This window comes from Bifidobacterium sp. (assembly GCF_050874245.1).
Taxonomy (GTDB): Bacteria; Actinomycetota; Actinomycetes; order Actinomycetales; family Bifidobacteriaceae; genus Bifidobacterium.
The window spans coordinates 1-40,990 of record NZ_JBNMKH010000009.1 but is presented as its reverse complement, the minus strand read 5'-3'; the positions used below and the strand labels follow the sequence as shown (position 1 = coordinate 40,990).

At 60.2% G+C, this 40,990-nt stretch carries 36 protein-coding genes and 1 pseudogene; 21 read left to right on the top strand and 16 right to left on the bottom strand.

The window, feature by feature from the left end; all coding sequences use genetic code 11:
* The 8 genes and pseudogenes from ACR0P8_RS02155 to gmk form a co-directional block, all read left to right on the top strand.
* Positions 1 to 325, top strand: a pseudogene (locus ACR0P8_RS02155) (elongation factor Tu); the annotation flags it as partial.
* Positions 326 to 686: 361 nt separating this feature from the next.
* Positions 687 to 1,754: an alpha-hydroxy acid oxidase gene (locus ACR0P8_RS02150; RefSeq protein WP_432623226.1), complete on the top strand. Its 1,068-nt coding sequence runs from the start codon at positions 687 to 689 to the stop codon at positions 1,752 to 1,754.
* A gap of 189 nt (positions 1,755 to 1,943) precedes the next feature.
* On the top strand, positions 1,944 to 2,507 hold the full coding sequence (efp, locus tag ACR0P8_RS02145) for an elongation factor P (RefSeq protein WP_432623223.1): 564 nt from the start codon (positions 1,944 to 1,946) through the stop codon (positions 2,505 to 2,507).
* Between the two features lie 21 nt (positions 2,508 to 2,528).
* Positions 2,529 to 2,972 (top strand): transcription antitermination factor NusB, encoded by a 444-nt coding sequence (gene nusB, locus ACR0P8_RS02140; protein ID WP_432623221.1) that lies wholly within the window; start codon positions 2,529 to 2,531, stop codon positions 2,970 to 2,972.
* A gap of 114 nt (positions 2,973 to 3,086) precedes the next feature.
* Positions 3,087 to 4,277 carry a glutamine-hydrolyzing carbamoyl-phosphate synthase small subunit gene (gene carA / locus ACR0P8_RS02135; protein WP_432623230.1) on the top strand — a complete coding sequence of 397 codons (1,191 nt, stop codon included), beginning with the start codon at positions 3,087 to 3,089 and terminating at the stop codon, positions 4,275 to 4,277.
* Positions 4,270 to 7,650, top strand: a complete 3,381-nt coding sequence (gene carB, locus ACR0P8_RS02130) for a carbamoyl-phosphate synthase large subunit (protein ID WP_432623219.1) — start codon at positions 4,270 to 4,272, stop codon at positions 7,648 to 7,650. The genes carA and carB overlap by 8 nt, the downstream gene beginning before the upstream one ends.
* 2 nt (positions 7,651 to 7,652) lie before the next feature.
* A complete protein-coding gene (gene pyrF, locus ACR0P8_RS02125; RefSeq protein ID WP_432623217.1) occupies positions 7,653 to 8,591 on the top strand; it encodes an orotidine-5'-phosphate decarboxylase in 939 nt (312 codons plus the stop codon).
* Positions 8,592 to 8,630: 39 nt separating this feature from the next.
* Entirely contained in the window at positions 8,631 to 9,218 is a 588-nt protein-coding gene (gene gmk / locus ACR0P8_RS02120; RefSeq protein ID WP_432623215.1) for a guanylate kinase, read from the top strand.
* 235 nt (positions 9,219 to 9,453) lie between these two features.
* Here the strand turns inward: gmk and ilvD are convergent, their stop codons facing one another.
* Entirely contained in the window at positions 9,454 to 11,313 is a 1,860-nt protein-coding gene (ilvD, locus tag ACR0P8_RS02115) for a dihydroxy-acid dehydratase (RefSeq protein ID WP_432623213.1), read from the bottom strand.
* 215 nt (positions 11,314 to 11,528) lie between these two features.
* Between ilvD and rpoZ the strand changes: the two genes are divergently transcribed.
* The 6 genes from rpoZ (at position 11,529) to fmt (ending at position 18,730) form a co-directional block, all read left to right on the top strand.
* Complete coding sequence (rpoZ, locus tag ACR0P8_RS02110; RefSeq protein WP_026646382.1) at positions 11,529 to 11,813, top strand: DNA-directed RNA polymerase subunit omega; 285 nt, start codon at positions 11,529 to 11,531, stop codon at positions 11,811 to 11,813.
* 173 nt (positions 11,814 to 11,986) lie between these two features.
* Positions 11,987 to 13,201 carry a methionine adenosyltransferase gene (gene metK, locus ACR0P8_RS02105; protein WP_432623210.1) on the top strand — a complete coding sequence of 405 codons (1,215 nt, stop codon included), beginning with the start codon at positions 11,987 to 11,989 and terminating at the stop codon, positions 13,199 to 13,201.
* 206 nt (positions 13,202 to 13,407) lie between these two features.
* Positions 13,408 to 14,688, top strand: a complete 1,281-nt coding sequence (locus ACR0P8_RS02100; protein WP_432623208.1) for a class I SAM-dependent methyltransferase — start codon at positions 13,408 to 13,410, stop codon at positions 14,686 to 14,688.
* Positions 14,689 to 14,729: 41 nt separating this feature from the next.
* Positions 14,730 to 16,955 carry a primosomal protein N' gene (locus ACR0P8_RS02095; RefSeq protein WP_432623206.1) on the top strand — a complete coding sequence of 742 codons (2,226 nt, stop codon included), beginning with the start codon at positions 14,730 to 14,732 and terminating at the stop codon, positions 16,953 to 16,955.
* A gap of 65 nt (positions 16,956 to 17,020) precedes the next feature.
* On the top strand, positions 17,021 to 17,731 hold the full coding sequence (locus ACR0P8_RS02090) for an HAD family hydrolase (protein WP_432623204.1): 711 nt from the start codon (positions 17,021 to 17,023) through the stop codon (positions 17,729 to 17,731).
* Between the two features lie 36 nt (positions 17,732 to 17,767).
* A complete protein-coding gene (gene fmt, locus ACR0P8_RS02085) occupies positions 17,768 to 18,730 on the top strand; it encodes a methionyl-tRNA formyltransferase (RefSeq protein WP_432623202.1) in 963 nt (320 codons plus the stop codon).
* Between the two features lie 69 nt (positions 18,731 to 18,799).
* Here fmt and serB read toward each other — a convergent pair whose 3' ends face one another.
* The gene (gene serB, locus ACR0P8_RS02080) at positions 18,800 to 19,474 is read right to left on the bottom strand and encodes a phosphoserine phosphatase SerB (RefSeq protein ID WP_432623200.1); all 675 of its coding nucleotides are present in this window, start codon (positions 19,472 to 19,474) and stop codon (positions 18,800 to 18,802) included.
* Between the two features lie 73 nt (positions 19,475 to 19,547).
* Here serB and arc point away from each other — a divergent pair, with 73 nt between their 5' ends.
* The 5 genes from arc to pafA all read left to right on the top strand — a co-directional run bounded on the left by arc (position 19,548) and on the right by pafA (position 25,458).
* Entirely contained in the window at positions 19,548 to 21,095 is a 1,548-nt protein-coding gene (arc, locus tag ACR0P8_RS02075; RefSeq protein WP_432623228.1) for a proteasome ATPase, read from the top strand.
* Between the two features lie 56 nt (positions 21,096 to 21,151).
* Positions 21,152 to 22,735: a depupylase/deamidase Dop gene (gene dop / locus ACR0P8_RS02070; RefSeq protein ID WP_432623198.1), complete on the top strand. Its 1,584-nt coding sequence runs from the start codon at positions 21,152 to 21,154 to the stop codon at positions 22,733 to 22,735.
* A gap of 138 nt (positions 22,736 to 22,873) precedes the next feature.
* The gene (locus ACR0P8_RS02065; protein ID WP_432623196.1) at positions 22,874 to 23,704 is read left to right on the top strand and encodes an inositol monophosphatase family protein; all 831 of its coding nucleotides are present in this window, start codon (positions 22,874 to 22,876) and stop codon (positions 23,702 to 23,704) included.
* 96 nt (positions 23,705 to 23,800) lie between these two features.
* Entirely contained in the window at positions 23,801 to 23,992 is a 192-nt protein-coding gene (locus ACR0P8_RS02060; RefSeq protein ID WP_432623194.1) for a ubiquitin-like protein Pup, read from the top strand.
* Positions 23,992 to 25,458: a Pup--protein ligase gene (pafA, locus tag ACR0P8_RS02055; RefSeq protein ID WP_432623192.1), complete on the top strand. Its 1,467-nt coding sequence runs from the start codon at positions 23,992 to 23,994 to the stop codon at positions 25,456 to 25,458. Before ACR0P8_RS02060 ends, pafA begins: the two co-directional genes overlap by 1 nt.
* 26 nt (positions 25,459 to 25,484) lie before the next feature.
* Here pafA and ACR0P8_RS02050 read toward each other — a convergent pair whose 3' ends face one another.
* The 14 genes from ACR0P8_RS02050 to ACR0P8_RS01985 form a co-directional block, all read right to left on the bottom strand.
* On the bottom strand, positions 25,485 to 26,285 hold the full coding sequence (locus ACR0P8_RS02050; protein ID WP_432623190.1) for a dioxygenase: 801 nt from the start codon (positions 26,283 to 26,285) through the stop codon (positions 25,485 to 25,487).
* Positions 26,282 to 26,638 (bottom strand): MarR family transcriptional regulator, encoded by a 357-nt coding sequence (locus ACR0P8_RS02045; RefSeq protein WP_432623188.1) that lies wholly within the window; start codon positions 26,636 to 26,638, stop codon positions 26,282 to 26,284. The genes ACR0P8_RS02050 and ACR0P8_RS02045 overlap by 4 nt, the downstream gene beginning before the upstream one ends.
* A gap of 144 nt (positions 26,639 to 26,782) precedes the next feature.
* Positions 26,783 to 27,064, bottom strand: coding sequence for an HU family DNA-binding protein (locus tag ACR0P8_RS02040; protein ID WP_003808664.1), 282 nt, complete (start codon positions 27,062 to 27,064; stop codon positions 26,783 to 26,785).
* A 155-nt stretch (positions 27,065 to 27,219) separates the two neighbouring features.
* Positions 27,220 to 29,733 (bottom strand): lysylphosphatidylglycerol synthase transmembrane domain-containing protein, encoded by a 2,514-nt coding sequence (locus tag ACR0P8_RS02035; RefSeq protein WP_432623184.1) that lies wholly within the window; start codon positions 29,731 to 29,733, stop codon positions 27,220 to 27,222.
* Between the two features lie 45 nt (positions 29,734 to 29,778).
* A complete protein-coding gene (gene purB, locus ACR0P8_RS02030; RefSeq protein WP_432623182.1) occupies positions 29,779 to 31,221 on the bottom strand; it encodes an adenylosuccinate lyase in 1,443 nt (480 codons plus the stop codon).
* A gap of 39 nt (positions 31,222 to 31,260) precedes the next feature.
* Positions 31,261 to 32,820, bottom strand: a complete 1,560-nt coding sequence (locus tag ACR0P8_RS02025) for an alpha/beta hydrolase (protein WP_432623180.1) — start codon at positions 32,818 to 32,820, stop codon at positions 31,261 to 31,263.
* Positions 32,817 to 33,032: a hypothetical protein gene (locus tag ACR0P8_RS02020; protein ID WP_432623178.1), complete on the bottom strand. Its 216-nt coding sequence runs from the start codon at positions 33,030 to 33,032 to the stop codon at positions 32,817 to 32,819. Before ACR0P8_RS02020 ends, ACR0P8_RS02025 begins: the two co-directional genes overlap by 4 nt.
* Before the next feature lie 263 nt (positions 33,033 to 33,295).
* A complete protein-coding gene (locus tag ACR0P8_RS02015) occupies positions 33,296 to 33,865 on the bottom strand; it encodes a DUF6466 family protein (protein ID WP_432623176.1) in 570 nt (189 codons plus the stop codon).
* Entirely contained in the window at positions 33,862 to 34,881 is a 1,020-nt protein-coding gene (locus tag ACR0P8_RS02010) for a VWA domain-containing protein (protein ID WP_432623174.1), read from the bottom strand. The genes ACR0P8_RS02015 and ACR0P8_RS02010 overlap by 4 nt, the downstream gene beginning before the upstream one ends.
* Complete coding sequence (locus ACR0P8_RS02005) at positions 34,878 to 35,942, bottom strand: VWA domain-containing protein (protein WP_432623172.1); 1,065 nt, start codon at positions 35,940 to 35,942, stop codon at positions 34,878 to 34,880. The genes ACR0P8_RS02010 and ACR0P8_RS02005 overlap by 4 nt, the downstream gene beginning before the upstream one ends.
* Entirely contained in the window at positions 35,942 to 36,463 is a 522-nt protein-coding gene (locus tag ACR0P8_RS02000) for a hypothetical protein (protein WP_432623170.1), read from the bottom strand. The genes ACR0P8_RS02005 and ACR0P8_RS02000 overlap by 1 nt, the downstream gene beginning before the upstream one ends.
* Positions 36,460 to 37,413 carry a DUF58 domain-containing protein gene (locus ACR0P8_RS01995; RefSeq protein ID WP_432623168.1) on the bottom strand — a complete coding sequence of 318 codons (954 nt, stop codon included), beginning with the start codon at positions 37,411 to 37,413 and terminating at the stop codon, positions 36,460 to 36,462. The genes ACR0P8_RS02000 and ACR0P8_RS01995 overlap by 4 nt, the downstream gene beginning before the upstream one ends.
* Complete coding sequence (locus tag ACR0P8_RS01990) at positions 37,410 to 38,477, bottom strand: AAA family ATPase (protein ID WP_432623166.1); 1,068 nt, start codon at positions 38,475 to 38,477, stop codon at positions 37,410 to 37,412. The genes ACR0P8_RS01995 and ACR0P8_RS01990 overlap by 4 nt, the downstream gene beginning before the upstream one ends.
* Before the next feature lie 18 nt (positions 38,478 to 38,495).
* Positions 38,496 to 39,200 (bottom strand): uracil-DNA glycosylase, encoded by a 705-nt coding sequence (locus ACR0P8_RS01985; RefSeq protein ID WP_432623164.1) that lies wholly within the window; start codon positions 39,198 to 39,200, stop codon positions 38,496 to 38,498.
* 156 nt (positions 39,201 to 39,356) lie between these two features.
* Here ACR0P8_RS01985 and ACR0P8_RS01980 point away from each other — a divergent pair, with 156 nt between their 5' ends.
* Both ACR0P8_RS01980 and ACR0P8_RS01975 read left to right on the top strand, forming a co-directional pair.
* The gene (locus ACR0P8_RS01980) at positions 39,357 to 40,007 is read left to right on the top strand and encodes a LytR C-terminal domain-containing protein (protein WP_432623162.1); all 651 of its coding nucleotides are present in this window, start codon (positions 39,357 to 39,359) and stop codon (positions 40,005 to 40,007) included.
* Positions 40,008 to 40,279: 272 nt separating this feature from the next.
* Positions 40,280 to 40,990, top strand: a 711-nt coding sequence (locus ACR0P8_RS01975; RefSeq protein ID WP_432623160.1) for a TCP-1/cpn60 chaperonin family protein, incomplete at its 3' end; no start/stop codon positions are given.

Sequence of the window (40,990 nt, the reverse complement as noted above, 5' to 3'; positions counted from 1 at the left end):
CGAGCGTGGCCAGGTTCTGGCTGCTCCGGGCTCCGTGACCCCGCACACCAAGTTCGAGGGCGAAGTCTACGTGCTGACCAAGGACGAAGGCGGCCGTCACTCGCCGTTCTTCTCCAACTACCGTCCGCAGTTCTACTTCCGTACCACCGATGTCACCGGCGTCATCACCCTGCCGGAAGGCGTCGAGATGGTTCAGCCGGGCGATCACGCCACCTTCGGCGTTGAGCTGATTCAGCCGATCGCTATGGAAGAGGGCCTGACCTTCGCAGTGCGTGAAGGCGGCCACACCGTCGGCTCGGGCCGTGTCACCAAGATCATCGAGTAGTCTTACCCGATATCGGAAGACACGCTTTGAACTAGCGTGAATATGCCCTTGGAGGTTTACGCCTCCAAGGGCATATTTTGTTTTCCGCCAATTCTTGCACCCCCTGGCTTTCTTGAATCAGGAACAAGGCATCGGTTTTGATCAAAGGACCGTTCCGGAACGTTTCCCGCGTCAAACCGTCATCCATCCGCGGCTGAATACGCGCTATTGGTAAAAGCGATAACCATTCGTGCCGAATAACGGACGTAACCGCCGGAGCTCCATATCGTTTCCGTAGTGTTCGAGAGTGACCGGAGCGGAAAACCTGCGATTGCTTCCGCCCCTGACGTTCGAGAATCCGGATAGCAAAGGAAGGGACACAATGGATTGGCGTACGATTCATGACAAAGCCGTTGAGAACATGACCACGGCCGGTCTTCTGTATGAGGATGGCAACGCCGACATCGACAGCGGAACCAACGATATCGATACCTTGGCATGGAGAAGGTATGGCATCCTGCCCCGAACGTTCCACAACGTGGGCGATATCGACACCTCCGTCACCGTGGGCGGTGTGCACATCGACACCCCGATTTTCGGCGCGCCCACCGCATATCACCGTCTTGCCAGCAAGAAGGGCGAGATCAGTTCGCAGAACGGCATGCACCGTGCAGGATCGTTCATCGTCTACCCGACGAACGCTTCGGAACCGGTGGAGCATTTCGCTCAGGAGGTCCAGGGCGAATGGTGGCAACAGGTCTATCTGTTCGATGACCGCAAGGTTTCCGCAGGCTTTGTGGAACGCTCCGTCGAAGCGGGGGCGAAGGCTCTGATGCTTACCTTGGACTGCCCCGGATATCGCCGCGATTTTGGATTCCGCAATGGCATTGATGGCACCTGGGAGGGTTCGAGCGGGAACTTCCCGAACATGCATATGACCGACTGGACTTTGAATTTGGCGACGTCGATCACGCCCAAGGACATCCAGTGGCTTAAGGATCTTTCCGGTCTGCCGGTCTACGTCAAGGGCGTCATGCGTCCCGAGGACGCCGTGACCGCCATGAACGCCGGTGCCGCGGGAGTCATGGTGTCGAACCATGGACGACGCCAGGTGGACGGCGTGGTCCCGGTTGCCTACGCTCTGCCCCGCATCAGAAAGGCCTTGGGGCGTGATGCAGAGATCTTCGCCGATACCGGTATCCGCACCGGTGGAGATGTCTTCCGCGCTTTGGCTTTGGGGGCCAACGCGGTCGGTCTTGGCAGGCCGATTCAGTGGGCCGCGGCGGCCGGTGGCGAGGACGGCATCGTCGACATGGTGGGTAAGATCACCGATGAGCTCGCCCATACCATGAATTCGGCTGGAGTGTCGCGCATCGCCGACATCGATGAATCGTTCCTCGTGGAAGGGCAGGGTCCTGCGGCCATCGCATCCTATGGGGTTGGGTTCTGAATCGTAATCATCCAAGGACGAAACCAAGAACGGAACGTGCCGGAGACTTTTCGTGCATCCCGGATTCCATCGAAGACGGGGGACGAAGTCCACGGCACGTCGCATATACGTGATGGTCAACTCGTCATGGCATAATGAGCAAGGCTTTTTGTAAGCTTTCCCGTTAGATGAAGAAATAGGTGAGTTAATTTGGCACAGACTACCAACGACATCAAGAACGGTTCCGTCCTGAATCTTGACGGACAGCTGTGGACCGTCATCAAGTTCCAGCACGTGAAGCCGGGCAAGGGTCCCGCCTTCGTGCGTACCACCATCAAGAACGTGCTTTCCGGCAAGATCGTCGACAAGACCTTCAACGCGGGCATGAAGATGGATTTCGAGACCGTCGACAACCGCAACCTCCAGTACTCCTATGAGGACGGCGACAATTTCGTGTTCATGGATATGACCACCTACGATCAGATCTTCATTCCGAAGACCCTGGTCGGAGACCAGGCCAAGTTCCTGCTCGAAGGCACCGACTGCGTTGTCTCCTTCCATGACGGCACCCCGCTGTCCGTCGAACTGCCGGCTTCCGTGGTCCTGACCGTTACCCACACCGAACCGGGTCTGCAGGGCAACCGTTCCAACGCCGGCACCAAGCCGGCCACCGTCGAGACCGGCGCCGAGATCCAGGTGCCGCTGTTCATCGGCGAGGGCGAGAAGGTCAAGGTGAACACCACCGATGGCTCCTACCTCGGCCGCGAGAACTGAGAGTAAGGACAGCGAAGTTTCATGGCACGTTCCACCGCTCGTAAGAGGGCTCTGAACACGTTGTATGAAGCGGATGAGAAGGGACAGGACATCCTGTCCCTTCTTGCTGAGCGCATCGAGCAGCCCGGCGCTCAGACACCGCTGCCTGAATACGCCATCGAAATCGTACGTGGCGTGGCGGAGCATATCGCCGCCATCGACGCCATGCTTGACGAGCATTCCACCGGTTGGAAGGTCAAGCGTATGGGTGTTGTGGACCGCAATATATTGCGTATCGCCACGTGGGAGATCATGTTCAATGACGATGTCCCCAACATGGTGGCCATCGATGAGGCTTTGGGCCTTGCCAAGACGCTGTGCGATGATGATTCGCCGGCGTTCATCCACGGTCTGCTCAGCGCCGTGAGCGCGGATGCGCAGGCTTCTCCAGTGGATGGGCAACCGACCGAACCTTCGGCTGAATAAAGCTGGAAGTTAAGCGATTCGGCCGGGTCGCGAGTCCTAACCGGCCGCTATCCTTGGTACGAATACCTTGACTATAAGGGGGTTTTGGTGAACCAGTATGATTCCGAAGCCGTGATGTTTGACCCTCAGGATGCCGTTCTCGTTCTTGAAGACGGACAGGTGTATGTGGGTGAGCCATACGGTGCGATCGGCACGACCAGCGGGGAGATCGTTTTTGCGACCGGCATGACCGGCTATCAGGAAACGCTTACCGATCCCAGCTACGATCGGCAGATCGTGGTACAGACGTTCCCGCATATCGGGGACACGGGAATCAACGGGGAGGATCCGGAATCATCCAAGATTTGGGTCGCCGGTTATGTGGTGCGCGATCCCAGCCCGAACGTGAGCAATTGGCGTGCCACCGGCAGCCTTGACGATGACTTGGAATCCAACCACATCGTCGGCATCAGCCATATCGACACCCGTAAGCTGGTCCGCCACCTGCGTTCCGCGGGCGTCATGCGTGCCGCCATTTTCTCCGGCGACGCATTGCTTGACGACAACGGCAAGCCGCGTTCCATTGAGTCCATGCTCGACGAAGTCAAGGCCACTCCGCAGATGAAGGGCATGAGCCTCTACGACGAGGTCAGCACCAAGGAAGCCTATACCATCGAGCCGTGCGGCGAATTCGAAGGCAAGGATCCGTTGTTCACCGTCGCGGCGGTCGATTTGGGCATCAAGGCCATGACCCCGCACCGTATGGCGGAACGCGGCTGCCGTGTGCATGTGGTTCCGTCCACCATCACCTTTGACGAGCTTGAGGCTCTCAATCCGGATGGCGTCTTCTTCTCCAATGGCCCGGGAGATCCGGAACAAGCCGATCCGGAAGTAAACCTGCTGCGTCAGGTTCTGGATGCGGGATACCCGTTCTTCGGCATTTGCTTCGGCAACCAGCTGCTGGGACGCGCGCTTGGCTTCGGCACATACAAGCTCAAATTTGGCCACCGCGGCATCAACCAGCCGGTCAAGGACATGACCACCGGCAAAATCGAAATCACCGCCCATAACCATGGCTTCGCCGTGGACGCGCCTATCGGCGAAACCGTGGACGCTCCGTTCGAAGACGGCAAGTACGGCAAGGTGTTCGTCAGCCATGTCGATTTGAACGACAACGTGGTCGAAGGCCTGCAATGCGTCGATATTCCAGCCTTCTCCGTGCAGTATCATCCGGAGGCCGCGGCCGGCCCGCACGACGCCGCCTACCTGTTCGATCGCTTCGTCGATCTTATGCGTTCCACCAAGGAGGGAACCCGCAATGCCTAAGCGCACAGACATCAAGTCCGTGATGGTCATCGGCTCTGGCCCGATTGTGATCGGCCAGGCCGCGGAATTCGATTATTCGGGCACCCAGGCCTGTCGCGTGCTTCGCGAAGAGGGCATCCGGGTCATTCTGGTCAACTCCAACCCGGCTACCATCATGACCGATCCGGAAATGGCCGATGCCACTTATATCGAGCCGATCTCCACTCCGATTCTCGAGCAGATCATCGCCAAGGAACGTCCTGACGCGTTGCTGCCGACCCTGGGCGGCCAGACCGCTTTGAATGCCGCCATGGCGCTGGGCGAGGCCGGTGTGCTCAAGAAGTACAACGTCGAGCTGATCGGCGCTTCCCTTGACGCCATCGATCGCGGTGAGGACCGTGAACTTTTCAAGAAGGTCGTGGAGAAGGCCGGCGCCGAATCCGCGCGTTCCGACATCGCGCACTCCCTTGAGGAAGTGGACAAGATCGCCGAGAAATTCGGCTATCCGCTGGTTGTCCGCCCAAGCTTCACCATGGGTGGCCTCGGCTCCGGCATCGCGCATGATGAGGACGAGCTGCACCGCATCGCGGGCGCGGGAATCCATTATTCCCCGACCGACGAGGTCCTGATCGAAGAGGGCATCGAGGGTTGGAAGGAATACGAGCTCGAGCTGATGCGCGACAAGAAGGACAATGTCGTTGTCGTCTGCCCGATCGAGAACGTCGATCCGGTCGGCGTGCACACCGGCGACTCCATCACCGTGGCGCCGGTCTTCACTCTGACCGACCGCGAATACCAGAAGCTGCGTGACATCGGCATCGCCATCATCCGCGGCGTGGGCGTCGATACCGGTGGATGCAACATCCAGTTCGCAGTCAATCCGGACACGGGACGCATCATCGTCATCGAAATGAATCCGCGTGTCTCCCGTTCCTCCGCCCTGGCATCCAAGGCCACGGGCTTCCCGATCGCCAAAATCGCCACGAAACTGGCTCTCGGCTATACGCTGGATGAGATTCAGAACGATATCACTCAGTCCACTCCGGCCAGCTTCGAGCCGACCATCGACTATGTGGTCACCAAGGTGCCGCGTTTCGCGTTCGAGAAGTTCCCAGGCGCCGATCCGACCCTGACCACTTCCATGAAGTCGGTCGGCGAAGCCATGGCGCTTGCGGGCAACTTCCAGGAGTCCTTGGGCAAGGCCATGCGGTCCATCGACAAGAGGCACATGGGATTCAACTGGGATGGCGACAAGCCTTCCCAGGAGGAAGTCAGCCAGCTGCTCGACGCCATCAAGGTGCCGACCGAACACCGTTATCTGCAGATCCAGCGTGCCCTGTGGGGCGGCGCCACCGAGGAACAGATCTTCGCAGCTACCAAGATCGATCCGTGGTTCATCCGCCAGTTCGAGCTCATCAACGAGACCGCGTTGGAGGTCAAGAACGCGGAGAAGCTCTCCAGGAAGCTTCTCAAAAAGGCGAAGCTCGCCGGTCTGTCCGATCTGCAAATCGCGCATCTGCGCCGTCTGGGAGACGAAGGTGAGAACACCATCCGTGAGCTGCGGTGGTCGTATGATCTTCGTCCGGTATACAAGACCGTCGATACCTGCGCCGCCGAATTCGATGCGGCCACGCCGTACTACTATTCCTGCTATGCGGATGAGACCGAGCTGCGTCCACGCGACCGCGAGGCCGTGATCATCCTCGGTTCCGGTCCGAACCGCATCGGCCAGGGCATTGAGTTCGATTACACCTGCGTGCATGCCGTGCAGGAGCTCGGCAAGGACTATGACACGATCATGGTCAACTGCAATCCGGAAACCGTGTCGACCGATTACGACATGTCCGATCGCCTGTATTTCGAGCCGCTCACCTTCGAGGATGTGCTTGAGATCTACGAAGCCGAAAAGAAGATGGGACCGATCAAGGGCGTCATCGTCCAGCTCGGTGGACAGACCCCGCTGTCCTTGGCCGCTCGACTGAAGGCTGCGGGGGTGCCGATTCTCGGTACCACCCCGGAATCGATCGATCTGGCCGAAAACCGCGAGCTCTTCGGCGAGGTGCTGAAGAAGGCCGATATGAACGCGCCGCGTTACGGCACCGCATTGAGCCTGGACGAGGCCCGTGAGGCAGCCCACGCCATCGGATACCCGGTGCTGGTGCGTCCGAGCTACGTGCTTGGCGGCCGTGGCATGGAAATCGTCTATGACGATGCCCAGTTGCGCAAGTACGTTGATCGTGCGTTGAAGGAAGCCCAGGCCGATACCGTTGTCTCCGGTCGTCTGCCTTCCCCGCTGCTCATCGACAAGTTCCTGCAGGACGCCGTGGAAATCGACGTCGATGCCTTGTTCGATGGCAAGGAACTGTATATCGGTGGCATCATGGAGCATGTCGAGGAGGCCGGCGTGCATTCCGGCGATGCCGCATGCACTTTGCCGCCAAGCACGCTGTCCGACGATCAGATTCGCCGTCTGCGCGAGGGCACCTATGCCATTGCCAAGGGCTGCGGAGTCCAGGGACTGATCAACGTGCAGTATGCCTTCATGGCCAACACGCTGTACGTCATCGAAGCCAATCCACGTGCCTCCCGTACCGTGCCGTTCGCTTCCAAGGCCACCGGTGTGGCGCTGGCCAAGGCCGCCGCGCGCATCATGGTTGGTGAGACCATCCAGCAGCAGCGTGACAATGGTCTGCTTCTGCCTCATGGAGATGGCGGTGACATCCACCGTGGCCAGCAGGTTGCCGTCAAGGAATCCGTGCTGCCGTTCAAGCGTTTCCGTACGCCGCTCGGCAAGACCGTCGACGTGCTGCTTGGACCGGAGATGCGTTCCACCGGTGAGGTCATGGGCTTCGATCGTGACTTCCCGCATGCGTTCGCCAAGAGCCAGCTCGCCGCCTACGAGGGCGGTCTGCCGACCAGCGGCAACGTGTTCATCTCCGTGAACGACACCGACAAGCGTCAGCTGCCGCTGTTCGCGGCAAGGCTCGTTGAGCTTGGCTTCAAGATCTGGGCCACTGAGGGCACGGCTTCCGTGCTGCGCCGCTACGGCATCGATTCCAAGATCGTCGACAAGATCAGCGTCCGTATGGATTCCGATCCGGAAGAGCCGATCACCACGTACCATGCGGCGGGCAGCGTCGGCAAGAACGTCGTCCAGCTGATCGAAGAGGGGGCGATTGATCTGATTCTCAACACGCCCAATTCCCGTGGTTCGCGTTCCGACGGATATGCCATCCGTTCCGCGGCCATTGCGGCCGATTTGCCGCAATTCACCACGATGACGGAATTCTCCGCCGTGCTGATGGCTATCGAGGCTGTACGCAATAATGATTATCAGATCATGAGTATTCAGGATCATTCCAAGCAGCTATTCGATTTGGAAAGCCGTGAGTAGTGATGAGTAGCCCCAGCAGCAAGGAAGTGAGTGCCCAACGCTCGGATTTCGGTCTGAGATTGAGCAATTCGATGGCGAAGTATGGCCCGCTATGCGTGGGCATCGATCCCCATCGAAAACTTCTTACCGATTGGGGCTACAACGTCGATGCGCTGGGTGCCGAACTGTACGCCATGCGCATGCTTCAGGCGGCCAATGGCCGTGCCGCGGCCGTCAAATTCCAATCGTCCATGTTCGAGCGTTACGGTTCCAAAGGTTTCGCGGCGCTCGAACGTGTGCTGTACGCGGCGCGGCAAATGGGTGTCATCACGATTGTGGATTGCCTTCACGGCGGACTTCCCACCACGATTTCCGCGATCGCGGACGCGTATTTCAAACCCGGCTCGCCTTTGCTGGCGGATGCCATCACATTGTTGCCGTATTATGGCGCGCGGTCTCTGGGAGGCGTCATCAATGACGCGCTCAACAACGGCAGAGGCGTGTTCGTGGCGTCGCTGACGTCCAATCAGGAAGGTGCCAGTCTGCAGACCGCCATCCGCCAGGCCGGCGAATACAAAGGCAAGACCGTGGCGTACGGCATCGCCGGCACCGCGCAGAAATTCAACAAGGGCATCGACGGCATGGGGTCGGTGGGACTCATCATCGGTGCCACCATCGGCCAATGGATTAATGATTCGGGCGTCGACCCGGCCAGATTCACCGGCCCGATTCTTTCTCCCGGCTATGGATGGCAGGGCGCGGAGATGGAGGATCTGAAAACCGTGTTCAAGGGGACCAAAGGCAATGTGTTGGTCACCGTTTCACGTTCCATCGCCACTCATGGTCCGGACATCGCCAAACTGACCGAGGCGACCGCGTCGGTGGCAAGGGACATCCGTCAGGCGTTGACGGAAGCCCAGAACGAAAGCTCCGGCGAAGAATCCGGTAACACCGGCGAATAGTTTTTGAAGCATGACATTTATGAAAACGGGGGATGTGGAATGACTGATATGCGTCATGGACGTCTGATTGTGCTTTGCGGACCTGCCGGCGTGGGTAAAGGCACGGTTTTGGGACGGGTGCGGGAACAACATCCCGAAATCTGGCTGTCGGTGTCGGCCACGACGCGCAAGCCTCGTCCGGGCGAAGTGGACGGAGTGAACTATTTCTTCATGAGCGAACAGGAGTTCCTGGACAAGGAAGCGGCGGGGGAGTTCCTCGAAACCGCTGATGTATTCGGACTTGCCCACTATGGAACGCCCGTGAAACCAGTCGTGGAACATTTGGAACGCAATATTCCCGTAGTACTGGAAATCGATCTTCAAGGTGCTCGGAGCGTCAAACGCCGTGCGAAGGAGCTTGGCCTTGAAGTGCTTACGGTGTTCATCGAACCGCCGTCCTTCGAGGAGCTGAAGCGTCGTTTGATCGGACGTGGCACGGAAACTCCGCAGCAGCAGGCCAAAAGGCTTGAGACCGCCAAGACCGAGCTGGCGGCGGCGCCTGAATTCGATAGGCGTATCGTCAACAATGTGGTCGATGAAGCGGCTGACGAATTATGGAAGATCATAGCCGAGGAATTCAATCTCTGACTTGGCGGCACCACTGTCATGCCGGGGAGAAAGGCCGTGACCACGTATGAATCGCGGTCACGGCCTTTCCATTGGAATCATTTGCGTCCATGTTCGGTCATGTGTCTGCGGACGGGCAACATCCAGTGACGCACGAAATGGTGTGCGTCTGGCGAAAAAGAAATAAGAGGACGGCCTCCACGGAGTATTTCGTGGAGGCCGTCCTCTTGTGTCCACGCGATGCGTGGATTATCGATCAGGCGAGACCAGAGAGCTTATCAATCAGCTCTGGGTCGCGGGTGGCGCCCTTATCGGCGGAACGTGCGAAGGCTGCGTAGGCCTTCAGCGCCTGGGACACCTTGCGGTCGCGGTGTGCCACGTAGCCGTCGCCGGCTTCGAGTTCTGCGCGGCGCTGGGCCAGCTCCTCATCGGAAAGCTCGACGTTCACGGTACGGTTCGGGATGTCGATGTTGATGATGTCGCCGTTCTTGATGAGCGCGATCGGGCCCTTGTTCGCAGCCTCAGGCGCGATGTGGCCGATGGCCAGACCGGAGGAACCGCCGGAGTAACGGCCGTCGGTGAGCATGGCCACCTGCTTGCCGATGCCCTTGCCCTTGACGAAGGAGGTCGGGTACAGCATCTCCTGCATGCCCGGGCCGCCTTTCGGGCCCTCGTAGCGGATCACCAGCGCCATGCCGGGCTTCAACGTGTCGTTGAGGATGACCTCGATGGCCTGTTCCTGGGATTCGACGACCAGCGCCGGACCGCGGAACGTCCAGATCTCCTTCGGCACGCCGGCGGTCTTCACCACGCAGCCGTCAGGCGCGAGGTTGCCGCGCAGCACGGCCAGACCGCCTTCGGTGACGGCCGGATGATCGATGTCGTGGATGGCGCCGTTCACACGGTCGCGGTCGAGCGAATCGAACAGGGTGGTGTGCGTCCACGGTTCGGGGGAGACGATATGGCCCGGAGCCGCAAGATACATCTGCTTGGCCTGCTCGGTGCAGGTGTCGCGCATGATGTCCCAATCGTTGAGCTTGTCCTCCAAGGACTTGTAGTCGATGGAATGCACGTCGCGGTGCAGCTTGCCCGCACGGTCGAGCTCGCCGAGGATGCCGGTGATGCCGCCTGCGCGGTGCACGTCGGAAATCTCCCATTCGCCGGACGGCGAAGCCTTGCAGATGCACGGCACGGTGTGGGAGATGCGCTCGATGTCGTCCAGCGTGAAGTCCACATCGGCGGACTGTGCCATGGCGAGGATGTGCAGCACGGTGTTGGTGGAGCCGCCCATGGCCACATCCATGGTCATGGCGTTCTCGAAGGCCTTCTTGGTGGCGATGGAACGCGGCAGCACGGAATCATCGTCATTGTCGTAATACTGCTTGGCGATCTTGACAACCTGCTGGGCGGCACGCTTGAACAGATCCTTACGGTAGGAGTGGGAGGCCAGGATGGTGCCGTTGCCCGGCAGAGCCAGGCCGATGGCCTCGGTCAGACAGTTCATCGAGTTGGCGGTGAACATGCCGGCGCAGGAACCGCAGGTCGGGCAGACGGTCTTCTCGTAGGCGAGCAGATCCTCTTCGTCCAGGTTGTCGTCGGCGGAGGCGTACATCACGTCGATCAGATCGGTGTTCTTCTTCACGGTGCCGTCGGGCAGCACGGTGGTGCCGGCCTCCATCGGACCGCCGGAGACGAACACGGTCGGGATGTTGAGGCGCAGCGCCGCCATGAGCATGCCCGGGACGACCTTGTCGCAGTTCGGGATGCAGATCAAGGCATCGGCGCAGTGCGCGTTCACCTGGTATTCCACGGTGTCGGCGATGATGTCGCGGCTCGGCAGCGAATACAGCATGCCGGTATGCCCCATGGCGATGCCGTCGTCCACGGCCATCGTGTTGAACTCACGGGGGATGCCTCCGGCTTCCTTGATGGCCTCGGAGATGAGACGACCGACCTTGTTCAGGTGCACATGGCCCGGCAGGAACTCGTCGAAGGAGTTGGCGATGGCGATGATCGGCTTGCCGAAGTCCTTGCCGTCCACGCCGGCGGCGCGGTAGAGGGCGCGAGCGCCCGCGAATACACGTCCATTCATTAGTTTTGCAGATCGCATTTCCATGTCTTCTATTGTGCTGGTTCAACGGGACACGCGATTTGTCAAGAGTCACTATGTGGAATTGTTGCGGATTCCATTTCCGAGGGATGTTGAGACGTCCAGTGCGGACGTGCAAGGAGGTTCCGTGGAAAGGAATCGATCCGGTCCAGTGGACTCCCTATACTAAAGACTTTGGAAAAGAAGCTTTTGGCTTATCTGATGATTTGGAGATAATCACTATGGCATTCGGCACTGAGCCAACCCCGACCGGTCTTGCGGATCCGCCCATCGATGATTTGATGGAACATGCGGACTCCAAGTACGCTCTGGCCATTTTCGCGGCCAAGCGTGCCCGTCAGATCAATTCCTATTTCACCCAGCTCAACGAAGGTCTGCTGCAGAACGTCGGACCGCTGGTGGAATACCAGAATCAGGAGAAGCCGCTGTCCATCGCATTCCGCGAGATCAACAACGGTCTGCTTGAGGAGACCCTCGGCGAGGACGATCTGACCGAAGGCAACTGATTCGAGAGGTTCCCGCAAGGGACTCCACATGGATTTCATACGCTCCGATACCTGAGCGGTGCGCTTTGAATAGTTGGTTAATAAGCTATTGATTGCGTCTGCGAGGGGCGGGGCGTTTTTCGTAGGCAATCACCAGAGGCGAACGGTTGGGCGTTCGCGAAAGGAGCAGCCGTATGGCTGAATTGAAGTTGATTTCCGCCGAATCGGTGACGGAAGGTCATCCGGATAAGGTCTGCGACCAGATTTCCGATGCGATTCTTGACGATATGCTCGCGCAGGATCCGCATTCCCATGTGGCGGTGGAGACCTGCGCCACCACGGGGCAGTTCTTCGTGTTCGGCGAGGTGACCAGCGAAGGCTATTGCGACATCCAGAACATCGTGCGTTCCGTGGTCCGTAACATCGGTTACACCAGCTCCCGCGTCGGCCTTGACGCGGATTCCTGCGGCGTGGTGGTGTCGCTGACCGGTCAGAGCGCCGAAATCAACCAGGGCGTGGCCCGTTTGAGCCAGGAGCAGGAGTCGGAGGCCAGCCGTGAGGAGCGGTACGAGGCCCAGGGTGCCGGTGACCAGGGCGTGATGTTCGGTTATGCGTGTGACGAGACCGATGTGCTGATGCCGCTGCCGATTCATCTTGCCCATCGTCTTGCCTATCGTCTTGCCGAGGTGCGTAAGAGTGGCGAAGTCGCCCACTTGCGTCCGGACGGCAAAACCCAGGTCACCATCGAATATGACGAGCATGACAGGCCGGTACGCCTGGATACCGTGCTGATTTCCACCCAGCATGATCCGGAAGTGGATCAGGCGTGGCTGAAGGAGCATCTTGTGGAGCATGTGATCAAGCCAGTGCTCGATGATGTGCTTGGCGACAAGGTGGCCCACGACGAATACCGAGTGCTGGTGAATCCGACCGGTTCGTTCATTCTCGGAGGACCGGCCGCCGATGCCGGTCTGACCGGTCGCAAGATCATCGTCGACACCTATGGAGGCGCGGCCCATCATGGCGGCGGTGCGTTCTCCGGCAAGGATCCGAGCAAGGTGGATCGTTCCGCGGCCTATGCCGCCCGCTGGGTGGCCAAGAACATCGTGGCCGCGGGACTGGCCCACAAGGTCGAGGTCCAGGTCGCTTACGCCATCGGCGTAGCCGATCCGGTGTCCATCAACGTGGAGACCTACGGCACCGAAATCGGCGTGACCCGCGAGCGGATCCAGCAGGCCGTGCGCAAGGTGTTCGACCTGCGTCCCGCCGCGATCATCGACGAGCTCGACCTGCTTCGTCCGATTTACTCCAAGACCGCCGCATACGGTCATTTCGGCCGCAACGACGCCGATTTCACTTGGGAACGCACCGACAAGGTCGATGAGCTCAAGGCCGCCATCGCCGGCTGAACGCTCATTGGAAGGACGTTGCCGGAGGATGCGATCGACAGCCGGTCGTCGCATATCGTCCATCATGGGAACCATCGCTTATGCAGGGGGTGGTTCCCTTTTTGTTTGCGCGATGGACGAATATCCGTTCCATATGGGTTTCGTGTGATTCCGCCGCGCGTACAATACCAGTTGATTAGGCGCATTGTGACCGTTAAGGAGGCAATATGCGAATGAAAGTCGCCGATATGGTGCAGCTGTTCATCAAGCCCGGAGCCCCGTTGAGGGTCGAGGCATTCGATGGATCTTCGATGGGGCCGGAGGACGCCCCGCTGTGCATCCAGGTCAAAAACTCCCGTGCCGTGTATTACATGGTCGACACTCCTGGCGAGCTTGGCCTGGCCCGTGCCTACCTGCAGAGCGACATCGACTCGCCGCAGCTGATTCCGGGCAACCCGTACGGGGTGTTCAAGCAGCTTTCGCGGCTCAAGCCATACGTGCGCAAGCCTAATCCGGTCAAGCTTGCCGAAGCGTTGGGCACGGTCGCCAGCCACGGCATCCGCCATCCCGAGCCGCCGAGCATCGAAGGCCCAAGCAAACTCAAGCGCATCAGCGAAGGCCTGCTGCCGCATTCCAAAGCCGGAGACGCCGCCACCGTCAGCTATCACTACGACCAGTCGAACGACTTCTACGCGATGTTCCTTGGCCCGTCCATGACCTACACCTGCGCGGTGTTCGACACGCCGGAGACCACGTTGGAGGACGCGCAGAAGGCCAAGCTTGACCTTGTGCTCGACAAGCTCAACCTCAAGCCCGGAGACCGGCTGCTCGACATCGGCTGCGGCTGGGGCTCCATGGAGATCGAGGCCGCCAAGCGCGGTATCCATGTGCTGGGCGTCACCCTGGCCGAGGAACAGGTCAAGTGGGGTCAGGAGTGGATCAGGCGCGAAGGGTTGGAGAATCTGGCCGAGATTCGTCTGATGGATTATCGCGATGTTCCCGAAGGCGACTTCGACGGCATCTGCTCGCTCGGCATGATGGAGCACGTCGGCGTCAAGCATTACCCGGCCTACTTCAAGGAGATCTACGACAAGCTCAAGCCGGGTGCCATGCTGCTCAACCACCAGATCACCCGCACCTGCTCGTATGCCGGCAAATCCGCCGGTCCGTTCATCGACCGGTACATCTTCCCGGACGGCCAGCTCGCTTCTCCGGGCGAGATCGAGCTGAAAGTGCATGACGCCGGCTTCGAGGTCATCCATGAGGAGAACCTGCGCCAGCATTACGCGCTCACCCTGCACCACTGGAACGAGAACCTGGTGGCGCACTGGGACGAGGCCGTGAGGATGGTCGGCGAGCCCAAGGCGCGTCTGTGGGGCCTGTACATGGCCGGATGCGCCTACAACTTCGAGATGAACAACATCCAGATCCACCAGTATCTGTGCGTCAAACCGAACCGCGACGGCACCGACAGCTATCCGCTGCGCCCGTGGTGGCCGCTACACTGATGCCGACGCGACGAATGGCGTGATGCGTTAATCTTGGAACCATGACATATGAGGATGCCGAGCAGCTGGCGTTGGACGGACTTGCCCCGCGCAAGCGGCGCAAACGCAAGCCCGTCGCCAAAAAGCCGGCGGCTGAGCATCCCATCGCCCAAGTGGTCCTGGACATCCAGGCCACGCATCTGGGACAGACCTTCGACTATTTCGTAGAGGAGAAGCACTCCGAGGCCGCACGGCCCGGAGCGATGGTGCGTGTGCGCTTCGGCGGGCAACGCGTCAACGGCATCGTCTGGAATCGCGTCGATGCCAGCGCGACGCCGGAATCATCGATGCGATACATCGAACGTGTGCTGTCCGACCGTGTGATCGTTCCCCGGTCGATGCGCGACGACATAACGCGCATCGCGGACGCGTTCGGTGGCACGCGGGCCAATATCCTGCGTTTGGCCGTGCCTCCCCGCATAGCGAAGGTCGAAGCGGAGGTACGTACAGGGAATCGCAGGAAATCCGCTGCGGAAACGGAACGTCTCGCCGCCGTGGAAGAGGAGGCGTACGGCCAGCTACAACGGCAGTACTGCAACATCAATATGCTGCGTGACGCGTTGCAGGGCAGGCGCTTCCAATCATTCGTCTTCGATCCTCTGCCCGGCGCCGATCACTGGCGGCGGTGTGCGGCATGGATGGTGGTCGCGGCGCTCGCCCAGGATAGGCCGGCGGTATTGGTTCTGCCGACCATGCGGGAAATCGCCGATATGGCGGAGACGTTGCGATCGGTCGGTTTGCGTCCATTTGCTCCGATACAGGCATCGAATGGACGTTATGGTGGCGATTTCGCCGTTCTCAACGCGCAGATGGCGCCCGCGGAACGATATCGGGCGTATCTTGCGATTGGCGGGGGACAGGTGCGTTGCGTGCTCGGCACGCGTGCCGCCATGTACGCGCCGGTGGAGGGCAACGCGTTGTTCCTCATCCTGGACGACGTGTGCTATCAGGACGCGGACGGCATGATGCCGTACGCCAATGCGCGTGGCGTGCTTCGTCTGCGTGCAAAATCGCATGACGGCGTGTTCGTGGCGATGGCCAATGCCCGCAGCGCGCAAAGCCAGTGGGAGACCGATTCGGCACACGTCGGCGACACGCAGGTGAGTGGCTTCAGCACGCCCATACACGCGTTGCCGGCCGCGACCAAGGAGATGTCGCCATGGATTCGCTGGCTCAACCGTGACGAGTTGGCGAGGATCGCCGACCCAACCATTGGAGCTCGCGTGCCCCACACCGCGGTCCGGATACTGTCCAAGGCCCTGCAGACCGGTCCGGTGCTGCTGTCCATACCGCAGGATGGCATTTCGGAGGCGTTGAGCTGCTCGAAATGCCATCGGCAGGTACGGTGCGCGCGTTGCACGGGTCCTTTGGAACGATTGAATGACGGAACGATTCGCTGCCGTTGGTGCGGCGTGGCCACCGTGCGCTGGTCATGCCCCGCATGCCATAACGAGCGCATGCGTGTGGTCAGGGTCGGAGCCGCCGGTACGGCTGCGGAGCTGGCCGGACTGTTCCGTGGCGTTCCCATGGTGCTGTCCACGCCGAACCAGCCAAGAGGCATCGTGCCCGATGTGGGATTCGTCCCGCAACTGGTCATTGCCACACCCGGCGCGGAGCCACGCGTGCGCGGAGCCACGCCCGCGCAATGCGAATATCGTGCGGTGGCCATTCTCGACGCGTGGACAAGTCTGTACGCGTCCGGCATCGACGCCGACGTGGATACGCTGACCAGCTGGATGCGGGCGGTGTCGTTGTGCGCGCCACGGACCCGTGGGGGACAGGCTTTGCTGATCGGAGAGAGCGATTCGGTGCTTGCGCAATCGTTGACGCTGTGGAATTCGCCGATGCTGGCCCAAGCCGAATTGAAGGACCGCACCCAAACCGGCCTGCCCCCGATATTCGCCGCCGCCTGTGTTTGGGGACGGCGCGATGCGGTTACAACGACATTGCGAAGGATCGGCGCATTGGAGAATGGCGACATGGCCTCCATAGACACCGTTGCCGGTACGATGCCATCCGTATTGGGCCCCGTTCCGATTCCCCAGCCACGCACCATCGACATGCGTGAGCTGGAGGTGACCGCGGACAGGGTCAAGGCCATCGTGCGTGTGCCACAGGGCAGGCGCGGAGAACTGGCGTCGAGACTGCGCTCCGCAAGTGCCCGCCATGTGGCGTCGCGCGAACCGGGGGAGCTCCGATTCCAGATGGATCCGAAGGAACGCATCTGACACGTCCCCTCGGCATGGAACACTGGAACGGTCTGATACGGCCGATGACAGGGATGGAGGAACGCATGAAAGGCTGGCCCGGTGAACCGGAAATGGAATACGATGTGCTGGTGGCCGACGGTGATGCCGCGCGGAATGCGGGTGAACCGATCACCGATGTGATTTTCGATTTCGGCAATGTGCTCGTCTATTGGAATCCGAGGACGGTGATGACTCCTCGCTATTCGGACGAGCTGATCGATCAATTCCTCGACAACGACGTCTCCGGTTTCTACGACATCAATGACGAGTTGGACGCGGGCATGTCCAATGATGAGGGTGTCGCGTTGATGCGGGAGCGTTACGGAAACAAGTGGGCCGACATGATGCAGTACTATCTTGACAATTTCGTCGATTCACTGACCGGTGTGGTGCCGGGAGCGCGTGTGCTCATCAACGATTTGAAATCCGCGGGCGTCCACGTGTGGGGACTGAGCAACTGGCAGAAGGATCTGTTCCCGGTGGCGCTGGAGCGTTACGATATCCTGAGCAGCCTCGAGGATCGTGTGGTGTCGGGATATGTGGGTCTGCGCAAACCGCACCGGGACATCTACGATTACGCGTTGAGGCAATTCGGCATCGACGCTTCGGGCGCGTTGTTCGTGGATGACAAGGCGATGAACATCGTCGGCGCGAACAAGGCCGGGATACGAGGAGTGCGATTCAAGGATTCGCGTGCGTTGCGCACGCTGCTGATCGATGCAGGCGTTGACATCCCCGCGATACGGAAGGCTTGAAACCGCGAATACATAAGGGAATAGGAGGTTCGTTCCGTGTTGAAAGTGCTGTTTGCCGGCACGCCGGATGTGGCGGTGCCGTCGTTGAGGCTGTTGGCCCAGGATACCGAGCATTTCGAAGTGGTCGCCGTGCTCACCCGGCCGGACGCTCCGACGGGTCGCGGCCGTAGGCTGGTGGCCAATCCGGTCAAGCGCGCCGCCATCGAACTTGGTCTGCCGGTCATCGAATCCGATCCGGGCGAGGAGACGTTCGTCGCCGAACTCGCGGCAACAGGCGCGCAAGCCGCAGCCGTGGTGGCCTATGGCAGGATTCTGAAGCAGGATGTGCTCGACGCCCTGCCTATGGGATGGTACAACCTGCATTTCTCCCTGCTGCCGCAATGGCGTGGCGCGGCGCCGGTGCAACGCTCCATCTGGGCGGGGGAGAAGGTGACTGGGGCCACGGTGTTCCGCATCGTCCGGGCCATGGATGCCGGTCCCATTCTGTCGCAATCCACCGTGGAGATCGGCGCGCACGAGACCGCAGGCGAACTTCTGGGGCGTCTGGCCGAAGATGGTTCGCATTTGCTGGCCGCCTCGTTGCAGGCGCTGGCCGACGATCAGATTGTGCCGGTGGAGCAGCCTGCCGGTGCGTATGAGGTCGCAAGGAAGATCACCGTGGACGACGCGCATATCAGATTCGACACGCCGGCCTTCGCAGCCGATCGTCAGATTAGGGCGTGCACGCCGAATCCGGGGGCATGGTGTGAGCTTCACGCCAACGCGGACGCCGAACCATCCACGCTGCATGTGCTGCGCGCCCGCATAGCCGATGTGTCCGATCGCAACGTGCCGGAATCGCTTGAGCCCGGGCGCGTGGCGGCGGGCAAGAGGAACGTGTGGGTCGGCACATCGACCGAGCCGCTCGAACTGCTGGAGGTCAAAGCGCAGGGCAAGAAAGCCATGCGCGCCGCCGACTGGGCCCGTGGAGCGCATCTCGACAACGCCTTCTGCAAGTGAAGCCGGAAACGTCGGATGGCGCCGAGCCGCGTCATCCGACGTGCGGCGGCACGTTCATGGAAGTTGCCGTCACCTGAGAAAATCGAGAATCTTCGTCAGATCACGTTCATCGAGCCGGTTCGGCGCCTCCGCCTGGACCTTCGGCTTCGCGCAGAACGCCACGCCAAGACCGGCCGCATGAATCATCGGAAGATCGTTCGCGCCATCGCCCACTGCGACGGTCTGCTCCATGCCGATACCCATCCGTGTGGCCCATGCCCGCAACGATTCCAACTTCGCGTCCTTTGTGACGATGTCGCCCTGCACCTTTCCGGTGAGCTTGCCGTCGACGGTCTCCAGACGGTTGGCTATCCAGTAATCCAGCTTCGCATCGGCGGCGAGGCGGTCCACCACCTCATGGAATCCGCCGGAGACCACGCCGACCTTCCAACCATGCCCGTGCAACGTGTCGATCAGGTCGAGCGCGCCATGTGTGAAGTGCACACGGCGGTACACGTCGTCGAAAATCGAGGTCGGAAGCCCCTCCAGAAGCGCCACCCGCGCGCGCAACGCCTCACGGAAATCAAGTTCGCCGTTCATGGCGCGCGCGGTGACGGACGCGATCTGCTCTCCGACACCCGCGGCCGTGCCGAGTTCGTCAATGACCTCCTCGTCGATCAGAGTGGAATCCACGTCCATCACCAACAGCCCCGGAGCTGACAGTGTGGGCATGGATGCGATGTTCGGCGTTTCTTGTTCAAGCATGGTTTCGATTGTCGGAAATCATTAGGACAATGGGTATTCTTGAGGGGTGAACGTGTTGGAAAGCGAGGTCGACATGAACGATCATGACGAGGAGACGCTCGCGTCTTTGGGACGGGACAACGACCAGCTCATGGCCAAGAACCATGCCCTGGCCAAGGCGTTGAGCCGGGCCACGCAGGAGCTGGCGAAGGCGAAGGCCCAGTTGAACCAGCTGGCCGGACCTCCCATGACCTTCGCAACCATGGTCCGGGTGCATTCGGCCAAAACCGACGAGCAAGGCGTTCAACATGCCAGCGCCGAAATAGCCGCCGGCACACGTCGATTGATTGTGCTGATCGCGGCGAATCTGCAGGCTTCCAGACTCGAGCCGGGACGTACGGTGCTGCTCAACGAGAACATGGTCGTGGTGTCCCAGCTTGACACCGATACGTTGGGTGCGGTACGCACGGTGCGGCAGACGTTCGACGACGGCCGTCTGCTGGTCACGGACGGCGGCGGCAACGCGATGCTGGTCCGCGCCGCCGGAGCGCTCAGTGGGGAAAACGTGAATGTGGGCGATCGGGTGAACGTCGATCCCTCCATGCGATTCGCGCTTTCACTGGTGCCTCCCGAAAACGACGGCGATCTGGTACTGGAGGAGGTGCCGGACGTCACCTTCGCCGACATCGGTGGCTTGGACGAGCAGATCGAACGTATCCGCGACGCGGTGCAGATGCCGTTCCAGCATAGGGAGCTGTTCGAACGTTACGATCTGAAACCGCCGAAAGGCGTGTTGCTGTACGGTCCTCCGGGAAACGGCAAGACGCTGATCGCCAAAGCCGTGGCGAACGCGCTCGCCGAAGGCACCGAAGCCGGACGTGGGGTGTTCCTGTCGGTCAAGGGGCCGGAGCTGCTCAACAAATTCGTGGGCGAGTCGGAACGTCTCATCCGCATGATCTTCAAACGCGCGCGCGAACGCGCCGCGGACGGCAGGCCGGTCATCGTGTTCATCGATGAGATGGATTCGCTGCTGCGCACCAGGGGGACGGGCGTCTCATCCGATGTGGAGACCACCATCGTCCCGCAGTTCCTGACCGAATTGGATGGTGTGGAGTCGTTGGACAACGTCATGGTGATCGGTGCCTCCAACCGCATCGACATGATCGATCCGGCGGTGCTGCGTCCGGGACGGCTTGATGTGAAAATCAGGGTGGATCGTCCGGGTGCCCAGCAGGCGACCCAGATCATCCGCCACTATCTGACGGACAAGCTGCCGTTGTCTGCGAACGTGGATGCGAAGGCGCTGATCGGCGTGCTGGTCAACGACATCTACGCGCAGGACGAGCATCGGCACCTGTGTGACATCTGCGACGACCATGGGCAGTGGCGTCCCGTGTATCTTGCCGATGTGGTGTCCGGAGCGGTGCTCAAGAACATCGTGGACCGCGCCAAGACCTATGCGGTGAAACTGTCCATCACCACCGGCCAGGCTGCGGCCATCGGCATCAACCTGCTGGCCAAGGCTGTGGACGAGGAATACTGCGAGACCCGTGACGCGCTTCTGGATGCCGATCCGGAACAGTGGAGCCGCATCAATGGACTGGACGCCGGACGGGTGACCGGCATCAGGCCGGTGGCATGAGCACGAATGATGCCGACGCGGGACGAGGATCCGAATAAGGAAAGGAACGACACGCGATGAGCGTTCGCAGAGTCATGGGCACGGAAACGGAGTACGCGGTCTCAACGCCGGGGCAAGGGCATTACAATCCGGTACGGCTCTCATTCGATGTGGTCGGCGCCGCCGCGGACAAGAAACGTAGCCATATCCGTTGGGATTACCGGCAGGAGGACCCCGTCAACGATGCGCGCGGCACCAGACTGAGCCGTGCCGCGGCCCATCCCGATCTGCTTACCGACGCCCCGCAACTCAACATCACCAATGTGATCGCGCCCAACGGCGGCCGTGTCTACGTCGACCACGCGCATCCCGAATACTCCGCGCCGGAAAACACGGACCCCTTCGAAGCGGTGCGGTACGACCATGCGGGAGACGTCATCATGCGAGCCGCCGCCGATAAGGCGAGCGAGAAGACGGGACAAAGAATCGTGTTGCATCGCAACAACGTCGATGGAAAAGGCGCAAGCTGGGGCACGCACGAAAACTACATGATGCTGCGTTCCGTGCCGTTCGATCTGGTGACCCGGCTCATGACGGCCCATTTCGTCTCCCGTCAGATCTTCACCGGCTCGGGGCGCGTCGGCATTGGCGAACGCAGCGAGGAAGCGGGATATCAGCTGAGCCAGCGCGCCGACTATTTCCATATGAAGGTCGGCCTGCAGACCACGTTCGACCGTCCGATCATCAACACGAGGGACGAATCGCATAGCACCGAGAAATACCGCAGACTGCATGTGATCGTTGGCGACGCCAATCGCATGGATGTGCCGCAGGCGCTCAAACTCGGCACCACCAGCATGCTGCTATGGCTGCTCGAACATGCCGACGAGGCAGGAATCGACCTGGACGGTGCCTTGCAGGCGCTCACGCTTTCCGACCCGGTGGAGGCCATGCATACGGTCTCCCATGATCTGACGCTGTCCGCCGGGCTGCCTTTGCAGGATGGCGGAGACACCACCGCATGGCAGATGCAGGTCACCTTGCGTGGCCTGGTATACGCGGCTGCATCGGTGGTGTATGGCACCGACGTCTCCGGCGAACCAGCGTGGCCCGACCGTTCCACCCGCAACATCATGGCGATGTGGGGACAGGCGCTCGCCGATGTCGCGGCGGTCCGTCACGCCGATGACGACGAACGATTGGCGATGCGTGAGCAGGCGTCGCGTCTCGAGTGGCTGCTCAAATGGCAATTGCTGGAGAAACTACGTCGCAAAACCGGTGCGGATTGGTCAGACAGGCGTTTGACGGCCATCGACCTGAAATGGGCCGCGCTTGACCCGTCGGATTCGGTTTTCTCCCGGCTTGTCGGACAGACGGAGCGGCTGATGACGGACGATCAGGTTAAATCGGCTGCCGTCGAATCGCCGAAGGACACCCGGGCATGGCTGCGTGCGGAAATCGTGCGCCGCTTTCCGGAACAGGTCGTGGCCGCGTCATGGTCCCATATCACGGTGCGCGGCGTGTCCTCCGGTGATGAAACCGTGGAGAATTCGATGGCCTCGTTGGACATGTCCGATCCGTTGAAATACACGGAAGCCCAATGTTCCGGTATATGTGAGCGTGTCCACGACGCGAACGGGATCGTGGAATCGTTGCGTTGAATCTCATGTTGTGCGGGTACCATTGCCGACAAGGGCAGAGGCTACGGCCATGTCCGCGTATGAATGAAGCAAAACGGCGGGGCGCGTGAGGGATAGGTGCGTCGGCGTCGGTTATGAGGAAACGAAAAGGCATAGTACATGGAACTGAGGCAAATGGCCCTCGAAGTGGCCCGTATCCTGCAGGATGCAGGCAAGCACGCGCTGAATGATCAGATGAATCCGCGCGATCTGAAAAGCTTTGAAATGACGGACGACCATCTGCATTTCACGTCCGACATCGACAAGCGGCTGTCGCAGTTCATCAGCAACCGCATCACCTACGTGGATGTGTTCGATGGATTCTGGCAGTTCCGCCCCGATGAGTGCCATCCGGGCGAACGGTACTGGTGCGTAGGCGGCATCGATGGTGCGATCAATTTCGTGCGCAGCATGCCGGAATGGACCATCACCGTTTCGCTGTTTGAATTCAATGACCAATGTTCCGCCCAGCCCATCCTTTCGGTGGTGCATGCGCCGGCCCTGGGTTTGACGTATCTGGCGGTTCGCGGGGCGGGCGCCATCCGCATCCGTAGAACGCAGCTTGGTGACAAGCGCGAGAAGATCATGCCGTCCACCACCAAGTCGCTCGATTACGCGGTGGTGAGCTTCGGCATGTCCCATGTGCCGGAGGAATCCAAACGTGCGCTAGATGTGGTGGCGCGCATAGCCGGCCGTCCTGCCGACATCAAGCGCGTCGGTCCGGCCTCACTGGATCTGTGCAAGGTGGCGGATGGCACGTATGATGCGTATTTCGAACCGCACCTGCACAAATGGGATGTTCCCGCGGTCTCCGCTGGCGCTGTCGTGGTCTGGGAGGCGCAAGGGCATTTGAGTCGGTGGAACGGCGATCTGGTCCATTGGCGTCAGGAAAACGATGTGCTCGCCACCAACGGTCTGATCACAGAGGACCTACGCCGGTATTTGGCATAGGAATGGTTGTTCGCCCCGCATCCGGGATAAGGTGTGGGGCGGTATCATATCCGCTATGGGGATCCCGCGGGGATTCCCTCAGAGGAAGGAAGAGTCATGCCCCAGGAGTTCAAGCAGCAGCAATCCGTCGAACAAAATCAGGATGAGGACGAGACCGCCATGCGGACCGGCACCCAGGTCGATGGGACGGTCGATGCGTTGGATGCGGTGCTGGACGACATCGAATCGGTGCTTGAATCCAATGCGGAGGAGTACGTGGGCAGCTTTGTGCAGAAAGGCGGCGAGTGATGCCGCAACTGCGGGACAGCGGCAATCATTCCACGACTCCGTTGAGTGGACGGACCTTGGACGAGGTTCATTCCTTCGCCCGTATCTTCGGTGTCGAAACCGAATATGGCGTCAGCGTGACTGGTGCGGACCGAGCGTGCGACGCCAGTCAGACGGCGATGATGATGTTTCAGCCCATCGTGGCCAAGGCGAGATCGACCAACACATATATTGAGAACGGCTCACGACTGTATCTTGATGTCGGTTCGCATCCCGAATACGCGACCGCGGAGGCCCGGGACCCCATGGACGCCTTGGCACTGGATGTTGCCGGCGAACGGGTGATGCGCGACCTTGCCATGGATGCGCAGCGCAGGCTCCGTGTCATGTTCGGAGCCGGATCCACGGTCCACGTGTTCAAGAACAACGTGGATTCCGCCGGGCATTCCTTCGGATGCCATGAGAACTATCTGGTGCGCCGGTTTGTGCCGTTGCAGACGATAGAGCATGAGCTTTTGCCGTTCCTGATCACCCGTCAGCTGTTCACCGGCGCCGGTCGTATGGGAGAGGACGGATTCCAGATCACACAGCGCGCCGATTTCCTCGACGAGGCCGTTTCCTCCGCAACCACCCGGTCGCGTCCGATGGTCAATACCCGTGACGAACCGCATGCCGATCCGGATGCGTTCCGGCGCCTGCACGTGATCATCGGCGATTCGAATCGCTCCCAATGGGCCACGATGATGAAACTCGCCACCACGCATCTGGTGCTGTGCGTCATCGAGCAGGCCGGTCGGGAAAATCGTGAATCCGGGTTCGGATGTTTCGCCTTCGCCGACGCCAGCGTGGCCAACCATGCGGTTAGCCGTGACCTGTCGGGCGTTGAGGCCTCTTTCGATATGGCCGATGGCACCGTATTGCATGGTGGCGCCGTGGCGGTCCAGGAGCGTTATCTTGAAGCCGTGGAACGTTTCATCGAAAAGCATCCGCAGGTGGCGTCCTCGTTGCCCCATACGGATGTGCGCGAGGTGATACGGCAGTGGAGGGAGGTCTTGCAGGCGTTCCGCTCCGGAACGAGCACGATGCTTGCCGACCGAATCGATTGGATCTGCAAGCATCGTCTGTTCGAGGCGCTTCGCAGACGCGACGCCGACGGGCTGTCCCACGACAAGCTGGAGCAGCTGGACATGGATTACCATGATGTCGCCAATGGAAAGCTGTATGTCTCGCTGTGCCGTCGTGGCGCCATGCGGCAGTTGGTGGATGAAGCGCGCGTGCGGGTGGCTCGCACGACGCCTCCCACTGATACCAGGGCCTCGTTACGCGGACGGTTCATCCAGCTGGCCGAATCGCGGGACGCACGGTATTCCTGCGATTGGACACGACTGTTGCTGACTGCACCGGAACGGATGGAGATGACGTTGATTGACCCGTTCGACTCTCGTCCATCCGATCAGTTCCGCGCGATGCTGGAGGCCATGGAGTAGGAAGTTCGGCGTGCCTGGATTTGATTTCAGGCTTCGCCTCTGTACTTGGCCATCATCTGCGATTGCAGCTGCTGAGCGCTCGGCGGCGTCCAGGTGATGGCGTCGGCACCGGCTTCGATGGTGGCGAGGATGCGGTCCTCGCGCCCGCCGCCGGATGCCAGAATCGGAATCTCCGGATGATGGGCTCGGATGCTGGCCACGACCTGTGCGGTCCTCGCGCCCGCCGCCACATTGATGATGGCCGCGCCGGCAAGGATCTTGCATTCGGTGATCTCGTCATCCTCGGTGACGGTGGCGATGACGGGAATGTCCACCATCGACATGGTCGTCTCGATGGTTTCCGCCGGAGCCGGGGCGTTGATGACCACGCCGGCCGCGCCCTGCATTTCGGCCACCATGGCCAGTTCCGCCACGCGAGGACCCGTTGTCGTGCCACCGCCCACGCCGACAAACAACGGCATTTGCGCCACCGTGAGCAGCGCCTGCGTGATCACAGGTTCTCCGGTGAACGGATACACCGCGAGTATGGCGTTGGCGTTGGTGTTGCGGATGATGACCGCATCGGTGGTGTAGGCGAATGATTTGAGCGTATGTCCCTTGACGGTAATGCCGCCGCAACGTTGGGTTATGATCTCCGGAACCCTGGCGTTGGGGGATGTGAGCCTTCCTTCGACTCGTGCGGTGCCGTAGGTGCTGCGTGACACGTGTGGCACGGACGAATGCTGTTCCACCGCGATTGACGAGCTGGGAGTGAACAGCGAACGCTTGTTGAGGCGGATGAGATCCGGATCGTCCGCATTGGCATCGGTTTTCTGTTCGGCACTCATTCCCGCACCTCCGTGTCCGTATGGTTCAGCATGAGGAACTCATGAATCGCCTTGCGACGTTCGGTGATTTCCTCATCCAGAACTTTGGTATCGGTGTTGTCGATGATACGCTGCAGCAGTTCGCTGAGGGTGGAAAGCTCGTTCTCGTTCAGACAGTCGAGCATATGGATGTCGGCGTCATGTGCCTTCGGCACCTGCTGGAGCGGTGCTCCACGTCGGGCAGCCTCGACGTTCCGTACGCGAGTGGTCGCCCTTGAGACGGTTTGGGCGCGTGTGGCTTTGAGCTTGGTATGAAGGAGCAGGATATTGAGTTTGTGGATTTCATCGATGATGCGCTTTCGTTGGTCGACCATGGCAACCCCTGTCTATCTAGTCATGCTGTCTAATATCATAGCGCACGGTATGAAGGAAACTGAACCGCGGAGCCTCCGATGGGAAATGAAAAACCCCAGCCATCTGTGGCTGGGGTTTTTCATTGGACCTGTGTGGGTCGGCGACTACTTGGTGACGGCCTTCTTCAGCAGGGAGCCGGCGGAAATGCGGACACCGTAGGTTGCCGGAATCTCGATGGTCTCGCCGGTGCGCGGGTTGCGGCCGGTACGAGCCGCGCGCTTGACGCGCTCAGCGGAGAACAGACCGGTCAGCTTCAGGCCTTCGCCGGACTGCATTGCCTCGACGAACACGTCCTGGAAAGCGTTCACTGCCGCTTCAGCCTGAGCCTTGGTCAGGTTGGACTTCTGAGCGATCTTCGAGACGAGATCAGACTTGTTGTATGCCATAAAGCATCCTTCTTGAGTCAGGGGATATTCCGCTTATGAACATCCACGTTCACTGTAATAATAGCGCACGGTTGTGCCAAAAATGCCATTTTCCAAGGGTTTTAGGCCCATTGATCCTGTTCTAGGGGTAAAAATCGTGTTGACGGGGGTATTGGTCAGATCAAATTGTGCCGGTCAAGCCATTTCATGGCTATCGCGCCCATTGGGATTCTCAGCCAGTAGAAGGCGATTCGATAGACGAGAGTAGCGGAGACGGCGATGGTGGAGGGGATGCCCACGGCGGTGAAGGCCACCGAAAGCGCCGCTTCGACCGCGCCAAGGCCTCCCGGTGTCGGTACCGCCGAGCCAAGCGTGTTGGCCAGTAGAAAGATGAATGTGGTCTCCACCGGGTTGGTATGGCAGCCGAAAGCCATCAGCGCCATCCAGAACCCCAATCCCGTAGCGATATTGAGCACCAGCGCGCCAGCTATGCCGAAGGCCAGTTCCTTTGGACGGGACAGTATGTTGATGAGGCTGCGCGCATACGACTTGACGAGAGGCAGGTACTTTTCCGTGACCATATGCCGTATCGGAGGGATGGCCATGGCCGCGGAAAGCGCCAATGCGACGATCGCGATCGCCAGAATCAGCGTATTGGTGGGAATCATTCCGGACAACGTGTTGCGTCCGGTGAAAATGCCGATCGTCAACAGCAATATGACGGTGGTACCGCCCTGCACCGCCCATACAGCGCTCATGATGGCGGTTGCGGTGGTGCTGCGATAACCGCTCTTGCGTAGGAACTGCAGATTGACGAACGCGGGTCCTACCCCGGCCGGCATGGAGACTGCGGTGAAGCCCGAAGCCATTTGGGAGCAGTAAAGGCCTATCAAATTGCGTTTGTCGGGGTCCATGAAACCACCCAGCGTCATGGCGGATCCGAGCCAAGCCACAAGTCCGAAAAGCACGCATAGCGCGGCCATGGGGATATTGGCCTCCCTGACCGCTTTGATCATCTCGACCGGCTGAATCTGCGTGAACACCACATAGACGGCGATGACCAGCAACGCGATTGCGCCGAAAGAACGGAGGCTGAATCGGGAAAGCGAGACCTTTTCCATGGAGTCGGCGACCTCCTGCGGAGCGAGGGCCGCGATTCGCGAGCGAAGGCTGTTGAGCATATACCTGTCGCAGGTAGGTAACGCCCGTGTTGCCGCGGGAATCGCGGCCTTCTGTATGAACGGGGCCAAATCGATCAGCTGGTCGTCCCCCCATGTTCTGCGTGCGCAGGCAATCGCACGGTCGATGCCGTTCAGCGCGCTGAGCAGAACCAGAAGCTGCACCTTGTCCAGTGCGTAGTTCGGAGGCGCGCTGCCATAATCGCCATTCTGCCATCCGGCGATCACAGGCTGTCCGTCATCCATGCGGGACAACGTTTCGGGAGTGATGCGTCGATGGGTGAAACCGTGGCGATGGGCCTTGGAAAGATACGTCATGAACCTTTCCATGTCATGGTCGGACATGGTGTTCGGATTGCATTCCAACGGCATGTTGTCACGATGGAACACAAGGATGGACGATTCCGCTGTGTCGCTTACGCCATAGACGGTCGGCGTGGACAGGCCGGCATTTGCCAAACCGAGGATCATCGCGTAATGATGGTGGATGGTGTCGAACGAGGAACGATCGCGGCGCATCGAGACTCCGGTAAGTCTGACCCACTGCCAGAGCTGGTTGAGGTAACCGGGCGTATGCGCCTGATTGTCCAGCACGGAGACGGTGTATTGGATTCCATCGGAGTCGCTTGCGTCGTAAATGCGTGAATTCTCGGTCAGGTCGTCGTCGAGTGTCGTCTTCAGCACGCCCGATTCGACACCATTGCTGTAACGACGGGACAGCGAGACGACATCGATGCCGATGGCACGCAACGCCTGGACCACCTGATTGCCCCATGCGCCGTTGGTCTGGGTGCCCAGCATGAAACGAATCAGCATTCCCAATGTGCGTCCCACGGCGAAGGACACCAATACTCCGGACAGCGAGTTCCATGACAGCACCACGAACAACACGGCGACAGTGTAAAGGACGTTCCATCCCCACTTGGCGCCGGAGCGGGTGCGGCGAGGGCCTGCGACGGTCAGGAAAGCCGCCATCGCGGCATAGAAGTCGGGTAGTAGCCCGATGCCTACGGCCGTGCCGTTGGACAGCAGCGCCCAAATCAGCGTGACGTTTCCAGAACCGCTGATGAGCGCCGACACTCCCCATATGGTGGCGAAACCAAGAATCAGCGCGAGTATGGAAACCACGCTCTGCAGCCATTCCCTGGCCACAAGCAGTTGGATAAGCACACTGACGGTGATGAAGACGATGGCAAGCTGCTGCAGCAACGACGTCGGCACGTCCATAAGCCAGCTGATGGCATGGCCGGCGGAACGTACGTCGGACTGCACGCCGGAGGCGGTGCCGTGCAGATAAATGGAGAACAGAATCACCGCCACGCCGACGAGCAGCGCGAGAAGCGCGTGGAGCAGATCGGCGAAATCGCGGTTCCGTTTCGGGGGGGTGTCGTCGATACGGGGTTCGTGCTTGCTATTCGGGGAGACGTTGGACACTGTTGACCTGGCTTTGTGGAGGCGTGGACGAGATGCGTTGTGTGGTGCCGTCCATCGTCGCTTTCGATGATACGCCATCGGCGATATGCGTCCGATGGCGTATCATGCGACGACTTCCGTCGCTCAGCGGTCGAAATCGACCAACCTGTCGGCCGCTCCCGTGTACGTGGCCGGAGTCAGCGCCTTGAGACGAGTCGCAGTCGCCTCATCGAAGGACTGCTGGTCGATGAAGCGTTCGACGTCCTCCTTGGAGATCTCATGGCCGCGCATAAGCTCCTTGACCTTCTCATACGGTTTGTCCATTCCCGGCAGACCGGCTAGCTCGCAGGCGCGCATGGCTGTCTGGATCGGCTCGCCAAGCACCTCCCAATTGGAATCAAGCTCGGCCTGGATGGCGATGTCGTTCGGATGGATGGAGTTCAGACCTCCCATCAGGTTGTTCAGCGCCAGCAGCGAATAGCCCAGAGCGGAGCCGATGTTGCGCTGGGTCGTGGAGTCGGTCAGATCGCGCTGCCAACGGGATTCCACCAATGTCGCCGACAGGGTGTCCAGCAGCGAGCAGGAGATTTCGAAATTGGCCTCGGCGTTCTCGAAGCGGATCGGGTTGACCTTGTGCGGCATGGTGGAGGAGCCGGTCGCGCCCTTGACCGGCACCTGTGCGAACACGCCACGTGAGATATACATCCACACGTCCACGCACAGGTTGTGCAGAATACGGTTGGTATGGCTGATGGTGCCGTACAACTCGGCCTGCCAGTCATGTGATTCGATCTGCGTGGTCAGCGGATTCCAAGTCAATCCCATGCGATTGGTGACGAACTCGCGTGAGACGGCCACCCAATCGACGTCGGGGCAGGCGGCCAGGTGCGCGCCGAACGTGCCGGTGGCGCCATTGATCTTGCCGAGGTACTCCTGCGCCTTGATCTTGTTGAGTTGGCGGTTCAGACGGTACACGTAGACCGCGAGCTCCTTGCCCAAAGTGGTCGGCGTGGCTGGCTGGCCATGGGTCAGCGACAGCATGGCCTTGCCTCGGTATGCGTCGGCCTTCTCGGCCAGATGGTCGACGATGGCCTGTGCCGCGGGCAGCCACACGTTCTCCACGCCGTTCTTCACGCAACGGGCGATAGACAGGTTGTTGATGTCCTCCGAAGTGCAGGCGAAATGCACGAGGGTCTTCAGACCGGTCAGCTGGGTGTCGTGTCCCAGCACGTCGCCGGCCTTCTCCAGCTGGTCGTCGATGTAGTATTCCACGGCCTTCACATCATGGTGGGTCGTGGCCTCATACTCGGCATGCCGCGCGATGCCTTCCGCCCCGAAATTCTCCGGAATGGAACGCAGATACGCCTGCTCCTCGTCGGTGAGCGGCTTGACGCCCGGAACGATGGTCTGGTTGCCGTTCCCATCGAAGCCATTGGCGAGCAGAATCATCCATTCGACTTCGACGCGCATGCGCTCGCGGTTCAACGCCGGCTCGCTCATGTATTCGACAAGGGGAGCGGTCTGCTTGTGGTAGCGGCCGTCAAGAGGGGTCAGTGCGATTGCGGGGGAGATATCAGTAAGCTTCATAGGCAACAGCATACGTTTAGCCGTGAACCATTGGGATCGTCATTTGCCGATCCGCCCCTGATAATACTGGGTTTCCTGGAGCTCACCGTCCACAACGTCCTGAAAATGCCTGTCGTGGTCCAGAACGGCCTTGTTCCCCGTGCCATAGGCGTATCGGTATCCCGATTCATGGTATTTCAGGTAATGCGTCGATTTCCTCTCCCCGGAGGAATCCTCGACCTCGGCCCCCGAAAGGATGCCCTGTGGCGTCCCGCTCTCCTCATGGACCGAGCCCCGTATGGTGAGCCAATTCTCGGTATTGGGATTGGCCGCTCCGTCGAGGGCCGCGATGCCTTCGTTGTCCATTTCGATGGCGGTGACCATGGTTTTCTCCGGAATGTCGAAATTCGCGATGGGAGATCCGAATGTGGCGATGTGCTGGATGTCGTATTCGTCCTGCATATCGGCCGCGGCGGCGGCCGCGATGATGCCGCCCTGCGAATGTCCTACAAGCTCCACGGGTTCATCCGGCTGGATGCCGGCCTGTTCCATGGCCTCTCGAAGGAAGCGGAGGCTTTCCGCGGCTCCGCGTTGCTGTTCGTCCGCGCTCATCAGCTCGAAATTGGTGTACCAGTCCATGGGGGAGTCATGGTTGCCATCCGTTCCGGGAATGGTGATTCGCCATGCGTATGTTCCGTCGGCCTTGAGGTACTTGCATATCGCGATGGTTCCGTACTCCAATCCGCTTTCGCGATCGCCGTTCAATGGGCCCTCCGACAGTCGGCGTTGGTCCGCTATGGCGTCCTTCGTGCTTTTGCCGCCCGTGACCACATCGGTTTTCGGGTAGACCCGGGTCACCGTAAGGCTGTCCCCATGGGTCGCGTCATAATACGGTATGAGCAGCCTGTTGATTTGCCTGAGACCTCGATTGACCGATCTTCCCGTGTGATCGGCCTGGTCGAAGGATTTGACGTCGGCAAGAGGGAACATCCGGCTGGTGATCAGTTCCAGTGTGGATTTGAGATCCTTGGGCCGTTCGGGGATGTTGAGCCTGTCCGCATGGAGCCCGATGGCGCTTACGAACGGTTCCTGCATCCACGCGGTGGATTCCACGAGATAGCACCAGTTGAGTTTTCCCTCCTTGGCGAAACTGGTTTTCGCACCTTTCAGCGCGCTGAGCCCCAAGGCTACGCCGGCGGCTTGGGGAGCGGACAGGAAAATCGAGCGCAACGCGTTGTTCATGCTTCGCCTGCTGATCTCCTCGGCGCGTTCGTAGAGTGATTGGGCTCGGATGATGGCTTCCGATAATTCGGTGAGCTGAGAAGCCATGGCTTGAAGCGCTCGCGCATGGTCCTCGCATCGTTCGAGCAGATGCCGGTACGGCAGATTGACGTGGTCCGACGCCATGCACAGCATTCCTCCGCCGTATAGCGTTCCCAGGAACGGCGCTATATAAGGGTGTGCCTTGAGCTCCACGCTCATGGCGGCGAACTCCTTTTGGGAGATGCCGAGTTTGCGCGCTCCATCGCTCAGGTTCCGTGCAGTGTTGAGATATTCCCTGTATTCGGCGGTGGAGAGCTTCTTCCCGCCGATGATTCTGGCTGTTACCTGCTGGTTCATGCCACACCCTCCGACCATAGGAGACGCGAGGTGGCAAGTATGCCATCACGCAACAGCGCTGATTGCCTGGCGATGCGGTTGAGGCGGTCACGGTATGCTTCTGCTGCCTCTCCCGTCCAATCGGGCAGTCGGCCGGATGCCGCTGAGACGTCGATTTCGTCAAGACGGCGCAACGCGGCGGTGAGTCCGGCGTTGATCAACGTTTGGGCCATCTGGACTCCGATGCGGCATCGGCATGGAGCTCCTGGCTGCGATGCCGGGGCATGCGATATTCCGCTTTCCGGAAATACGTTTGATAAGGATGTGTTTGGAATGTTCATGACGCCATTGGAACATGCCCCGCGTCATTGTCGCCACGTGTGCGCTGCCTGTGGTCGGAGAATGTCGGAAATGCATACCGTCGGCGTGTCGTCGTTGGAAAATCAGCGAACGTATGCCGACGGCATGGTGGATAACTTTGGCTGTGGCATCCCTCTCACCAGGGTTTGGTCTGTGATGATGACTTGTTCGTGTTCTGTTTCGCGGCGGAACCGGCGTCATTCGCGTCCGAGTCGGATTGCGTGGATTGGGCGTTTTGTTTCAGCAACTCGTCCACTTTTTCGCGTTGCGCGTCGGTGAGTTTGGTGTCTTTCTTCGACTCCGAGCCGTCCGTCCGCCGTGCGTCGGCATCCGTATCGGAGTTGGATTGATCGTCCTTGTCCGTTTTGGTTTTTTCGATGATGGATTTGGTGAGTTGGTTGGAGATGCGGCTGTTATGGTCGATCGATTCACGCAATCGGGGCAGCAGCAACGCCCGCATCTCGCCGGCATCGTCGAATTGGGCGTCAGTCTGCTGTTGCCGGACGCGCAGTTTGTCCCAATCGACATTGTCTTGTTTGCTGGTTTTGATGTTCTCCTGCAAAGACCGCGTGGCATGGTTGTAATTGCCGTTGGCGGCGAGATTGACCACGGACAGCAACGCGACAGCGCCCAGCAGCGCGGCCAGAACGACCAGTCCGATGCGTATGGTCAGCGAAGCGCGCGCCCTTTTCGGTGTTCCGCTCACAGCAGCCTCCTTGATTGCGTCATCCATGCCCCCAGCTCGCAGGCAAGCAGCAGGCCGACCGCAATGGCCAAAGGCCACACGACGGCCACCGTTCTGGTACGGCGTTTGTCCGTGCGCGTGACACGCCACTTGTCAGACGCCTCCTTGGACACGCCATCCCGCATGGTGTGGGAGCTGTCCAACACCAGCGCGGTGCCGCTCATCTCATCGGCGATGGTTTTCATCTCCTCCGTGTTCATGCGCGACACGCCAGGCTGCCCGGTATCTGGGTCGGTCACCCATTGGTCGTCAGTGTCACTGGCACCGTCCACAGACAATGGGACATTGCCTCCCTGTTCGCTGCCCACGGCTACGGTGAACGCGTCGGACAGGTATCGCCGCAGCGAAGAGAACGTACGTCGCGCCTTCGCAGAGGTCTGCTCGCCGTCGGAAATCAGGTACAGCACGATCGCGTCATCCGGATGCTGCTCGTGGATGGATTTGCATGTCAGCAGCAGCCGGTCGATCGGAACATCCAGCGTCGACCCCGCGGACACGGAGGTCGCCTCTGGAGCGAGCGTATCCGCCCAGTTGCCAATCGCGTTCGAATCCGGGGTCAGTGGCACGTCCAATGTGCTGGAAGCCCCGAACCGCAAGGCGGCGAAGCTGGAATTCGGGTAAAGGCCAGTGATGTCCTTCACCGCCTGTTTGGCTGCGTCAAGGCGGCTGATCTGTTCGTCGGATCCATATCGCGCGTCTTTGACCGCCATGGATCCGGTCACGTCGACGGCCACCACCACATCGGTGGCGTTCACCGCCCGGCTGTTCGTTTCGGACACCATGCTGGGCGTCAGCGCCATGATGGAGACGAGTACGCATAAGAGCACGCGGCGGACGCATGCCCAGACGGTCTCGTCGCTATCCGCGCGACGCCGGACGTGCAACACGATCTGCGTGACGGCGCATGCCAGCATGACCAGGGCGATGGCGGTGCCGACCGGCCATCCCAAAGCAGGGGAGAGCGTCAGATGGTTCATCGTCTCAACCTCCAAGTCAATGCCAGCCAGATCACCAGAACAATGGCCAATGCGAGCGTCCACCATCCCGGAGCGTCCGTTATCGCGGCCTTGTTCTTCGCCTGGCTTTCATGGTTTCTGCGTGATTCGATCTCCTTGACCAGCGAGGAGACTGATGCGCCGTCCGATTGGGTGAGAAACACTCCGTGGCGTGTCTCGATGGCGGATCTGAAATCCTTGGTGGTCTGGTCGGACTCGCTTTGTTTCGGTCCGGAGAACAGTCCATCCACGGAGATTCTCGCCTGACGGGTCAGATCCAGCGCTTCGGTGAGCGTGTACGTCGGCTTTCCGGAAACGACGTTGTCGGTGGCGAGCACAATCGATGCCGCGCGTTGACGGTCGGTGTTCGTGGCAGTGGCGTTTCCGTATGCGAATCCGGGAAGCATGGCCGCGCAGCTTACCACGCCGTCGCCGATCAGCGAGGTGGATTCCTTGCGGTTCTGCGTGCCCTCCAGCCAATCGGAAAGCGCCTGATAGTCGCTTTCCTTCATTTTGTCGATATCGTCTTGCGATTCGACGCCTTTGAGGATGCTGCTCGCCTTGTCGAGTTGTTTGGATACCAGCTCGTAATCGTCGGTCAGCGGGAAGACGGTGCGTGACGTCGAATTGAAGATGCTCAGTCCGATGCGTTCGCCTTTGAAATTGTCCACGAGCTTGCGATAGGTGTCGATGACCTCGCGGTCGTAGGGAAGCGTCGAGCCGGAGACGTCCAGGCACAGCACGATGTCGCGGCTCGCTGCCTTTTCCTCGCTTTCGTCGACGGTGCCGGGGCGTGCCGTCAGCGCGATGGCGAGCATCAGCGCGATAGCCAGCATGGCTGCCGCCAGCCGGGACAGAGTCCGCCATTGCCGGAAAAGCCTCGATGCTGATTCAGTATTGAGATCGTCATCCAGGCTGAAAGTGCGGGCGTGGTCATCGTCGTCTTTACGTCGTGACGCGCATGCCAGCATGACTGCGACGATGGCGATCGACACTATGATGCCGGCCAAAGCGGCCCAGGGCCATTGCCATGTCAGTTGCATTACCGCCACCTTTCCACAAGATGGGCCACCCATTCGCCGGCTTGCTCGACGGTGGCGTCCTTGGCGATGCGGTTATGCTCGGCGTCCGCGAATTCCGGAGGATAGAACGCCTCGATGGTCTGCCTGAGCAACGTGAGATTCTGTTGGTTGCCGGTGGTCCGCGGCATCGCTTCGATATCGGTGAGTGTCCGGTTGCTCATATCCGTTCCGGTCGCAGAGGACACGAAATCCCTGACCGTCGCCGCCAGCAGCGCGAAGGCCTCCTCACGCTCCAACTTGCCGGAGGCGTGACGCGAGACGATATCCTCGATGCGCTGGTGCCATACGGATTTTTCGGCAGGTGCGTGACGCCCGTGATCGTCGCTTCTGGGTGGTCTCGAACTCGGCTTGGACAGCCACACCGTAAGCGTGATTAGGATGACGATGCCCAGTAGACAGGCCACGATGGCGGCGACCAGGCCGTTTTCGAAATGAATCTGTCCTCTGATGGTGAGATCGCCTTCGGCAAGGAGAAACGTCATGCCTTGCCTCCAGGATTCGACGTGGATGGGATACCCGGCTGATAGCGCGTGGACCGTGCCACGGAGACGGAAACCATATGCACGAATTCATGGAACATGCGTTCGCTGGAATCGGAACGGATGACCGTCGAGCCGCAGCGGTTCAGCTCATGCCTGATGGCTGCCGCAAGATATTCGCGATGCGTGCGTACCTGTCCTGCTGTCCGCGCGTTGCGCAGGAAAGCGGGGACACGTCGTCCGTTCCGGCCATCGACCACCGATTCGGCGTGGCCGGTGTCGAAGGGATTGATGGTGGCCACGTCGATAAGCACCATCGGGTGGGTTCTTGCGATGGCTTTGATATCGTGCAGATGGCGTTCCTCCAGTGCATGCTCCTCAGTGGCGAGCACGATCAGCGCATCTCTGTCGCGGATGCTCCGTGCGTACTCCAACAACGCGTCGATATTGCGGGGTTTGTTCCAAACGCGTTGTAGCGCGGTGTCCAGAGTCCGTTCGAATTGCGCCAATCCGCCGTTGAATGGCACACGGGTTATGGCCGAACTGTCGCCGAACACGATGGACACCTCGTCGCTACGACGCAGACTGAGCGCGGCGAACATGCACAACGCGTTTGCCGCCACTTGATACGCCTGCTCCCCGGACGGACATGCGGCGGTCATCTCCTGGCCGATGTCGAGCAGAAGCCAAGCCTTCGACGTCGATGGGCGTTCACGCAGCACCACCATCGGACGGCCCACGCGGGCGCTGGTTTTCCAATCGATGCGCTTGGCTTCGTCACCGGGCTCGTAGGCATGGATGTCCATGACGTCATCCGATCCGAAACGCTTGCTCGACGCATGCGCGCCTTCCAGAATGCCAAGTGCCTTGCGCACCGTAGGCAGGCTCATCGTGGTTCCAAGCGTTTCGATTTTCCTGCGGATCGGATCGTCGGAACGGGTCTGGCCGATCATGGAACGGGAACCGCCTGGACGATGGAATCCACGACCTGGTCACTGGTGACGCCATCGGCGAGCGCTTCGAACGTCAGCAGCACACGATGGCGCAGCACTTCGTGGGCGAAGGCCTTCACGTCCTCCGGAACGACGTAATCGCGTCCCTGCAGCAGGGCGTTGGCCTGTCCGATACGAATCAGTGCGATGGACGCGCGTGGCGAGGCGCCGAGACGGACCAGAGAGGACAGTCCCTGCACCGGCTTGGTGCCGGCTCCTCGGGACGTGGCCGTGATATCTACGACGTATTGCATGATCGCGTCGGACACGTGCACGCGGCGGGCCGCGGAGCGCAGGAATTCGACGTCGCTGATGGAGACGGGGGTTCCGGTCAGGGCGTTCTGGTCTACGGTGTCATAGCCGCGATGGGTGAGCATGGCGAGCATGCTCTGTTCCTCTTGGGGTGTTGGATAGGTAAGCACGGCTTTCATCATGAAACGGTCCATCTGCGCTTCCGGAAGGTTGAAAGTGCCCTCCTCCTCGATGGGATTCTGCGTGGCGATGACCATGAACGGCTTCGGCAGCGCGATTCGTTGTCCGCCGATGGTGGTGGCGCCTTCTGCCATGGCTTCCAGCATGGCGGACTGGGTTTTCGCGTTGGATCGGTTGATTTCGTCCAGCAGCACGAAGTTGGCATGAATCGGTCCGATCTGCGTGGAGAACTTCTGTGTGGCGAAATCGAAGACCTGCGTGCCGATCAGGTCGGAAGGCATCAGATCGGGCGTGCATTGCACGCGTTTGAACGAGCCGGATACGGAAGTGGCCAGCGTCTGGGCTGCGGTGGTCTTGGCCAGTCCGGGAACCGATTCGATGAGAATATGGCCTCCCGCCACCAAGGTGGTGATCAGGGACTCGCGAAGATTGTCCTGTCCGACCAAGGTCTGTGCGAAACGGCTGCGGATCTGCGATCCGATGTTTCTGGCGCGTGCGATGTCTTCGGCCGACAGGGTGTTTGGTTGCGCGGTCGTCGGCATCGGGATGGGCGCTGGGACCGGAATCGGTTTTTTAGGAGGGAATAAAGCCATGAATGCTACCTTACCGGGTCAAGCTGACGGGAGCGCCCAGTTCACAGGCGTCTCCCCGGCTTCGATGAGCGCTTGGTTGGCGCGGGAGAAAGGCTTGGAGCCGAAGAAGCCGTATCGCGCGGACATCGGACTGGGATGCGGCGATTTGATGATGAACGCGTTGGTCAGCAATGGTTCCAGCGTTTGGGCCTTGCGTCCCCACAGGATGGCGACCAAAGGCTTGATGTTGCCATCGGGGCCGCGGCGGTTGTTCAATGCGCTGATGGCCGCGTCGGTGACTTCTTCCCAGCCTTTGCCCTGATGGCTGCCCGGTTTGCCCGGTTCGACGGTCAGGCATCTGTTGAGCAGCATGACACCCTGCCGTGTCCAAGGCGTCAGATCGCCGTTGACGGGCATGGGAACGCCCAGATCGTCGGTCAGCTCCGTATAGATGTTCGCCAGGCTGCGTGGAATGGGCTTGACGTCCGGTGCCACGCAGAAGCTCAATCCCACCGGATGCCCCGGCGTGGGGTAGGGGTCCTGTCCTACGATCAACACCTTGATGCTGTCGAACGGGATGGTGAATGCCCGCAGAATGTTCTTGCTTGCCGGAAGATATCGCCGTCCCGCCGCGATCTCCGATCGCAGGAAATCGCCCATGTGATGCACTTGGGGCTCCACGTCGGCAAGGGCTTGCGCCCATCCGGGCTCCACGAGTTCTTTCAATGGTTTGATATGGGTCATATTGTCCTACTGTACGACGGGCGGTGCGGCCGGCCATGCCGATTTTCGTGAAACGACATATGGGAGCGGGGTATGGAATCGGTCGTATCGATTGTGGACTGACTGTACGGGTCGTTACACTGGGTGGTACAGACGCAAGAAATGAGGTTGCAGAAAATGGCTAAACAGGGCAAGGAGACCTACGAATCCTACGCCAAGGATATGTTCGACAATCCTCCGGCCGGGCCGATGGGCGTGCATCGTGGCGCGCGTTCCGCGGCATCCCGAGCCATGCCGTATGTGATTGTCGTCGTCGCGTCCCTGCTTGCGGGCCTGTTGTTCTGGGGAATCTACTCGGGAGAGGCCGGCAGCCTGAAAATGCCTTGGGCGGCCAAGGAAAGCTCCTCCACCTCTTCCACCAGCACGGGCAAGAAGTCTGAGAGCAAGTCCGAGGCGGCGAACAAGAATACGGACAAGAACAAGGAACAGGCCGACGATTCGTCTGATGGGCAGTCGAGCGATGCCACGGATTCCGACCAGAATACCGAAGCGAACCAGAGCGTGAATCTGGGCACGCAGATTCGTGTGGTGAACGCCACCAATATCACCGGTTATGCCAAAAGCAAGGCGGATGCCCTGACGCAGGCCGGATACACCAGCGTGACCGCCGATAATCCGACGGGCAATGTCCCCAGCCAGACCGTGGTCTGGTATCAGAACGAAGCCGACAAGGCTACCGCGGAGAATGTCGCGCAGACCCTGAACATCGCCAACGTCGAGCAGTCAAGCTCCTTGACCACTCCAATTGTCGTGGTGTTGCTGAACTGAAAACGCCGTAGGGATTTTGCGGAAGTCTCGCCCTGATGGGGTGAGACTTCTTTTGTTTTCCTTGGTCTTCCAAGGATTGTCGGTTATTTGATTGGTGCTCCTATCTTGCTCACAGCGCAAAGATCGGCGTAGAGTTTGGCACTCTCGACCTGAGAGTGCTAATCTGCGAATTAGCACTCGACGAGTGAGAGTGATAACCGGCAGCTGACGGCTGGTTCTGATTGTCGCTCCGAAGGTGGAAACAGTACCGTGTAGCCATATGTGGAGGAACAATGGCAAAGATGATTGCATATGACGACGAAGCTCGTCAGGGAATGCTCGCGGGTCTCGACAAGCTCGCTGACACCGTCAAGGTCACCCTTGGTCCCAAGGGCCGCAACGTGGTGCTTGACAAGACTTATGGCGCTCCGACCATCACCAATGATGGCGTCTCCATCGCCAAGGAAATCGATCTGGACGATCCGTACGAGCGCATCGGCGCCGAACTGGTCAAGGAAGTAGCCAAGAAGACCGATGACGTCGCTGGCGACGGCACCACCACCGCGACCGTGCTGGCCCAATCCCTGGTGCATGAGGGCTTGAAGAACGTCACCGCCGGTTCCAACCCGATTGCGCTGCGTCGTGGCATCGAGAAGGCTTCCGATGCCATCGTCAAGGAACTTATCGCAGCCGCCAAGGATGTTGAGACCAAGGACCAGATCGCTGCCACCGCAACGATCTCCGCCGCCGATCCCGAGGTCGGCGAGAAGATCGCCGAGGCTCTGGACAAGGTCGGCCAGGACGGCGTCGTGACCGTTGAGGACAACAACCGCTTCGGCCTGGATCTGGACTTCACCGAGGGCATGCGTTTCGACAAGGGCTATATCGCCCCGTACTTCGTGACCAACGCCGATGACCAGACCGCAGTGCTCGAAGATCCGTACATCCTGCTGACCTCCGGCAAGCTGTCCTCCCAGCAGGACGTGGTCCACATCGCCGAACTG

Bases quoted from the DNA above. Each gene is read 5' to 3' on its own strand.
- ACR0P8_RS02150 (WP_432623226.1), top strand. From the start codon at position 687: ATGGATTGGCGTACGATTCATGACAAAGCCGTTGAGAACATGACCACG.
- nusB (WP_432623221.1), top strand. From the start codon at position 2,529: ATGGCACGTTCCACCGCTCGTAAGAGGGCTCTGAACACGTTGTATGAA.
- carA (WP_432623230.1), top strand. From the start codon at position 3,087: ATGTTTGACCCTCAGGATGCCGTTCTCGTTCTTGAAGACGGACAGGTG.
- carB (WP_432623219.1), top strand. From the start codon at position 4,270: ATGCCTAAGCGCACAGACATCAAGTCCGTGATGGTCATCGGCTCTGGC.
- pyrF (WP_432623217.1), top strand. From the start codon at position 7,653: ATGAGTAGCCCCAGCAGCAAGGAAGTGAGTGCCCAACGCTCGGATTTC.
- gmk (WP_432623215.1), top strand. From the start codon at position 8,631: ATGACTGATATGCGTCATGGACGTCTGATTGTGCTTTGCGGACCTGCC.
- ilvD (WP_432623213.1), bottom strand. From the start codon at position 11,313: ATGGAAATGCGATCTGCAAAACTAATGAATGGACGTGTATTCGCGGGC.
- rpoZ (WP_026646382.1), top strand. From the start codon at position 11,529: ATGGCATTCGGCACTGAGCCAACCCCGACCGGTCTTGCGGATCCGCCC.
- metK (WP_432623210.1), top strand. From the start codon at position 11,987: ATGGCTGAATTGAAGTTGATTTCCGCCGAATCGGTGACGGAAGGTCAT.
- ACR0P8_RS02100 (WP_432623208.1), top strand. From the start codon at position 13,408: ATGCGAATGAAAGTCGCCGATATGGTGCAGCTGTTCATCAAGCCCGGA.
- ACR0P8_RS02095 (WP_432623206.1), top strand. From the start codon at position 14,730: ATGACATATGAGGATGCCGAGCAGCTGGCGTTGGACGGACTTGCCCCG.
- ACR0P8_RS02090 (WP_432623204.1), top strand. From the start codon at position 17,021: ATGAAAGGCTGGCCCGGTGAACCGGAAATGGAATACGATGTGCTGGTG.
- serB (WP_432623200.1), bottom strand. From the start codon at position 19,474: ATGCTTGAACAAGAAACGCCGAACATCGCATCCATGCCCACACTGTCA.
- arc (WP_432623228.1), top strand. From the start codon at position 19,548: ATGAACGATCATGACGAGGAGACGCTCGCGTCTTTGGGACGGGACAAC.
- dop (WP_432623198.1), top strand. From the start codon at position 21,152: ATGAGCGTTCGCAGAGTCATGGGCACGGAAACGGAGTACGCGGTCTCA.
- ACR0P8_RS02065 (WP_432623196.1), top strand. From the start codon at position 22,874: ATGGAACTGAGGCAAATGGCCCTCGAAGTGGCCCGTATCCTGCAGGAT.
- ACR0P8_RS02060 (WP_432623194.1), top strand. From the start codon at position 23,801: ATGCCCCAGGAGTTCAAGCAGCAGCAATCCGTCGAACAAAATCAGGAT.
- pafA (WP_432623192.1), top strand. From the start codon at position 23,992: ATGCCGCAACTGCGGGACAGCGGCAATCATTCCACGACTCCGTTGAGT.
- ACR0P8_RS02050 (WP_432623190.1), bottom strand. From the start codon at position 26,285: ATGAGTGCCGAACAGAAAACCGATGCCAATGCGGACGATCCGGATCTC.
- ACR0P8_RS02045 (WP_432623188.1), bottom strand. From the start codon at position 26,638: ATGGTCGACCAACGAAAGCGCATCATCGATGAAATCCACAAACTCAAT.
- ACR0P8_RS02040 (WP_003808664.1), bottom strand. From the start codon at position 27,064: ATGGCATACAACAAGTCTGATCTCGTCTCGAAGATCGCTCAGAAGTCC.
- ACR0P8_RS02035 (WP_432623184.1), bottom strand. From the start codon at position 29,733: ATGGCGTATCATCGAAAGCGACGATGGACGGCACCACACAACGCATCT.
- purB (WP_432623182.1), bottom strand. From the start codon at position 31,221: ATGAAGCTTACTGATATCTCCCCCGCAATCGCACTGACCCCTCTTGAC.
- ACR0P8_RS02025 (WP_432623180.1), bottom strand. From the start codon at position 32,820: ATGAACCAGCAGGTAACAGCCAGAATCATCGGCGGGAAGAAGCTCTCC.
- ACR0P8_RS02020 (WP_432623178.1), bottom strand. From the start codon at position 33,032: ATGGCCCAAACGTTGATCAACGCCGGACTCACCGCCGCGTTGCGCCGT.
- ACR0P8_RS02010 (WP_432623174.1), bottom strand. From the start codon at position 34,881: ATGAACCATCTGACGCTCTCCCCTGCTTTGGGATGGCCGGTCGGCACC.
- ACR0P8_RS02005 (WP_432623172.1), bottom strand. From the start codon at position 35,942: ATGCAACTGACATGGCAATGGCCCTGGGCCGCTTTGGCCGGCATCATA.
- ACR0P8_RS02000 (WP_432623170.1), bottom strand. From the start codon at position 36,463: ATGACGTTTCTCCTTGCCGAAGGCGATCTCACCATCAGAGGACAGATT.
- ACR0P8_RS01995 (WP_432623168.1), bottom strand. From the start codon at position 37,413: ATGATCGGCCAGACCCGTTCCGACGATCCGATCCGCAGGAAAATCGAA.
- ACR0P8_RS01990 (WP_432623166.1), bottom strand. From the start codon at position 38,477: ATGGCTTTATTCCCTCCTAAAAAACCGATTCCGGTCCCAGCGCCCATC.
- ACR0P8_RS01985 (WP_432623164.1), bottom strand. From the start codon at position 39,200: ATGACCCATATCAAACCATTGAAAGAACTCGTGGAGCCCGGATGGGCG.
- ACR0P8_RS01980 (WP_432623162.1), top strand. From the start codon at position 39,357: ATGGCTAAACAGGGCAAGGAGACCTACGAATCCTACGCCAAGGATATG.